Origin of the sequence: Kitasatospora sp. NPDC002227 (assembly GCF_040296285.1) — a bacterium.
Classification (GTDB): Bacteria; Actinomycetota; Actinomycetes; order Streptomycetales; family Streptomycetaceae; genus Kitasatospora.
Genome location: NZ_JBEOWY010000056.1, coordinates 1 through 54,169, shown reverse-complemented (window position 1 = coordinate 54,169; position 54,169 = coordinate 1). Strand labels below are relative to the sequence as shown.

The 54,169-nt window shown below is 69.9% G+C and carries 65 protein-coding genes and 1 pseudogene (1 of these 66 cut by a window edge); 9 read left to right on the top strand and 57 right to left on the bottom strand.

All coding sequences use genetic code 11. The features are described 5' to 3' along the window. Together rplM and ABT095_RS33060 are read right to left on the bottom strand one after the other, a co-directional pair. On the bottom strand, window positions 1-420 hold the 5' portion of the coding sequence (gene rplM, locus ABT095_RS33065; RefSeq protein ID WP_104816556.1) for a 50S ribosomal protein L13. The gene continues 24 nt to the left of window position 1, outside the view; only the first 420 of its 444 coding nucleotides appear in the window; it begins with the start codon at window positions 418-420; its stop codon lies off the left edge, out of view. A gap of 211 nt (window positions 421-631) precedes the next feature. Next, window positions 632-2,296, bottom strand: a complete 1,665-nt coding sequence (locus ABT095_RS33060) for an ABC-F family ATP-binding cassette domain-containing protein (RefSeq protein ID WP_350533246.1) — start codon at window positions 2,294-2,296, stop codon at window positions 632-634. Window positions 2,297-2,401: 105 nt separating this feature from the next. Between ABT095_RS33060 and ABT095_RS33055 the strand changes: the two genes are divergently transcribed. Continuing rightward, on the top strand, window positions 2,402-3,601 hold the full coding sequence (locus ABT095_RS33055) for a hypothetical protein (protein WP_350533245.1): 1,200 nt from the start codon (window positions 2,402-2,404) through the stop codon (window positions 3,599-3,601). Between the two features lie 39 nt (window positions 3,602-3,640). Here ABT095_RS33055 and truA read toward each other — a convergent pair whose 3' ends face one another. From truA to rfbB, 42 genes and pseudogenes are all read right to left on the bottom strand, one after another. Further along, the gene (gene truA, locus ABT095_RS33050) at window positions 3,641-4,564 is read right to left on the bottom strand and encodes a tRNA pseudouridine(38-40) synthase TruA (RefSeq protein WP_350533244.1); all 924 of its coding nucleotides are present in this window, start codon (window positions 4,562-4,564) and stop codon (window positions 3,641-3,643) included. A gap of 71 nt (window positions 4,565-4,635) precedes the next feature. Further along, the gene (gene rplQ, locus ABT095_RS33045) at window positions 4,636-5,115 is read right to left on the bottom strand and encodes a 50S ribosomal protein L17 (RefSeq protein ID WP_350533243.1); all 480 of its coding nucleotides are present in this window, start codon (window positions 5,113-5,115) and stop codon (window positions 4,636-4,638) included. A 127-nt stretch (window positions 5,116-5,242) separates the two neighbouring features. Continuing rightward, window positions 5,243-6,265, bottom strand: a complete 1,023-nt coding sequence (locus ABT095_RS33040; RefSeq protein WP_030055844.1) for a DNA-directed RNA polymerase subunit alpha — start codon at window positions 6,263-6,265, stop codon at window positions 5,243-5,245. Between the two features lie 130 nt (window positions 6,266-6,395). Then, complete coding sequence (gene rpsK / locus ABT095_RS33035; RefSeq protein WP_014136257.1) at window positions 6,396-6,803, bottom strand: 30S ribosomal protein S11; 408 nt, start codon at window positions 6,801-6,803, stop codon at window positions 6,396-6,398. A gap of 72 nt (window positions 6,804-6,875) precedes the next feature. After that, window positions 6,876-7,256 (bottom strand): 30S ribosomal protein S13, encoded by a 381-nt coding sequence (rpsM, locus tag ABT095_RS33030; protein ID WP_350533242.1) that lies wholly within the window; start codon window positions 7,254-7,256, stop codon window positions 6,876-6,878. A gap of 176 nt (window positions 7,257-7,432) precedes the next feature. Further along, entirely contained in the window at window positions 7,433-7,546 is a 114-nt protein-coding gene (gene rpmJ / locus ABT095_RS33025) for a 50S ribosomal protein L36 (RefSeq protein ID WP_003956441.1), read from the bottom strand. Between the two features lie 34 nt (window positions 7,547-7,580). Beyond that, complete coding sequence (gene infA, locus ABT095_RS33020; protein ID WP_003956442.1) at window positions 7,581-7,802, bottom strand: translation initiation factor IF-1; 222 nt, start codon at window positions 7,800-7,802, stop codon at window positions 7,581-7,583. Window positions 7,803-7,929: 127 nt separating this feature from the next. Then, window positions 7,930-8,352 carry a large conductance mechanosensitive channel protein MscL gene (gene mscL / locus ABT095_RS33015; protein ID WP_350533241.1) on the bottom strand — a complete coding sequence of 141 codons (423 nt, stop codon included), beginning with the start codon at window positions 8,350-8,352 and terminating at the stop codon, window positions 7,930-7,932. 57 nt (window positions 8,353-8,409) lie between these two features. After that, entirely contained in the window at window positions 8,410-9,249 is an 840-nt protein-coding gene (gene map / locus ABT095_RS33010) for a type I methionyl aminopeptidase (RefSeq protein WP_350533240.1), read from the bottom strand. A 144-nt stretch (window positions 9,250-9,393) separates the two neighbouring features. Further along, window positions 9,394-10,056, bottom strand: coding sequence for an adenylate kinase (locus tag ABT095_RS33005; protein ID WP_350533239.1), 663 nt, complete (start codon window positions 10,054-10,056; stop codon window positions 9,394-9,396). After that, a complete protein-coding gene (secY, locus tag ABT095_RS33000; RefSeq protein ID WP_350533238.1) occupies window positions 10,056-11,366 on the bottom strand; it encodes a preprotein translocase subunit SecY in 1,311 nt (436 codons plus the stop codon). Before secY ends, ABT095_RS33005 begins: the two co-directional genes overlap by 1 nt. Window positions 11,367-11,682: 316 nt before the next feature. Beyond that, entirely contained in the window at window positions 11,683-12,138 is a 456-nt protein-coding gene (gene rplO, locus ABT095_RS32995) for a 50S ribosomal protein L15 (protein WP_350533237.1), read from the bottom strand. 1 nt (window position 12,139) lies between these two features. Next, window positions 12,140-12,322, bottom strand: coding sequence for a 50S ribosomal protein L30 (gene rpmD, locus ABT095_RS32990; RefSeq protein WP_014136270.1), 183 nt, complete (start codon window positions 12,320-12,322; stop codon window positions 12,140-12,142). Next, a complete protein-coding gene (rpsE, locus tag ABT095_RS32985; RefSeq protein ID WP_350533236.1) occupies window positions 12,322-12,942 on the bottom strand; it encodes a 30S ribosomal protein S5 in 621 nt (206 codons plus the stop codon). Before rpsE ends, rpmD begins: the two co-directional genes overlap by 1 nt. 48 nt (window positions 12,943-12,990) lie before the next feature. Further along, window positions 12,991-13,374 (bottom strand): 50S ribosomal protein L18, encoded by a 384-nt coding sequence (rplR, locus tag ABT095_RS32980; protein ID WP_110670535.1) that lies wholly within the window; start codon window positions 13,372-13,374, stop codon window positions 12,991-12,993. Window positions 13,375-13,377: 3 nt separating this feature from the next. After that, window positions 13,378-13,917 (bottom strand): 50S ribosomal protein L6, encoded by a 540-nt coding sequence (gene rplF, locus ABT095_RS32975; RefSeq protein ID WP_350533235.1) that lies wholly within the window; start codon window positions 13,915-13,917, stop codon window positions 13,378-13,380. Between the two features lie 22 nt (window positions 13,918-13,939). After that, on the bottom strand, window positions 13,940-14,347 hold the full coding sequence (gene rpsH / locus ABT095_RS32970) for a 30S ribosomal protein S8 (RefSeq protein WP_350533234.1): 408 nt from the start codon (window positions 14,345-14,347) through the stop codon (window positions 13,940-13,942). 268 nt (window positions 14,348-14,615) lie between these two features. Further along, on the bottom strand, window positions 14,616-14,801 hold the full coding sequence (locus ABT095_RS32965) for a type Z 30S ribosomal protein S14 (RefSeq protein ID WP_104816571.1): 186 nt from the start codon (window positions 14,799-14,801) through the stop codon (window positions 14,616-14,618). A gap of 3 nt (window positions 14,802-14,804) precedes the next feature. After that, window positions 14,805-15,374 carry a 50S ribosomal protein L5 gene (gene rplE / locus ABT095_RS32960; protein ID WP_266296841.1) on the bottom strand — a complete coding sequence of 190 codons (570 nt, stop codon included), beginning with the start codon at window positions 15,372-15,374 and terminating at the stop codon, window positions 14,805-14,807. After that, window positions 15,374-15,685, bottom strand: coding sequence for a 50S ribosomal protein L24 (gene rplX / locus ABT095_RS32955; RefSeq protein WP_030263484.1), 312 nt, complete (start codon window positions 15,683-15,685; stop codon window positions 15,374-15,376). The genes rplE and rplX overlap by 1 nt, the downstream gene beginning before the upstream one ends. A 15-nt stretch (window positions 15,686-15,700) precedes the next feature. Beyond that, window positions 15,701-16,072, bottom strand: coding sequence for a 50S ribosomal protein L14 (gene rplN, locus ABT095_RS32950; RefSeq protein WP_030393301.1), 372 nt, complete (start codon window positions 16,070-16,072; stop codon window positions 15,701-15,703). A gap of 102 nt (window positions 16,073-16,174) precedes the next feature. Next, a complete protein-coding gene (gene rpsQ, locus ABT095_RS32945) occupies window positions 16,175-16,453 on the bottom strand; it encodes a 30S ribosomal protein S17 (RefSeq protein WP_280717586.1) in 279 nt (92 codons plus the stop codon). Next, entirely contained in the window at window positions 16,453-16,677 is a 225-nt protein-coding gene (gene rpmC / locus ABT095_RS32940; RefSeq protein WP_030055825.1) for a 50S ribosomal protein L29, read from the bottom strand. The genes rpsQ and rpmC overlap by 1 nt, the downstream gene beginning before the upstream one ends. After that, window positions 16,677-17,096, bottom strand: a complete 420-nt coding sequence (gene rplP / locus ABT095_RS32935) for a 50S ribosomal protein L16 (protein ID WP_030300385.1) — start codon at window positions 17,094-17,096, stop codon at window positions 16,677-16,679. The genes rpmC and rplP overlap by 1 nt, the downstream gene beginning before the upstream one ends. Window positions 17,097-17,100: 4 nt before the next feature. Further along, window positions 17,101-17,934 (bottom strand): 30S ribosomal protein S3, encoded by an 834-nt coding sequence (gene rpsC / locus ABT095_RS32930; RefSeq protein ID WP_350533233.1) that lies wholly within the window; start codon window positions 17,932-17,934, stop codon window positions 17,101-17,103. Next, window positions 17,934-18,281, bottom strand: coding sequence for a 50S ribosomal protein L22 (gene rplV / locus ABT095_RS32925; RefSeq protein ID WP_280696289.1), 348 nt, complete (start codon window positions 18,279-18,281; stop codon window positions 17,934-17,936). Before rplV ends, rpsC begins: the two co-directional genes overlap by 1 nt. A gap of 57 nt (window positions 18,282-18,338) precedes the next feature. After that, window positions 18,339-18,620, bottom strand: a complete 282-nt coding sequence (rpsS, locus tag ABT095_RS32920; protein WP_030055821.1) for a 30S ribosomal protein S19 — start codon at window positions 18,618-18,620, stop codon at window positions 18,339-18,341. An 11-nt stretch (window positions 18,621-18,631) separates the two neighbouring features. Next, complete coding sequence (gene rplB, locus ABT095_RS32915) at window positions 18,632-19,468, bottom strand: 50S ribosomal protein L2 (RefSeq protein ID WP_104816575.1); 837 nt, start codon at window positions 19,466-19,468, stop codon at window positions 18,632-18,634. A 46-nt stretch (window positions 19,469-19,514) separates the two neighbouring features. Continuing rightward, window positions 19,515-19,832, bottom strand: coding sequence for a 50S ribosomal protein L23 (gene rplW, locus ABT095_RS32910; protein ID WP_350533232.1), 318 nt, complete (start codon window positions 19,830-19,832; stop codon window positions 19,515-19,517). Continuing rightward, entirely contained in the window at window positions 19,832-20,509 is a 678-nt protein-coding gene (rplD, locus tag ABT095_RS32905) for a 50S ribosomal protein L4 (protein ID WP_350533231.1), read from the bottom strand. The genes rplW and rplD overlap by 1 nt, the downstream gene beginning before the upstream one ends. 4 nt (window positions 20,510-20,513) lie before the next feature. Further along, a complete protein-coding gene (gene rplC / locus ABT095_RS32900) occupies window positions 20,514-21,161 on the bottom strand; it encodes a 50S ribosomal protein L3 (RefSeq protein WP_350533230.1) in 648 nt (215 codons plus the stop codon). A 14-nt stretch (window positions 21,162-21,175) separates the two neighbouring features. Next, on the bottom strand, window positions 21,176-21,484 hold the full coding sequence (gene rpsJ, locus ABT095_RS32895) for a 30S ribosomal protein S10 (RefSeq protein ID WP_012785157.1): 309 nt from the start codon (window positions 21,482-21,484) through the stop codon (window positions 21,176-21,178). A 477-nt stretch (window positions 21,485-21,961) separates the two neighbouring features. Continuing rightward, on the bottom strand, window positions 21,962-22,420 hold the full coding sequence (locus ABT095_RS32890; RefSeq protein ID WP_350533251.1) for a hypothetical protein: 459 nt from the start codon (window positions 22,418-22,420) through the stop codon (window positions 21,962-21,964). After that, window positions 22,417-22,704: a hypothetical protein gene (locus tag ABT095_RS32885; RefSeq protein WP_350533250.1), complete on the bottom strand. Its 288-nt coding sequence runs from the start codon at window positions 22,702-22,704 to the stop codon at window positions 22,417-22,419. Before ABT095_RS32885 ends, ABT095_RS32890 begins: the two co-directional genes overlap by 4 nt. A gap of 62 nt (window positions 22,705-22,766) precedes the next feature. Further along, window positions 22,767-23,144: pseudogene (locus ABT095_RS32880) on the bottom strand (sigma factor); the annotation flags it as partial. 102 nt (window positions 23,145-23,246) lie between these two features. Further along, window positions 23,247-23,885 (bottom strand): methyltransferase, encoded by a 639-nt coding sequence (locus tag ABT095_RS32875; protein ID WP_350533229.1) that lies wholly within the window; start codon window positions 23,883-23,885, stop codon window positions 23,247-23,249. 280 nt (window positions 23,886-24,165) lie between these two features. Then, window positions 24,166-25,479 (bottom strand): lipopolysaccharide biosynthesis protein, encoded by a 1,314-nt coding sequence (locus ABT095_RS32870; protein WP_350533228.1) that lies wholly within the window; start codon window positions 25,477-25,479, stop codon window positions 24,166-24,168. Further along, a complete protein-coding gene (locus tag ABT095_RS32865) occupies window positions 25,479-26,363 on the bottom strand; it encodes a glycosyltransferase family 2 protein (RefSeq protein WP_350533227.1) in 885 nt (294 codons plus the stop codon). The genes ABT095_RS32870 and ABT095_RS32865 overlap by 1 nt, the downstream gene beginning before the upstream one ends. A gap of 2 nt (window positions 26,364-26,365) precedes the next feature. Beyond that, the gene (locus tag ABT095_RS32860; protein ID WP_350533226.1) at window positions 26,366-27,154 is read right to left on the bottom strand and encodes a glycosyltransferase family 2 protein; all 789 of its coding nucleotides are present in this window, start codon (window positions 27,152-27,154) and stop codon (window positions 26,366-26,368) included. Beyond that, complete coding sequence (locus tag ABT095_RS32855) at window positions 27,151-27,546, bottom strand: DUF2304 family protein (protein WP_350533225.1); 396 nt, start codon at window positions 27,544-27,546, stop codon at window positions 27,151-27,153. The genes ABT095_RS32860 and ABT095_RS32855 overlap by 4 nt, the downstream gene beginning before the upstream one ends. Window positions 27,547-27,671: 125 nt before the next feature. After that, a complete protein-coding gene (gene rfbD, locus ABT095_RS32850) occupies window positions 27,672-28,538 on the bottom strand; it encodes a dTDP-4-dehydrorhamnose reductase (protein ID WP_350533224.1) in 867 nt (288 codons plus the stop codon). Next, entirely contained in the window at window positions 28,535-29,509 is a 975-nt protein-coding gene (gene rfbB, locus ABT095_RS32845; protein ID WP_350533223.1) for a dTDP-glucose 4,6-dehydratase, read from the bottom strand. The genes rfbD and rfbB overlap by 4 nt, the downstream gene beginning before the upstream one ends. Before the next feature lie 81 nt (window positions 29,510-29,590). Here rfbB and rfbA point away from each other — a divergent pair, with 81 nt between their 5' ends. Continuing rightward, on the top strand, window positions 29,591-30,481 hold the full coding sequence (gene rfbA, locus ABT095_RS32840) for a glucose-1-phosphate thymidylyltransferase RfbA (protein WP_350533222.1): 891 nt from the start codon (window positions 29,591-29,593) through the stop codon (window positions 30,479-30,481). Then, entirely contained in the window at window positions 30,478-31,068 is a 591-nt protein-coding gene (gene rfbC / locus ABT095_RS32835; protein WP_350533221.1) for a dTDP-4-dehydrorhamnose 3,5-epimerase, read from the top strand. Before rfbA ends, rfbC begins: the two co-directional genes overlap by 4 nt. A gap of 108 nt (window positions 31,069-31,176) precedes the next feature. On the opposite strand, the gene tuf is transcribed toward rfbC, so the two are convergent. The 5 genes from tuf to ABT095_RS32810 all read right to left on the bottom strand — a co-directional run bounded on the left by tuf (window position 31,177) and on the right by ABT095_RS32810 (window position 36,439). Continuing rightward, window positions 31,177-32,370 carry an elongation factor Tu gene (tuf, locus tag ABT095_RS32830; RefSeq protein WP_350533220.1) on the bottom strand — a complete coding sequence of 398 codons (1,194 nt, stop codon included), beginning with the start codon at window positions 32,368-32,370 and terminating at the stop codon, window positions 31,177-31,179. A gap of 196 nt (window positions 32,371-32,566) precedes the next feature. After that, window positions 32,567-34,672, bottom strand: a complete 2,106-nt coding sequence (gene fusA, locus ABT095_RS32825) for an elongation factor G (protein WP_350533219.1) — start codon at window positions 34,670-34,672, stop codon at window positions 32,567-32,569. A 39-nt stretch (window positions 34,673-34,711) separates the two neighbouring features. Further along, a complete protein-coding gene (gene rpsG, locus ABT095_RS32820; protein ID WP_030457432.1) occupies window positions 34,712-35,182 on the bottom strand; it encodes a 30S ribosomal protein S7 in 471 nt (156 codons plus the stop codon). Window positions 35,183-35,184: 2 nt separating this feature from the next. Beyond that, the gene (gene rpsL / locus ABT095_RS32815) at window positions 35,185-35,556 is read right to left on the bottom strand and encodes a 30S ribosomal protein S12 (protein WP_014144289.1); all 372 of its coding nucleotides are present in this window, start codon (window positions 35,554-35,556) and stop codon (window positions 35,185-35,187) included. Between the two features lie 379 nt (window positions 35,557-35,935). Next, entirely contained in the window at window positions 35,936-36,439 is a 504-nt protein-coding gene (locus ABT095_RS32810; protein ID WP_350533218.1) for a DUF1707 and DUF4190 domain-containing protein, read from the bottom strand. Between the two features lie 231 nt (window positions 36,440-36,670). Between ABT095_RS32810 and ABT095_RS32805 the strand changes: the two genes are divergently transcribed. The 5 genes from ABT095_RS32805 to ABT095_RS32785 are packed head-to-tail and all read left to right on the top strand — an operon-like array spanning window position 36,671 to window position 41,883. Further along, window positions 36,671-37,465: an ABC transporter ATP-binding protein gene (locus tag ABT095_RS32805; RefSeq protein ID WP_350533217.1), complete on the top strand. Its 795-nt coding sequence runs from the start codon at window positions 36,671-36,673 to the stop codon at window positions 37,463-37,465. Beyond that, complete coding sequence (locus ABT095_RS32800; RefSeq protein ID WP_350533216.1) at window positions 37,462-39,075, top strand: transporter; 1,614 nt, start codon at window positions 37,462-37,464, stop codon at window positions 39,073-39,075. Before ABT095_RS32805 ends, ABT095_RS32800 begins: the two co-directional genes overlap by 4 nt. Window positions 39,076-39,123: 48 nt before the next feature. Continuing rightward, window positions 39,124-40,329, top strand: a complete 1,206-nt coding sequence (locus tag ABT095_RS32795) for a DUF2786 domain-containing protein (protein ID WP_350533215.1) — start codon at window positions 39,124-39,126, stop codon at window positions 40,327-40,329. Window positions 40,330-40,351: 22 nt separating this feature from the next. Then, window positions 40,352-41,392: an ADP-ribosylglycohydrolase family protein gene (locus tag ABT095_RS32790; protein ID WP_350533214.1), complete on the top strand. Its 1,041-nt coding sequence runs from the start codon at window positions 40,352-40,354 to the stop codon at window positions 41,390-41,392. Window positions 41,393-41,412: 20 nt separating this feature from the next. After that, a complete protein-coding gene (locus ABT095_RS32785; RefSeq protein WP_350533213.1) occupies window positions 41,413-41,883 on the top strand; it encodes a hypothetical protein in 471 nt (156 codons plus the stop codon). Window positions 41,884-41,885: 2 nt separating this feature from the next. Here the strand turns inward: ABT095_RS32785 and ABT095_RS32780 are convergent, their stop codons facing one another. Genes ABT095_RS32780 through ABT095_RS32770 form a run of 3 tightly spaced genes read right to left on the bottom strand, consistent with a single transcriptional unit; the run spans window position 41,886 to window position 44,555 of the window. Further along, complete coding sequence (locus ABT095_RS32780) at window positions 41,886-42,527, bottom strand: hypothetical protein (RefSeq protein WP_350533212.1); 642 nt, start codon at window positions 42,525-42,527, stop codon at window positions 41,886-41,888. Between the two features lie 42 nt (window positions 42,528-42,569). Then, window positions 42,570-43,778, bottom strand: a complete 1,209-nt coding sequence (locus tag ABT095_RS32775) for a cytochrome P450 (RefSeq protein WP_350533211.1) — start codon at window positions 43,776-43,778, stop codon at window positions 42,570-42,572. A gap of 21 nt (window positions 43,779-43,799) precedes the next feature. Beyond that, a complete protein-coding gene (locus tag ABT095_RS32770; protein WP_350533210.1) occupies window positions 43,800-44,555 on the bottom strand; it encodes an SIR2 family NAD-dependent protein deacylase in 756 nt (251 codons plus the stop codon). A 90-nt stretch (window positions 44,556-44,645) separates the two neighbouring features. On the opposite strand from ABT095_RS32770, the gene ABT095_RS32765 reads away from it, so the two are divergent. Beyond that, window positions 44,646-47,000 carry a helicase-associated domain-containing protein gene (locus ABT095_RS32765; RefSeq protein ID WP_350533209.1) on the top strand — a complete coding sequence of 785 codons (2,355 nt, stop codon included), beginning with the start codon at window positions 44,646-44,648 and terminating at the stop codon, window positions 46,998-47,000. Here ABT095_RS32765 and ABT095_RS32760 read toward each other — a convergent pair. The 5 genes from ABT095_RS32760 to ABT095_RS32740 all read right to left on the bottom strand — a co-directional run. Continuing rightward, on the bottom strand, window positions 46,964-47,623 hold the full coding sequence (locus ABT095_RS32760) for a response regulator (protein WP_350533249.1): 660 nt from the start codon (window positions 47,621-47,623) through the stop codon (window positions 46,964-46,966). The two genes, ABT095_RS32765 and ABT095_RS32760, sit on opposite strands and share 37 nt — an antisense overlap. 25 nt (window positions 47,624-47,648) lie before the next feature. Beyond that, window positions 47,649-48,860, bottom strand: coding sequence for a sensor histidine kinase (locus ABT095_RS32755; protein WP_350533208.1), 1,212 nt, complete (start codon window positions 48,858-48,860; stop codon window positions 47,649-47,651). Between the two features lies 1 nt (window position 48,861). Beyond that, window positions 48,862-49,551: a DUF4097 family beta strand repeat-containing protein gene (locus tag ABT095_RS32750; protein WP_350533207.1), complete on the bottom strand. Its 690-nt coding sequence runs from the start codon at window positions 49,549-49,551 to the stop codon at window positions 48,862-48,864. 187 nt (window positions 49,552-49,738) lie between these two features. Continuing rightward, window positions 49,739-53,632 (bottom strand): DNA-directed RNA polymerase subunit beta', encoded by a 3,894-nt coding sequence (locus ABT095_RS32745; RefSeq protein WP_350533206.1) that lies wholly within the window; start codon window positions 53,630-53,632, stop codon window positions 49,739-49,741. A gap of 104 nt (window positions 53,633-53,736) precedes the next feature. Continuing rightward, on the bottom strand, window positions 53,737-54,169 hold a 433-nt coding region (locus ABT095_RS32740; protein ID WP_502885094.1), incomplete at its 5' end, for a DNA-directed RNA polymerase subunit beta.

Here is a 54,169-nt window from a genome sequence, read left to right as displayed (position 1 = left end):
GAACGGCACCGGCTGCTGGGCAGCGTGCGGGTGCACGTCGCCCGAGTAGACCTTGAGCTTCGAGAGCATCTGACGACCCAGGGAGTTCTTGGGAACCATGCCCTTGATGGCCTTCTCGACGGCCTTCTCCGGGTTGTTGGCAAGGAGGTCGTCGTAGCGGACCGAGCGGAGACCGCCCGGGAAGCCGCTGTGGCGGTAGGCCAGCTTCTGGGACTTCTTGTTCCCGGAGAGGTGCACCTTGTCGGCGTTGATGATGATGACGAAGTCACCAGTGTCAACGTGCGGCGCGTAGATCGCCTTGTGCTTGCCCCGGAGGAGGTTGGCGGCCTGGGAGGCCAGGCGGCCGAGCACGACGTCGGTCGCGTCGATGACGTGCCACTGACGCTGGACGTCGCCGGGCTTGGGGCTGTACGTACGCACGGTCGTAGCCTTCGCTTTTCAGTGAGTGTGTCCTGACAGGAGCACCTGGGCGGGAGATCAGCCTGGTCCCACTTGGACGCAATTCAAGGGGGAGCCGCTGGTCGTCGGCCTGGGTGTCTCCGGCGTACCGACCTCTCACGTGAGATGGAGCGAGCCAATACGCACAACAAGCGCCCAGCCTACCGGCCGGACTCGTACGGGTCAAAAACGCTCAGCGATCGCGCCTGACGCGCTGCTCGTCCCAGACCGGCTCGGGCGACTCGTACACGTTCCCATCACTGCCGAAGACCAGGAAGCGGTCGAAGGTCTTGGCGAACCACCGGTCGTGCGTCACACAGAGCACCGTGCCCTCGAAGGCCTCCAGGCCCTCCTGCAGCGCCTCGGCGCTCTCCAGGTCGAGGTTGTCGGTGGGCTCGTCGAGCAGCAGGGCCGTCACACCGTCGAGCTCCAGCTTGAGGATCATCAGGCGGGCCTGCTGGCCGCCGGAGAGCGACTCGAACTTCTGCTCCTCCTGCCGGTCCAGCTCGTACCGGCGCAGCGCGCCCATCGCGGCGCCGCGGCTGAGCGCGTGCTCCTCCTCGATGATCGAGCGCACCGTGCGGCCGAGCAGCTCGGGGTGGGCGTGGGTCTGGCGGAAGTGGCCGGGCACCACGCGGGCGCCCAGGCGGAAGCCGCCGGAGTGCTTGACCGTCTCGTCGCCCGCGAGCAGCCGCAGGAAGTGCGACTTGCCGGAGCCGTTGGAGCCCAGCACGGCGACCCGCTGGCCGTAGAAGACCTCCAGGTCGAAGGGCTTCATCAGACCGGTGAGCTCCAGCTGCTCGATGGTGAGCGCGCGCACGCCGGTGCGGCCGCCCTTGAGCCGCATGGTGATGTTCTGCTCGCGGGGCGGCTCCTCCGGGCGGCCGGCCTCCTCGAACTTCTTGAGCCTGGTCTGCGCGGCCGCGTAGCGGGTGGCGAGCGCGTGGCTGACCGAGGCCGCCTGGCGCAGGTTGACCACCAGCTTCTTCAGCTTGGCGTGTTCTTCGTCCCACCGGCGGCCGAGCTCCTCGAAGCGGGCGAAGCGCTCCTTGCGGGCCTCGTGGAAGGAGTCGAAGCCGCCACCGTGCACCCAGACGCTGCTGCCGCCCCCGCCGAAGCCCGACTCGATGCTGATGATCTTGTCGGCACAGCGGGAGAGCAGCTCGCGGTCGTGCGAGATGAACAGCACGGTCTTGGGGGTGGCCTTGATGGCCTCCTCGAGCCAGCGCTTGCCCGGCACGTCCAGGTAGTTGTCCGGCTCGTCGAGCAGCAGGACCTCCTCCGGCCCGCGCAGCAGCGCCTCCAGGACGAGCCGCTTCTGCTCACCGCCGGAGAGCGTGTTCAGGCCGCGGAACTGGGCCCGGTCGAAGGGGGTGCCGAGGGCCGCCATGGTGCAGACGTCCCAGGTGGTCTCGTACTCGTAGCCGCCTACGTCGGCCCAGTCCGAGAGCGCCTGGGCGTAGGCCATCTGCGTCTTCTCGTCCTCCTGGGCCATCATCGCCAGCTCCGCGGCGTCCACCGCGCGGGCCGCCTTGGCGATCCGCTCCGGTGCGACCGAGACCAGCAGGTCACGGACGGAGGCGTCGGCCGGGAGGGCGCCCGGGGTCTGCTTGGCGTCCTCCCGCCCGGTGGTGCCGACGAACTGGCGCATCACGCCGAGCCCGCCGCTCACCGTGACGGAGCCGCCGTGCGACTGGGTGTCCCCCGCGATCATGCGCAGCAGCGTGGTCTTGCCCGCGCCGTTGGCCCCCACCAGCGCGACGGCCGAACCCTCGCCGACCCGGAAGGACGCGTCGTCGAACAGCACCCGCCCGTCCGGCAGGTAGTACTCAAGGTGCGAAATCTCGACGTGTCCCATAGGTCGGATTTTGCTACGCCGGGGGGCCGGTGCCCAAATGCATTTCGGTACCGATCCGGCACTCGCCCGAGGCAGCGTCGGGCCCATGCCCTAATATTCGCGCTTATGAGCGATGGTTGGGCGGGGACCCCGGAGTCAGGACAGCAGCACGAGCAGCCGGAGCAGGCCGCCCAGCAGCCCGAGCAGGACTACCAGCTGGCGCCGCATCAGCAACAGCAGCCGATGCAGCAGCAGCCGGTGCAGCAGCAGCCGCCGGTCCAGCAGCAGCCGGTCCACCCCGGCCAGCAGCAGCTCGGGGGCTTCCCCCCGCAGGCCGTGCCGCCGCAGCAGCAGGCGTACGGCTTCGGGCAGCCCCAGGACCCGTACAACCAGCAGCCGCCGCAGTCCGGTTACGGCTACCCGCAGCAACAGCACCCCCAGCAGTACCCGCCGCAGCAGAGCGGCGGCTACAGCTACCAGCCGCAGCCGCAGCCCGCCGCCCCCGCCGAGCCCGACTGGCAGTCGATGGCCGAGCAGCAGGAGACGGACGCCCGCAAGCGCAAGCTGCGCCTGGGCCTGGGCATCGGCGTGGTCGTCGCCGCCCTGGTGGCCGGCGGCGTGGTGCTCGCCGTCAACAAGTCCGGGGACGACACCAAGCCGATCGCGAAGCCCACCGTCACCCCCTCGCCGACCCACACCATCGCGGGGCCGAAGTCGGTGCTCGAAGTCCTCAGCGACGAGAAGTACGACGGGTCCGCGACCACCGAGGCCAAGCTGTTCCCGCTGGACCACGTGGTCATCCGGGGTCAGAGCTACGCCCGCACCGCGACCGAGGGCACCAAGACCGGCGGCTGCGCCCAGCCGGTCACCCCCGACCTCGCGGCGGTGCTCACGACCAACAACTGCGTCAAGGTGCACCGGGCGACCTACCTCAACGGCGGCGTCGGCGTGACCCTCGGCATCGCCGAGTTCTCCACCGCCGCGCAGGCCGACACCGTCAAGGCCTCCAAGACCGGCAGCCTGCTCTCCCTCTCGGGCGCGGGCATCACGCCGGCCTTCTGCCGCGGCGTCACCTGCGTGAGCAGCCAGGACTCGCTGGGCCGGTTCGTCTTCTTCACCATCGCGGGCAAGACCGACAACTCCCCCGCCGTGGCCGGCGACACGGCCTCGCTGCAGGCCAGCTCGGACCTCGCGTACTTCGCCCGCCAGTTCCTGACGGAGCGTGGCGAGTCCGAGCTGAAGGAGCTGCAGGCGGCCGGCCAGGCTCCCCCGCCGCCGCCCAGCCCCTCGGCCACCCTCAGCACCTCGCCGAGCCCCAGCCACTGAGCGGCCCGAGCGCCCTTCCGCAGGCCGACTGACCCCTGGTCAGTCGGCCTGCGGCGTCTGCGGCTCCTGGCCCGGCAGGGTGCGCATCCGCCGGGCCGTCCGGTTCCGCTCGGCGAGCTGGTCGTCGGCCGGGTAGCCGACCTCCTCCAGCGTCAGCCCGTACGGACGGATGACGTTGACCGCGGAGTTGCGCACCCCGCCGGCCAGCACCTCGCCCGGGAACTCCACCGGCCGGTGCCCGTCCCCGACCAGCAGCATCGCGCCCACCAGGGCCCGGACCATGTTGTGGCAGAAGGCGTCCGCCCGCACGGTGGCCACCGCGAGCGAACCCTCCTGGGTGCCGTAGCCGTCCACCGGCACGCGGTCCCAGTGCAGCTCCAGCAGGGTGCGGATGGTGGTCGCGCCCTCGCGCTTCTTGCAGTACGCCGCGAAGTCGTGCTCGCCGAGCAGCAGCTTCGCCGCCTGGTTCATCTTCTCGATGTCCAGCGGCCGGTCGTGCCAGAGCACGTGCCCGCGCACCAGCGGATCCACCCCGCCCGGGTGGTCGGCCACCCGGTACGCGTACCGCCGCCAGATCGCCGAGAACCGCGCGTCGAAGCCCGCCGGGGCCTCGGCCACCCGGAAGATCCGCACGTCCGCCGGCAGCCGCCCGGCCAGGCGCCGCCGCAGCTTCTCCCCGTGCTCGGCCCACAGCTCGACCGGCAGGTCCACGTGCGCCACCTGCCCGCGCGCGTGCACCCCGGCGTCGGTGCGCCCGGCCACGGTCAGCGGGTAGAGCTCGGAGCTGCGCGTGACGATCTGCAGCGCGCTCTCGATCTCCTCCTGCACCGTCCGCTGCCCGCCGCGCTGCCGCGCCCAGCCGGAGAACTCCGCCCCGTGGTACGCCAGGTCCAGCCGGATGCGCACGTACCCGTCCGCCGGGCCGTCCTTCACCGGCGGCCGCTCGGCGCAGTCGTTCACCACATCTACTCCCGTACATAGAGAACGGGCCCGCTCCCCGAAGGGGGAACGGGCCCAGCTCACACCTGGCGGTGTCAGGCGGTCTCGACCTCGTCAGCCGGGGTCTCGACGGCGGCGGCAGCGTCCTCGGCGGCAGCCTCCTTCGAGGCACGCTTGGTGGCGGCCTCGGCCTCGCCAACGGCGGTCTGCGCGACGGTGAGCGCCTCGACCAGCTCGATCACGGCCATCGGGGCGTTGTCGCCACGACGGGTGCCGATCTTGGTGATGCGGGTGTAACCACCGGGGCGGTTCTCGTAGCGCGGCGCGATCTCGGTGAAGAGGGTGTGCAGCACAGCCACGTCGGTGATCGTCTTGCGGACGATGCGACGGTTGTGGATGTCGCCCTTCTTGGCCTTGGTGATCAGCTTCTCAGCCAGCGGGCGCATCCGACGGGCCTTGGCCTCGGTCGTGGTGATGCGGCCGTACTGGAAGAGCTCCCGGCAGAGGCCGGCGAGCAGCAGCGGCTCGTGGTGCGGGCCGCCGCCGAGGCGGGCACCCTTCGCGGGACGGGGCATGGTAGCTCCTTAAATCTCCGACTCCGGCCGTATCAGGTACCGGAGCGGGCGCCTGCGCACTGTGCTCAGGCGGCTTGGTCTCACAACATCGAACAGGGGGCGACCCGAGGGCCGCCCCCGTCCAAACTCAGTACTGCTCGGTCTCCGCGTAACCCGCGTCGTCCAGGTCGTCGGCGCCGAAGGCGTCGGCGGCGGCGGTCGGGTCGAACCCGGGCGGGCTGTCCTTGAGCGCCAGGCCCATGCCGGCCAGCTTCGCCTTGACCTCGTCGATCGACTTCGCACCGAAGTTGCGGATGTCGAGCAGGTCGGCCTCGGAGCGGGCGACGAGCTCACCCACGGTGTGGATGCCCTCGCGCTTGAGGCAGTTGTACGACCGAACGGTGAGCTCGAGCTCCTCGATCGGCAGGGCGAGATCAGCGGCCAGGGCGGCGTCCGTCGGGGACGGGCCCATGTCGATGCCCTCGGCGTCGATGTTCAGCTCGCGGGCGAGACCGAACAGCTCGACCAGGGTCTTACCGGCCGAGGCCATGGCGTCACGGGGGCGCATGGCGGGCTTGGTCTCGACGTCGACGATGAGCTTGTCGAAGTCGGTCCGCTGCTCGACACGGGTGGCCTCGACCTTGTAGGTGACCTTCAGCACGGGGCTGTAGATCGAGTCGACCGGGATGCGGCCGATCTCCTGGCCGGAAGCCTTGTTCTGCACGGCGGAGACGTAGCCGCGACCGCGCTCGACGGTCAGCTCCATCTCCAGCTTGCCCTTGCCGTTCAGCGTGGCGAGGACCAGCTCGGGGTTGTGCACCTCGACACCGGCCGGGGGCGCGATGTCGGCGGCGGTGACCACACCCGGGCCCTGCTTGCGCAGGTACATCACGACCGGCTCGTCGTGCTCCGAGGAGACGACCAGCTGCTTGATGTTGAGGATGAGGTCGGTCACGTCCTCCTTGACACCCGGCACGGTGGTGAACTCGTGCAGGACACCGTCGATCCGGATGCTGGTGACAGCGGCGCCGGGGATCGAGGAGAGGAGGGTGCGGCGGAGAGAGTTGCCGAGGGTGTAGCCGAAGCCCGGCTCGAGCGGCTCGATCACGAACCGCGAGCGGAACTCGTCGACGACCTCTTCGGTCAGCGAAGGACGCTGAGCGATCAGCATGTTTTCAGATCCTCACAGGTAGGACTCGGCACCCACTATTTGATGCCGAACAGAACCAGCGTACGGGGTCCGGCTCGAAACCGGACCCCGTACGAGGTTTAAAGCGACCAACCAGCCCGAAGGCGCCGGATCAAACGCGGCGACGCTTCGGCGGACGGCAGCCGTTGTGCGGGGTGGGGGTGACGTCCTGGATCGAGCCGACCTCGAGGCCGGTGGCCTGGAGGGAGCGGATCGCGGTCTCGCGGCCGGAGCCCGGACCCTTGACGAAGACGTCAACCTTGCGCATGCCGTGCTCCTGCGCACGACGCGCGGCGGCCTCGGCGGCCATCTGCGCGGCGAACGGGGTGGACTTGCGCGAGCCCTTGAAGCCGACGTGGCCGGCGGAGGCCCAGGAGATCACGTTGCCCGAGGGGTCGGTGATCGAAACGATGGTGTTGTTGAACGTGCTCTTGATGTGAGCGTGCCCGTGAGCGACGTTCTTCTTTTCCTTGCGGCGGATCTTCTTCGCGCCGGCAGCCTGACGACCCTTGGGGGGCATAAGTCTGTTCTCCTACTGAGGTGGTCGGTCCGCTGACCCGCGGGCCGGAGGGATGTCCGGTTACGGGACGGACTACTTCTTGCCCGGCTTCTTCTTACCGGCGATCGCGCGACGCGGGCCCTTGCGGGTACGCGCGTTGGTGTGGGTGCGCTGGCCGCGGACGGGCAGACCGCGGCGGTGACGCAGACCCTCGTAGCAGCCGATCTCGACCTTGCGGCGGATGTCGGCGGCCACCTCGCGGCGGAGGTCACCCTCGACCGTGAAGTTGGCGTCGATGTACTGCGCGAGCTTGACGAGGTCGTCCTCGGAGATGTCGCGGACGCGGACGTCCGGGTTCACACCGGTCTCGGCCAGCGACTGCTGGGCGCGGGTACGGCCGATGCCGTAGACGTAGGTGAGGGCGATCTCGATCCGCTTCTCACGCGGGAGATCAACGCCGGCGAGGCGTGCCATTCAAGGCTCCTGTGGTTCTTTCAGAGGTCTTACGTGCTACCTACTCGATGTCTCTCGACAAGGAGCCCCGGCCTCTGTACCGGGGGTGGCAGTCCGTCCTCGAGGGACGGATCGGGCAGCCCGCGTATGACGTGGTGCGCGTCGCGCGAAGTACTACGAGAAATGCTGGGGAGCGATCAGCCCTGGCGCTGCTTGTGGCGCAGGTTGTCGCAGATCACCATGACCCGGCCGTGGCGGCGGATCACCTTGCACTTGTCGCAGATCTTCTTGACGCTCGGCTTGACCTTCATGATTCAGGTTCTCCGGGTCTAGATCTGAACGTTCTTACTTGTAGCGGTAGACGATCCGGCCGCGAGTCAGGTCGTAGGGGCTGAGCTCCACGACGACCCGGTCATCCGGGAGGATGCGGATGTAGTGCATACGCATCTTGCCGCTGATGTGCGCGAGGACCTTGTGACCGTTCTGCAGCTCAACCTTGAACATGGCGTTCGGGAGAGACTCGATCACGGTGCCCTCGATCTCAATGGCGCCTTGCTTCTTTGCCATGAACTGCGAGATCCACCTTCCGGGGACGGCTACCGTATGCGGCACGCTCGTGCGAACCTGGGTTCACCCCGACCCCGAAGGGAAGAGGGCGTGCTGAAGCACGCTACGAGTGAGCCGACAGTCCATCTTACATGACGTGGACGCCGACCTTGCCGACGACGGCGGTGCACGCGGAGCACCGGGTGGCCGCCTCGGGGATCTCGGTCAGGCACTCCGGGCAGGGGCGCTTGGGCGTCTTGGGCTTCTTCGGCATGTAGCGCGCGGTCGCCTTGGTGACCGGGAGCACGACGCAGAAGTAGAGCACCGCGGCCGTCATCATGAACGCGATCAGCACGTTCAGGAACTCGCCGTACGGGAACGTGACCCCGACCACGGTGAACTTGTAGGTGCTGAAGTCACCGGTGGCCCCGACCACGACCCCGACCAGCGGGGTGAGGAAGGCCTTGACGAAGCCCGTGACCACGGCGGTGAACGCCGAACCGATCACGATGCCGACGCCCATGTCGACGACGTTGCCGCGCATCAAGAAGTCACGGAAGCCCTTGAGCACTGGGTACCACCCCTATTGTCCGATTTTGCCTGCGGTCAAGCCCCAGACAATACCGGTTCAGCCCAGCGGGTCGGGAGCGGCGGTGACGCCGAGCGCCGCCAGCTGCGCCTTGCCGCCGTCGAAGGCGGTCAGCACCAGCGGGCCCTGCTCGGTGACGGCCACCGAGTGCTCCCAGTGCGAGGCCCAGGTGCCGTCGGTGGTGACGACCGTCCAGTCGTCCTCGAGCACCTCGGTGTGCGGGGTGCCGAGCGAGACCATCGGCTCGATCGCCAGCACGGTGCCGGGGATCAGCTTCGGGCCGCGGCCGCGGCCGCGCTCGACGTAGTTCAGCACGTGCGGCTCCATGTGCATCGCGGTGCCGATGCCGTGGCCGCCGTAGCCCTCGGTGATGCCCCACTTGCCCTTGGGCGGCAGGGGCTGGCGGCGGATGAAGCCCTCGATCGCCTTGGAGACGTCGGAGAGCCGGTTGCCCTTCTTCATCTGGGCGATGCCGGCCCACATCGAGCCCTCGGTGACCCGGCTGAGCATCTCCACCTCGGGGCGGACCTCGCCGACCGCGACGGTGATGGCCGCGTCTCCGTGCCAGCCGTCCACGATGGCGCCGCAGTCGATCGAGATGACGTCGCCCTCCTGGAGCACCCGGGGGCCGGGGATGCCGTGCACGACCTCATTGTTCACCGAGGCGCAGATCACGCCGGGGAACCACAGGCCGCCGTGGTCGGCGCGGAAGTTGGAGGTGGCGCCGTGGTCGGCGATCACCTTCGACGCGATGTCGTCGAGGTCCTGGGTGCTCACCCCGGGGGCCACCGCCTCGCGGCAGGCCTTGAGCGCCTCGGCGACGACCAGCCCGGCCACCCGCATCTTCGCGATCTGCTCGGGGGTCTTGATCTCCACCATCTGGTCACGCCTTCCAAAGTCGTCGCCGCCCGGTCCTTGCCGGACGGCCGTGCACACTCTTACCACCGTACGACGCCGTACGGCCGTGGCGCCCCGAGCGGGGTGCCACGGCCGTACGGCGTAGGAAAAAACTCTTCAGCTGTGTCAGCCGGCCGAGCTGTCGCTCTTCAGCGCCTCGATCGCGCGGTCGGTGACCTCGTTCACCTTGCCGAGCGCGGAGATGGTCGAGACCACACCCTGCGCCTGGTAGTAGGCGATGATCGGCTCGGTCTCCGTGTGGTAGACGTCGAGCCGGTTGCGGACCGTCGACTCGGTGTCGTCGGCGCGCTGGTACAGCTCGCCGCCGCACTCGTCGCAGACACCCTCGACAGCCGGGGCGTTGTAGTCCACGTGGTACACGTGGCTGCCGTCGTTGCGGCACAGCCGGCGACCGGCGATGCGCTTGACGACCTCGTCCTCGGGGACCTCCAGGTCCAGCACCCCGTCGAGCTTGATACCCCACTCGGCGAGGATCCCGTCCAGCGCCTCGGCCTGCGCGAGGTTCCGCGGGAAGCCGTCGAGGAGGAAGCCCTGGGCCGCGTCGGCCTGGGCCATCCGGTCCTTGGCCATCCCGATGGTCACCTCGTCCGGCACCAGCTGGCCGGCGTCCATGTAGGACTTGGCAGCCTTGCCGAGCTCGGTGCCCTGGCCGATGTTGGCCCGGAAGAGGTCGCCGGTGGAGATGTGGGGGATGGACAGGGTCTTGGCGAGCAGGTGCGCCTGAGTACCCTTCCCGGCCCCGGGAGGTCCGACGAGGACGATACGCATCAGCGGAGGAACCCTTCGTAATTACGCTGCTGGAGCTGGCTCTCGATCTGCTTCACAGTTTCGAGTCCGACACCGACGATGATGAGGATGCTGGTACCGCCGAACGGGAAGTTGGTCTGTGCGCCGAAGGCCACCAGGGCGATCAGCGGAACCAGGGCGATCAGCCCCAGGTACAGCGAACCAGGCCACGTGATGCGGGTAAGCACGTAGTTAAGGTACTCGGCAGTCGGGCGGCCGGCCCGGATGCCCGGGATGAAGCCACCATACTTCTTCATATTGTCGGCGACTTCCTCGGGGTTGAACGAGATCGCGACGTAGAAGAAGGCGAAGAAGACGATCAGGACGAAGTAGGTGGCCATGTAGATCGGGTGGTCACCCTTGACGAAGTTCGTCCGCACCCACGTCGCCCAGCCGGCCTGGCTGTTGGTCAGCTGGACCACCAGCGACGGGATGTACAGCAGGGACGAGGCGAAGATGACCGGGATGACACCGGCCTGGTTGACCTTCAGGGGGATGTAGGTCGAGGTGCCGCCGAAGGCCCGGCGGCCGATCATGCGCTTCGCGTACTGCACCGGGATCCGGCGCTGGGCCTGCTCGACGAAGATGACCAGGATCACCACGACGACGCCCACGGCGATGACGCTGAAGAACTCGACCCAGCCGCCACCGATCTTGCCGGACTGCTTGATGCCCCACATCGAGGCGGGGAAGCCGGAGGCGATCGAGGTGAAGATCAGGATGGACATGCCGTTGCCGATGCCGCGGTCGGTGACGAGCTCACCGAGCCACATGATCACCGTGGTGCCGGCGGTCATCGTGATGACCATGGTGGCGATCCGGAACACCGAGGTGTCCGGGACGATCTCGTTCGCCACCGGGCAGCCGGAGAACAGCGCACCGCTGGAGGCCGTCGCCACGATGCCGGTGCCCTGGAGCACGGCGAGGGCGATGGTCAGGTAGCGGGTGTACTGCGTGATCTTCGCGGTGCCGGCCTGGCCCTCCTTCTTCAGGGCCTCGAGCCGCGGGATCACCACGGTGAGGAGCTGGAGGATGATGCTGGCCGTGATGTACGGCATGATGCCGAGCGCGAAGATCGTCAACTGCAGCAGCGCGCCACCGCTGAAGAGGTTGACGAGGCCGAAGAGGCCGCTGCTCTTGGTCGCGCTGATGCACTGGTTGACGGCCTTGAAGTCCACGCCAGGCACGGGAATGTGCGCACCGACCCGGTACAGAGCCACGATGCCCAGCGTGAAGAGCAGCTTCTTGCGCAGGTCGGGCGTCTTGAACGCCCGCGCGAACGCACTGAGCACGGTGCCTCCTGCGCCCCCCGCACGTCGTCGGCGGGAGGGTCGGTCCTGATGAGTGGGGAGCGGGCCCGGTGGGGCCCTGGGCTTGCGGGGTTCCCTCGGGGCCGCCAGGGCAAGCCTGGGCGCAGCCTACAAGGGAACTCCACGGACTCTAACAGTGTGTGGGTACCGGGAAGAAGCGTGTGTGGCCACCACCCCACTGACGGGGTACGGGATGCCCGGATTTGACACACTAAGAGCCCGGCCGCTACAGCCCCCGTGCAGCACGAAGCCCCGTACCTCCCAAGGGAGATACGGGGCTTCGAGTAAGTCAGCTAGCTCAGAGGAGCTCGGTGACCGTACCGCCGGCGGCGGTGATCTTCTCGGCGGCGGAGCCGGAGACGGCGTCAACCGTCACCTGCAGCGCGACGGAGATCTCGCCCTGGCCGAGGACCTTGACGAGCTCGTTCTTCCGAACGGCGCCCTTCGCGATCAGGTCGGCCACGGTGACCTCGCCACCAGCCGGGTAGAGCTCGGCCAGCTTGTCCAGGTTCACGACCTGGAACTGCTTGTGGGCCGGGTTCTTGAAGCCCTTCAGCTTCGGCAGACGCATGTGGAGGGGCATCTGCCCACCCTCGAAGCGCGCCGGAACCTGGTAGCGGGCCTTGGTGCCCTTGGTACCACGACCAGCGGTCTTACCCTTGGACGCCTCACCACGACCGACACGGGTCTTGGCGGTCTTGGCACCCGGGGCGGGACGCAGGTTGTGGAGCTTGAGCGGGTTGGTGTCCGACATTTCAGTCCACCTCCTCAACCGTGACGAGGTGACGAACGGTGTGGACCATGCCGCGGATCTCCGGGCGGTCCTCCTTCACCACGGTGTCGTTCAGCCGCTTCAGCCCCAGCGAACGCAGGGTGTCACGGTGGTTCTGCTTGCTACCGATGTACGACTTGGTCTGGGTGACCTTCAGGCGAGCCATCAGGCGCTCACCCCAGCCGCACGGGCCCGGAGCAGGGCGGCCGGAGCCACGTCCTCCAGGGGCAGGCCACGACGGGCGGCGATCTCCTCGGGGCGCACGAGGCCCTTCAGAGCAGCCACGGTGGCGTGCACGATGTTGATCGCGTTGTCCGAGCCGAGCGACTTCGACAGGATGTCGTGGACGCCGGCGCACTCCAGGACGGCACGCACCGGGCCACCGGCGATAACACCGGTACCGGGGGACGCCGGCTTCAGCAGCACGACGCCGGCGGCCTTCTCACCCTGGATGGGGTGCGGGATGGTGCCCTGGATACGGGGGACCTTGAAGAAGTTCTTCTTGGCCTCCTCAACACCCTTGGCGATGGCGGCCGGAACCTCCTTCGCCTTGCCGTAACCGACACCCACGGTGCCGTCACCGTCGCCCACCACGACCAGCGCGGTGAAGCTGAAGCGGCGACCACCCTTGACAACCTTGGCAACACGGTTGATCGCGACAACGCGCTCGACGTAAGCGGTCTTCTCGACGACCGGGGCGTTGCCCTGACCGTCACGCTTACGGTCGCGCCGCTCGCCACCCGTGCCGCGACCGGCGCCGCCTTCGCGGCGCTGGGGTCCAGCCATTGGAATTACCTCTCTCGTTTACGTCCGTCGACAGAGTCGACGAGCGGCTTAGAAGTCGAGCCCGGCCTCGCGAGCCGCGTCCGCCAGGGCGGCGATGCGGCCGGCGTACCGGTTGCCCGCGCGGTCGAAAACGACCGACTCGATGCCGGCGGCCTTGGCGCGCTCGGCGACCAGGCTCCCGACCTTCTTGGCCAGCTCGGTCTTGTCGCCCTCGGCGCCCTTGATGGACACGTCGAGGGTGGACGCCGACGCCAGGGTGTGACCCTTGGCGTCGTCGATGACCTGGGCGACCATGTGACGGTTCGAGCGGGTCACGACGAGGCGCGGACGCACCTCGGTACCGGTGACGCGCTTGCGAACGCGGATGGCGCGGCGCTTGCGGGCGGCGTTCTTGTAGGCGTTGCCCTTGCCGATCTTGACAGAGACGCTCATCGCTTACTTACCACTCTTTCCGACCTTGCGGCGGATGACCTCGCCCGCGTACTTGACACCCTTGGCCTTGTACGGGTCGGGCTTGCGCAGCTTGCGGATCTTGGCAGCGACCTCGCCGACCTTCTGCTTGTCGATGCCGTCCACGTGGAACTTGGTGGGCGACTCGACGACGAAGGAGATGCCCTCCGGCGCCTCGACCAGGATCGGGTGGCTGTAGCCGAGCTGGAACTCCATGTCGGAGCCCTTCGCCGCGACACGGTAACCAACACCGCTGATCTCCAGCGACTTGCGGTAGCCCGCGGTCACGCCGGTGATCATGTTCGCCACCAGCGTGCGGGTCAGGCCGTGGAGGGCCTTGTTCATCCGCTCGTCGTTCGGGCGGGTGACGGCCAGAACGCCGTCCTCACCCTTGCTGATCTCGATCGGCGCCTTGACCTCGTGGGAGAGGGAACCCTTGGGGCCCTTCACCGCAACAGTCTGGCCATCGATGGTGACGTCCACGCCGGCGGGAACCGAGATGGGCAGCCGTCCAATACGAGACATTGCTGTACCTCCGTTTCCCGAATTACCAGACGTAGGCGAGAACTTCTCCGCCTACGCCCTTCTTGGCAGCCTGCTTGTCCGTGAGGAGACCGGAGGACGTGGAGATGATCGCCACGCCCAGGCCGCCGAGGACCTTCGGCAGGTTGGTGGACTTTGCGTAAACACGCAGACCCGGCTTGCTGATGCGCTTGATGCCGGCGATGGAGCGCTCACGGTTGGGGCCGAACTTGAGGTCGATGGTCAGCTTCTTGCCGACCTCGCCCTCGGCGGGCTCCTCAACCTTCCAGGAGGCGATGTAGCCCTCCTGCTGCAGGATCTGGGCGACGTGCGCCTTGATCTTGCTAGCCGGCATCGCCACGGTGTCGTGGTATGCCGAGTTCGCGTTACGCAGACGAGTGAGCATGTCTGCGATCGGGTCGGTCATGGTCATGGTGGCCTCAGGCCTCTCTCGCCGTGGTTTCTCCGCGCCAGGTCCCCCCGCCGCACTCCGAGGAGTGCGGCAGGGGCACAGACGCAGGGGACCTGCGGCGTTAGTAAGACTAAGTGCGAGCCCTTCCACAGAAGGGCCGCGAGCATCCATGGAGATGCCGCGGCAGGGGGCCCGACCCCACTACCTTACGGGAGACCGTACGGCAGCCCAAATCTGGGCCATGTGGGGTCGGGCACCTAGCGTCGCTATGTGTGGCTAAGAGCCTGGATTACCAGGAGCTCTTGGTCACGCCCGGCAGCTCGCCGCGGTGGGCCATCTCACGGAGGCACACACGGCACAGGCCGAACTTGCGGTACACCGAGTGCGGGCGGCCGCAGCGCTGGCAGCGGGTGTAACCGCGGACAGCGAACTTCGGCTTACGCTCGGACTTCGCGATGAGGGACTTCTTCGCCATTGCCTACGCCTCCTTGAACGGGAAGCCCAGAGCGCGCAGGAGCGCCCGGCCCTCGTCGTCGGTCTGAGCGGTGGTCACGACGGTGATGTCCATACCGCGCTGACGGTCGACCTTGTCCTGGTCGATCTCGTGGAACATAACCTGCTCGGTCAGACCGAAGGTGTAGTTGCCACGGCCGTCGAACTGCTTGGGGGAGAGACCACGGAAGTCGCGGATACGCGGCAGAGCCAGCGACACCAGACGGTCCAGGAACTCCCACATGCGGTCACCACGGAGGGTGACGTGGGTGCCGATCGGCTGCCCCTCGCGCAGCTTGAACTGCGCGATGGACTTGCGGGCCTTGGTCACGGCCGGCTTCTGACCGGTGATCGCGGTCAGGTCCTTGATCGCACCCTCGATCAGCTTGGAGTCGCGGGCGGCCTCGCCCACACCCATGTTGACCACGACCTTGACCAGGCCGGGGATCAGCATGACGTTCTCGTACGAGAACTCCTCCTGCAGCTGGCCCTTGATCTCGGAGTTGTAACGCTCCTTGAGGCGGGGGGCCACCTTCTCAACAGTCGTCTCAGACATCAGATGTCCTCACCGGTCCGCTTGGCAACGCGGATCTTGTTGCCCTGGTCGTCGAAGCGGTAACCGACGCGGGTGACGACCTTCTTGCCGTCCTTCTCCACGACCAGCTGGACGTTGGAGACGTGGACGGGCGCCTCGACGGTGACAATGCCACCCTGGGTGCCCGGACCCGGCTTGGTGTGCTTCTTGACCCGGTTCACACCCTCGACCAGGACCTTGTTCTCAGCCGGCATGGCCTGAATGACCTTGCCCTGCTTGCCCTTGTCCTTGCCGGTGATGACCTGAACCAGGTCACCCTTCTTGATCTTCATGCTGTTCGCCATGAGTTAGAGCACCTCCGGCGCAAGCGAGATGATCTTCATGAACTTCTTGTCGCGCAGCTCGCGGCCCACCGGGCCGAAGATGCGGGTGCCACGGGGGTCACCATCGGTGTTCTTGAGGACGACAGCGGCGTTCTCGTCGAACCGGATGTACGAGCCGTCGGGACGACGACGCGACTTCACGGTGCGGACGACGACGCACTTGACGACGTCACCCTTCTTGACCGAACCACCGGGGATCGCGTCCTTGACGGTCGCGACGATGACGTCCCCGATACCGGCGTAGCGACGACCGGAACCACCGAGAACGCGGATGCAAAGGATTTCCTTCGCGCCCGTGTTGTCGGCGACACGCAGTCGCGACTCCTGCTGGATCACAGCTTTCTCCTGATCGTCAACGAGAGCTGGCGGGCCGGCCGCTGCTCACACCAGCGCCCACGAGGGACCTGGTGCACATACGGCCGTACCCGGACAACTTCGTTACTTGGCCTTCTCGAGGATCTCGACGACGCGCCAGCGCTTCGTCGCGGACAGCGGACGGGTCTCCGCGAGGAGCACCCGGTCACCGATGCCGCAGGCGTTGGTCTCGTCGTGCGCCTTCAGCTTGTTCGTACGGCGGATGACCTTGCCGTAGAGCGCGTGCTTGACGCGGTCCTCGACAGCGACGACGACGGTCTTGTCCATCTTGTCGCTGACGACCAGACCCTCGCGGGTCTTGCGGAAGCCGCGGGCCTCGGTCTCAGTGGTGTTCTCAGTCATCAGGCGTTCTCCACCGTCTCGATGCCCAGCTCGCGCTCGCGCATCAGGGTGTAGATCCGCGCGATGTCCTTACGGACGAGCTTGAGCCGTCCGTGGTTGTCGAGCTGCCCGGTCGCCGCCTGGAAGCGGAGGTTGAACAGCTCCTCCTTGGCCTCACGGAGCTTGGCAACGAGACCCTCGTTGTCGAGCTCACGAAGCTCTGCAGCCTTGGTGCCGGCCGACATCAGCTCTCACCGTCCTCGCGCCGGACAATCCGGCACTTCATCGGCAGCTTGTGCGCGGCGCGGGTGAGCGCCTCACGAGCAACCTTCTCGTTCGGGTACGACAGCTCGAACATGACCCGACCCGGGTGCACGTTCGCGATCCACCACTCCGGCGAACCCTTACCGGAACCCATGCGGGTCTCGGCCGGCTTCTTGGTGAGCGGGCGGTCCGGGTAGATGTTGATCCAGACCTTGCCGCCACGGCGGATGTGACGGGTGATCGCGATACGAGCGGACTCGATCTGACGGTTCGTCACGTAGGCCGGGGTGACGGCCTGGATGCCGAACTGGCCGAACGCCAGCTCGGTGCCACCCTTGGAGGCGCCACGGCGCTTCGGGTGGTGCTGCTTGCGGTGCTTGACCCTACGAGGGATCAGCATGGGGTCAGGCCTCCGTTCCGGTGCTCTCGGCAGCCGGCGTCTCCGTCACCGCGGCCGCGGGGGCCTCGGTGTTCTGGGGACGACGGGCGCCACGGGCGCCGCCACGCTCGCCACCACGGCCACCGCGCTCGCCGCCACGCGCGGGGCGGGCGTCGTTGCGGGCCGGGCGGTTGCCCGAGCGGGCAGCAGCGTTCTCAGCGCGGACCTCGGCGATGTTCTTGACGTCGCCCTTGTAGATCCAGACCTTCACGCCGATGCGGCCGAAGGTCGTCTTGGCCTCGAAGAAGCCGTAGTCGACGTTCGCACGAAGGGTGTGCAGCGGCACGCGACCCTCGCGGTAGAACTCCGAACGGCTCATCTCGGCGCCGCCGAGACGACCGGAGCACTGGACCTTGATGCCCTTGGCGCCCGACTTCATCGTGCCCTGCATGCTCTTACGCATGGCGCGACGGAAGGAGACGCGGGAGGACAGCTGCTCCGCGACGCCCTGAGCCACGAGCTGGGCGTCCAGCTCGGGGTTCTTGACCTCGAGGATGTTCAGCTGGACCTGCTTGCCGGTCAGCTTCTCGAGGTCGCCGCGGATGCGGTCGGCCTCGGTGCCACGGCGACCGATGACGATGCCGGGGCGAGCGGTGTGGATGTCAACGCGGACGCGGTCACGGGTGCGCTCGATCTCAACCTTCGAGATGCCGGCCCGCTCCATGCCCTTCGTCATCATGCGACGAATGGCAACGTCTTCCTTGACGTAGTCCTTGTACAGCTTGTCGGCGTACCAGCGGGACTTGAAGTCCGTGCTGATGCCGAGGCGGAACCCGTGCGGGTTAACCTTCTGGCCCATTACCGGGTCCCTTCCTTGCTGCTGACGACCACGGTGATGTGGCTGGTCCGCTTGCGGATCCGGTAGGCACGGCCCTGGGCGCGCGGACGGAACCGCTTCAGGGTCGGGCCCTCGTCAACGTACGCCTCGCTGATGACGAGGTCGTCCACGTTGGAGTGGTTGTAGTTGTGCGCGGCGTTGGCGATGGCGCTGTCCAGCACCTTGCCGACCGGCACGGTCGCGGCCTGCGGAGCGAAACGCAGGACCGCCTGGGCCTCCGTGGCACTCATGCCACGGATGAGGTCCACCACGCGGCGGGCCTTCATGGGCGTGACGCGGATGTACCGCGCCTGGGCCCTGGCTTCCATGGTTGTCCCCTTAATGGAGTAAGTCATTGAGTCGTTCTGGCGGTGAAGCTCAGGCGACTAGCGACGCTTCGACTTGCGGTCGTCCTTGACGTGACCGCGGAACGTGCGGGTCGGAGCGAACTCGCCCAGCTTGTGGCCGACCATCGACTCGGTGACGAACACCGGGACGTGCTTGCGGCCATCGTGAACCGCGATCGTGTGGCCGAGCATGGCCGGGAAGATCACGGAACGACGGGACCAGGTCTTGATGACGTTCTGGGTACCCGCCTCGTTCTGCGCGTCCACCTTCTTCAGAAGGTGGCCGTCGATGAAGGGGCCCTTCTTGAGACTGCGCGGCATCTGACCTGCTCCTAGCGCTTCTTGTTGGTCTTGCGGCGGCGCACGATGAGAGCGTTCGAAGCCTTCTTCGGGCTACGAGTGCGACCCTCCTTCTGACCCCACGGCGAAACCGGGTGGCGACCACCAGAGGTCTTACCCTCACCACCACCGTGCGGGTGGTCGATCGGGTTCATGGCCACACCACGCACGGTCGGGCGAACGCCCTTCCAGCGCATACGGCCGGCCTTGCCCCAGTTGATGTTCGACTGCTCGGCGTTGCCGACCTCGCCGACGGTCGCGCGGCAGCGCGCGTCCACCAGGCGGATCTCACCGGAGGGCATGCGCAGGTGCGCCATCTTGCCCTCACGAGCCAGCAGCTGGATGCCGGAACCGGCGGAGCGGGCCATCTTGGCACCGCCACCGGGACGCAGCTCCACGGCGTGGATCGTGGTACCGACCGGGATGTTGCGCAGCGGCAGGTTGTTACCGGGCTTGATGTCGGCCGTGGGGCCGTTCTCGATCCGGTCACCCTGAGCGATGCCACGCGGGGCGATGATGTAGCGCTTCTCGCCGTCCGCGTAGTGCAGGAGCGCGATGCGCGCAGTGCGGTTGGGGTCGTACTCGATGTGAGCGACCTTGGCCGGCACGCCGTCCTTGTCGTGACGACGGAAGTCGATCACGCGGTAGGCGCGCTTGTGTCCGCCACCCTGGTGGCGAGCGGTGATACGACCGGCGTTGTTGCGGCCGCCCTTGCTGTGCAGGGGGCGAACCAGCGACTTCTCCGGCGTGGACCGCGTGATCTCTACGAAGTCGGCCACGCTGGAGCCGCGACGGCCCGGCGTAGTCGGCTTGTACTTGCGGATGCCCATTTGGCTCTCTCGTCCTCGTCCTAATCGACGATCACGATCTCCTGATTCAGGAGACCGGACCACCGAAGATGTCGATGCGGTTGCCCTCGGCCAGCGTCACGATGGCGCGCTTGGTGTCCTTGCGCTTGCCAAAGCCCGTCTTGGAGCGCTTGCGCTTGCCCTGACGGTTGAGCGTGTTGACCGACTCCACCTTGACCGAGAAGACCGCCTCGACGGCCTGCTTGATCTGGGTCTTGTTGGCGCCCGGCGACACGACGAACGTGTACTTGTTCTCGTCGAGGAGCGAGTAGCTCTTCTCGGAGATGACCGGCTTCACCAGCACGTCACGGGGGTCCGTGAACGTCTTGCTCGTAACGTTGCTCATCAGGCAGCGCTCCCTTCGAGCTCGCCCTCAGCGGCAACGGCCTTGGCGGACGCGGCCGGACCGGCCACGAAACGCTCGAAGGCGGCCTGGGTGAAGACCACATCGTCGGAGACGAGCACGTCGTAGGTGTTCAGCTGACCGGCGTCCAGGATGTGGACGTTCGGCAGGTTGCGAGCGGACTTGAGGCCCAGCTCGTCCGAGCGCTCGACGACCAGGAGGACGTTCTTGCGGTCGGTGATCTTGCCGAACAGACCCTTGGCGGCCTTGGTCGACGGCGCCTCGGCCGCAACGACGTCGGTGATGACGTGGATGCGGTTGTGGCGGGCCCGGTCGGTGAGCGCGCCACGCAGAGCGGCGGCGATCATCTTCTTGGGCGTCCGCTGCGAGTAGTCACGCGGCACGGGACCGTGCACGACGCCACCACCGACGAACTGCGGCGCACGGGTCGAGCCCTGACGGGCGCGGCCGGTGCCCTTCTGGCGGTACGGCTTCTTGCCACCACCACGGACCTCGCCACGCGACTTCACCTTGTGCGTGCCCTGGCGGGCAGCGGCGAGCTGCGCGACGACGACCTGGTGCATCAGCGGAACGCTGACCTTGGCGTCGAAGATCTCGGCGGGCAGCTCGAGGCTGCCGGCCTTGTCGCCCGAGGGCGACAGGATGTCAATCGTGCTCATATCCTCACAGCCCCTTCGCCGCGGTGCGGACGAGGACGAGGCCGCCGTTCGGGCCCGGGATTGCGCCCTTGATGAGCAGCAGGCCCTTCTCCGCGTCAACGGCGTGGATGGTCAGGTTCTGGGTGGTCACGCGCTCGTGGCCCATCCGGCCGGCCATCTTCATGCCCTTGAACACGCGGCCCGGGGTGGCGCAGCCACCGATGGAACCGGGCGAGCGGTGCTTGCGCTGCACACCGTGACCGGCGCCGAGGCCCCGGAAGTTGTGGCGCTTCATGACACCGGCGAAGCCCTTGCCCTTGGAGGTGCCGGTCACGTCGACCTTGACACCCGCCTCGAACAGCTCAGCGGTGATCTCCTGGCCGAGGGTGTACTCGGACGCGTCCGAGGTACGGAGCTCGACCAGGTGGCGGCGCGGGGTGACACCGGCCTTGGCGAAGTGACCCGCGAGGGGCTTGTTCACCTTGCGGGGGTCGATCTCGCCGAAGCCGATCTGCACGGCGTCGTAGCCGGCGTCACTGTCAGCGGTGTGGACCTGGGTCACGACATTCGGCCCGGCCTTGACGACGGTCACCGGAACGATCCGGTTGTTCTCGTCCCAGACCTGGGTCATGCCGAGCTTCTCGCCCAGGATGCCCTTAATCTGCTTTGCCATCTTCGTCGCGCCTCTCAGAGCTTGATCTCGATGTCGACGCCGGCCGGAAGGTCGAGGCGCATCAGCGAGTCAACGGTCTTCGGGGTCGGGTCGAGGATGTCGATCAGACGCTTGTGGGTGCGCATCTCGAAGTGCTCGCGCGAGTCCTTGTACTTGTGCGGCGAGCGGATGACGCAGTAGACGTTCTTCTCAGTGGGCAGCGGCACCGGGCCCGCGACCTGCGCACCAGTACGAATCACCGTCTCGACGATCTTCTTCGCCGAGGAGTCGATGACCTCGTGGTCGTAGGCCTTGAGCCGGATGCGGATCTTCTGTCCCGCCATGGCTACTAGTAGTCCTTTTTGTCTCTGCTGCTTCTACTGCCAGCCCCCTCCATCTCGAAGGGTTCCGGTGGCGTCCCCGGGTGATACCTTCCGACCCCCGCGCTCGGGCGTGTCGCGCTCGCGCTTGCAAAAAATCCGAGAGAGCCTTACTCTCCGCGGATTTCCGTCAGGGTCGGCGGGCATTGCACCCACCGGGCGCCGGATCGAGGCCCCGCCCACGCTTCCCGGAAGATTCCCGTACGTCCGCCCCGCAGCTGCCGCGGTGTCGCTTACACACCACTACCTCCACACACAGTCCGTGGAGATATGAACGGCCATCACGGGAACGACGAGTACATGGGACTCGCTTCCGGTCCTCCCGGCGGGAGGCGCGCAGCATCGGCACTCAACCGAGCAACTTGAACATCCTGCCACAGCCGGGGCGCCCGACGCCAATCGGTCACCCCGGCTGTGGTACAGGACACTACGGCGCTGCGGTCAGCCGGTCGGAGTGCCCCACGGCTTGAGGCCGGCCGGCATCTCCGGGCGCAGCACGAAGGTGCGGAGCTGCTCCTTCGTCAACGGCGGCGCCGCCATCCCGGGGCCCACTTCACCCTCCCCGGTGAATCCCGAGATGTCGGCTACCAACACGGCCCGGCCGTCGCCCAGCGCCAGGATCGCCTCGTAGTACCGGCCCCAGCGGCGGCCGTCGATCCGGTCCTGGCCGTCCGGACCGAACTCCTCGATCCGCAGGCTGTGGCCGCCGCCGAGCTCCTCGTACCTGCAGTCGAGGGCGTCGGTGTCACGATCGCCCTGGCCGCAGGCGGGGTTGGGGCGGAGCGGGGCGGTGAGCCAGATGTCGAGCGGCCCGATACCACCGCCCTTCCGCACCAGGTACGCGCCCTCGTACGGGGCCCGGTAGGGATCCTGGAGGTGCTGGTTGTCCAGCACGTTCACCCCGCCCACCCCTGGCGGCAGCAGCTCCTGCAGGGTGGGCTCGGGCTCGGGCTCGGGCTCGGGCTCGGGCTCGGGCGGGCAGGATCCCGGTCGGCACCCCCGACCGAGGGGACGACCAGGACCACCGCCGACACCAGCGCCGCTGCCACCAGCCCCACCGCCGCGCGGCGCCGCCGCCGTACCTTCGCCGCCCGGGCGAAGGCCGCGCCGATGTCCCGCTGCGGGGTGCCCGCGTCGGCCGCGGCCCGGCCCAGCAGGCGGTGCAGCTCGGCGGCCTCCGCCATGTTCTCGGCCTCGCTCGTTCCCGTCCCCCCTGCAGGTCGTTGACGTCCCTGGGCAGTACCTTGCGCAGCGCCGCGATCCCGCGCGCCGCGTGGCTGCGCACCGTGCTCGCCGGCAGCCCGGCCAGGGCCGCCCGCACCGCGAATCCGGTGTCCGCGTCCGCCGTCTCCTGCGGCAGCTCCGGCACCTCCCCGAACGCCTGCTCCCGGCGCCAGAACCGGCGCCGCGACGGGATGAACGTGTTCACGAGCGTCCGCCGCGCGTACGCGTCGACGTTCTCCAGCCCCTTCAGCCGCCGCCAGCCCAGGATCACCTTGACCAACGTCGCCTGCACGAGGTCATCCGCCTCGTACCGGTCCCCGCACAGCAGATACGCGCTCCGGTACAGCGCCTGCCGCCGCGCCGCCACGAACGCACGGATCTCCTCCTCGCCCCGCTCCATCCCCTCCCCCACTCCGCCCCCCGTCCGGGGTTGGCCTCACCCTCTCCAGCGCGCCGGCACCAGGAAAGCGTTGCACCCGGTCAGAAGGCGGGCCTTCCGGGTTCAGTCCTCCGGGCGGCGGAGGGCGAAGAGGATGTTGTTGCGCTTCGGGGGCACCCTGGTCTCGCAGATCACGGAGAGCCCCGGGAGGGCCCGGGAGATGATGGCGAGCAGCTGGTCGCGGTCGCCGAAGACGACGCCCTTGTCGCCGGAGACGTACTTGTCGGCGGTGTAGGCCATCAGGTGCGCGAGGTCGGAGCGGCGCTCCCACTCCTTGACGATCAGCGTGCCGCCCGGGGCGAGCAGGGCCTCGGCGTCGTGCAGCAGCGCGTCGCGTCGGGCGGGCGGTACGTGGTGCAGCACGTCCACGACCAGGACGAGGTCGAAGAGCGCGGGCCCCTCGGCCCGCAGGTCGTGGGAGTACACGGAGCGGAACTCGGCCCGGGAGCGGTCACCACGGAAGAGCCGCCCGGGGTGGTCCATCACGTCGATGCCGACGTACTCGGCGTCGGGCAGGGCGCTCACCAACCGCTCGGCCACCGCGCCGTCACCGGCGCCGATCTCCAGGATGCGCTTCGGCCGGCTCAGGCTGAGCAGCGTGGTGGCGAGACTGTCGAGGTCGATGAAGACCGACCGGTAGAGCTCGGCGGCCGGTATCTCGTACTTTCCGAGGCGGCGACGGACGGCGGTGGTGATTCCCATGCGATCTCCCCGAGACCTACGACGACAGCGGTCGCACGGGAGTCTGGCAGCCGGTCCGGCCTCGAAATATTGGGATGAAACGCGCGCAGCCGGCCATCGCGGCCGGTCAATTACTCGGCAGGAAAAGCGAGTTGCGGAAACGGGGCGCTGCGCGACCTGCCCTCTTCGACCCCTCGCGCCACTGCCGGTCGTCCGTGAAGGGCAGCCACTCCGGCCTCTCCGGGCCGGACCTCTCGGCCTGCCAGGGTCCTCCTGGTGGGTCGCGAAGCTCTGCCGGCGTTCAGGAGCGGCTGAGGGTCTTCGGCTCCGCGGTGTCGGGGGCGGTCGCGGCGGCCGAGCGCCGGAGGGCGAGGAGCATGACGGCTGCCGTGGCGGCCGGGCCGGCGGCGAAGGCGAGGCAGACGCGGGTGGCAATGGGGCCCGGGGCGAGGGTGACGGCGAGCAGGACGGCGGTGCCCAGGAGCCAGCTGAGGAGCTGGGCGCGGTGGCGGTGCAGGACGATGAGGGCCTGGCCGAGGACCATGCCGAGCAGGTAGCCGAAGGTGCCGAGGACGAGCCAGAGGAAGTCGGTGCGGGTCAGCACCCGGGGCGCCGCGAAGAGCAGGTGGATCAGCCAGGGGCCGAGCACCACCGCGGGCAGCCCGATCGCCGCCGAGAGCGCCGCCACGGCCAGGCAGGCCTTCCGCAGCATCCGCCGGAAGGCGGTGTGCTCACCGGCCGCCGCCGCACCAGCCAGGCCGGAGAGCAGCGAGGCCTGCAGCGCACCGAAGACGAAGATCGGCACCCGGGCCAGCACCAGCGCGCTGAGCAGCGCCGCGACCAGGTCCACCTGGCGCGGCTCCAGCAGCTGGATCGAGAGCACGGCGGCGCTGACCATCCACTGGGCCAGCAGGGTGGAGCAGATCAGCAGCCCCAGCCCGCCGACCAGCTCGGGCCAGCCGATCGCCGGGCCCGGCCGGGCGGCGCCGCGCAGCGCGGCCGGCAGGGTGGCCGCCAGCGAGACCAGCGGTGCGAGCGTCAGGATCAGACTGAAGGCCAGCGCGGAGTGCAGCCCGGCCAGCGAGCAGCCGAAGGCCAGCACGATCCGCAGCGCGCCGTCCACGGCCAGCTGGGTGCCGTACGCGGTGAACAGCCCGAGCCCGGCCAGCAGGCCCCGGCTCAGGTAGCAGAAGGCCATCGTCACGAAGGCCCCGCCGAGGGCCGCGACCAGTTGCAGATCACCGTGGAAGAGCAGATCGGCCAGCTGGCGGGCCAGCACGGCGAGCAGCCCCACCACCACGGCCAGGATCCCGGTGGTGAGCAGCAGCGCGCGCCGGAGCACGGGCGCCGCCCCCTCGCCCCGGACGGTGCGGGCGGCGACGATCCGGGTCAGCTCCTGCTCGATCGGGAAGAACAGGCCGATGCCGACCGACATCACGATGGTCCAGAGCACCGACACCCCGGCCATCGCCTGGGTGGTCAGGCTGTGCCCGGCGACCGCCAGGTGCAGGTAGGAGGCCGCCCCGAGCACCACAGTGCCACCGGCGACCATCTGGGTGCCGGGGGGCAGCGCGGCGCCCAGCCTGGCTATCGGCTTCATCTCGCGGGTGCTCATCAGCGGGCCGCGTGGCGGAGCATCGCGGAGACGCCCGGGCGGCCCGCGTGGCGGGCGGCTCCGGGGAGGAGGGTGAGGGCGTGCAGGCGGGAGGAGAGGTGGAGCCGGGCGACCCGGGCGGCGGCGGGCCAGCCGAAGGCCTCGAGGCGGTCGGCGCTCTCGCGGAAGAAGCGCTTGGCCTCCTCGAAGCGGTGCCCGGTGTACGCCGTGGCGGAGGACTCGCTCCCGTCGTGCCGCCGGTAGCTGAAGCAGACCTCGGGGGTGGTCGCCAGCGTCTGGCCCGCGACCAGCAGGTCGATCACCAGGGCGAGGTCCTGGATGACGCCGAGGTCGGCGCGGAAGCCGAAGGGGCGGACGGCGTCCAGCCGCCAGCAGATCGAGGGGAAGTACAGCCAGTTGCCGCGCAGCAGGCTCACCGCCAGGTCCTCCCCGCCGAGCAGTGCCCGGCCGGGCCCCTTGGGGGCGTAGATCCGCCGCTTGGTGCGGTCGGCGAGGGTGTCGTACGGGAGGCCGTCGCCGCCGATCACCTCCACGCCGGGCTGGATCATCGCGGCCTTCGGCTCGCGCTCGGCGGTGGCGCGGACCACGTCGAGGTACGAGGGGTGCATCAGGTCGTCGCAGCCCATCAGCACCACGTACTCGGATTCGGCGAGCTCCAGGCAGCGGTTGAAGTTCCCGGTGACCCCGAGGTTGACGGGATTGCGGAAGTACCGCACCCGCTCGTCCCCCAGCGAGGCGAACCACTCGGGCACGCCCGGCTCGCGGCCGTCGTCCACCACGGTGAGCCGCCAGTCCTCGCCGCGCTGGGCGAGGACGCTGCGCACGGCGGACTGCATCTGGGCGACGTCGCCGTAGTACGGCATGGTGATCTCGAAGCGGGGCATGCTCAGACCTCGGCCTCGGCGGCCCGGACGACCGGGCGGGCCTCGAAGGCGGTGTAGTACGTGGAGCCGGGGGCCAGCTCGCGCAGCTCGCGCGGGATGCGGCGGATCATCGCGAGCAGCAGCACCAGGCCGGCCCGGACCAGGTAGATGGTGGCCTTGACCGGCGAGGCGCTCGGACGGCCGGTGGTGCGCGCCCGCATCGCGACCGGCACCTGGCGCACGGTGAAGCCGCAGCGGGCCGCGCCCACCAGGCTCTCCACGGTGTCACCGAGGTACTCGACCGGGTACCAGCGGGCGAAGAACTCGATCAGCGGCCGGTTGCAGGCGCGGAAGCCGGAGGTGGTGTCGGTCAACCGCGCACCGGTGATCCGGGAGAGCACGACGGAGAGCAGCCGCATCGCCCACCGGCGCGGCCCGCGCGCCGCGTACTCGCCCTCGCCCGCGAACCGGGCGCCGATCACCAGATCGGCCTCGCCCAGCTTGGCCAGCAGCTCGGGCACGTAGGAAGGGTCGTGCTGCCCGTCGGCGTCCACCTGGATCGCCACGTCGTAGCCGTGCAGCTGGGCGTAGCGGTAGCCGAGTCGCATCGCGCCGCCGACGCCGAGGTTGTACGGCAGCCGGGCCACCGCCGAGCCGGCCGCGGCGGCCACCTCGGCCGTCCGGTCGGTGGAGCCGTCGTCGACCACCAGGGTGTCGACGTACGGGAGCTGGCGCTTGATCTCGCCCAGGACGCCGGGCAGGCCGTCGGCCTCGTTCCAGGCCGGGAGGATGATCAGGATGCGGCCGGTCATGACAGGGGCTCCCGAGCGGCGGAGTCGAGCGGCTGTCGAGGGCTCTCCAGCGGGATGCCCTGCTCGGCGAGGTGGGCCCGGATCAGGGCGACGTCCTCGGCCAGCGTCCTGGTCTCGGCCTCCAGCCGGCTGGACTCCCAGCTGAGGTGGAGGCTGACCAGCAGCACCAGGACGAACCCGGCGAAAAGCACCAGGGAGACGCCCGAGGCGACCCCGAGCCGCCGCGCGGTGGAGTCCAGCACATGCGGGACGAAGCCGAGCGGGGCGATCACCAGCCCTATGCTCAGCCAGATCGCCGCGTACTTCTCCCGCAGTTGCTGCCTGCGCAGCAGCTCCAGGATGTAGGCGAGCACCACGATTCCGGTGATCGAGGTCAGAAAGGAGAGTTGCACAGCCGGTGGGGCCTTCCGTGCGCGGGCGGTTCTCGTGGTGCCAGGCCCCGGGGGTGCCTGTGGTGTCAACAGAGTAGAGCAGCCGGGGGTGACGCCACGGACGGGTGACGCCACCCCGACACACGTCAGCTCTGGAGCAGCCCCGTGAAGGCCGGCCGCTCGAGCGCCTGGGCGAGCGAGGCCCGCCAGTCGGCCAGCGGGGTGAGGCCGGCGGCCCGCCAGCGGTCGTGGCCGAGCACGCTGTACCCGGGCCGGACGGCCGGGCGGGGGAAGGCGGCGGAGCTGGTCGGCCGGATGCGCTCCGGGTCGAGCCCGCTCAACTCGTAGGCAGCGCGCGCGAGTTCGTACCAGGTGGCACTGCCGGCGGCGGTGCCGTGGTAGACCCCGGGCGGCGCGTCGACGGCCCGGCCGAGCGCGGCCAGCTGCTCGGCGAGGGCCAGCGACCAGGTGGGCTGGCCCTGCTGGTCGTCCACCACGTCGAGGCTGGGCCGCTGGGCGGCGAGCTTCAGCATGGTGGCGACGAAGTTGCCGCCGTGCTCGCCGTAGAGCCAGGCCGTCCGCACGATGTAGCCACGCGAAGGCAGCAGCTCGAGCACCGCCCGCTCCCCCACCAGCTTGCTGCGGCCGTAGGCGTTGAGCGGCCCGGTGGCGGCGTCCTCGGGGTACGGCGCGGAGCCGTCGCCGGGCAGCACGTAGTCGGTGGAGACCTGGACCAGCCGGGCGCCGGTCTCGGCGCAGGCCCGGGCGAGGTGCTCAACCCCCGTGCCGTTGACGGCGGTTGCGGCCTCCTCGGCCGCCTCCGCGCCGTCCACGTCCGTCCAGGCCGCGCAGTTGACCACCACGTCGTGCCCGGCCACGGCGGCCCGCACGGCCGCCGGGTCGGTGATGTCCAGGGCTGCGCGGTCGTAAGCGGTGACCTCGTCCGAAGACAGCACCGACACCACGTCCCGGCCGAGCATCCCGCCCGCGCCGGTCACCAGCCAGGAGGTCACTTCAGGCCCGCCTTGGCCTTGAGCGGCTCCCACCAGGCCCGGTTCTCGCGGTACCAGGCGACGGTGGCGGCCAGGCCGTCCGCGAAGGAGACCTGCGGCTCGTAGCCCAGCTCGGTGCGGATCTTGGTGATGTCCAGCGAGTAGCGCAGGTCGTGGCCCTTGCGGTCGGTGACGTGCTCGACCCGCTCCCAGCCGGTGCCGGTGGCCTCGAGCAGCAGGCCGGTCAGCTCCTTGTTGGTGACCTCGGTGCCGCCGCCGATGTTGTAGACCTCGCCGGCCCGGCCGCCGCGCATCACCAGCTCGATGCCCCGGCAGTGGTCGGAGACGTGCAGCCAGTCCCGGATGTTGCCGCCGTCGCCGTACAGCGGCACCGAGCGGCCGTCGATCAGGTTGGTGGTGAAGAGCGGGATGACCTTCTCGGGGAACTGGTAGTACCCGTAGTTGTTGGAGCACCGGGTCACCACCACGTCCATGCCGTGGGTGCGGTGGTAGGCCAGCGCCAGCAGGTCCGAGGAGGCCTTCGAGGCGGAGTACGGGGAGTTGGGCGCCAGCGGCCACTCCTCCGTCCAGGAGCCTTCGGTGATGGAACCGTAGACCTCGTCGGTGGAGACATGGACGAAACGCTGCACACCATGGCGGAGCGCGGCATCCAGCAGCACCTGGGTGCCGACCACGTTGGTCATGACGAAGGGCCCGGCGCCCTCGATCGAGCGGTCCACGTGCGACTCGGCGGCGAAGTGCACCACCACGTCGTGGCCGGGCATGACGGCCTCGACCACGGCGGCGTCGCAGATGTCGCCGCGGACGAAGGAGTACCCGGGGTGGTCGGCGACCGGCGCGAGGTTGACCTCGACCCCCGAATAGGTGAGTTTGTCCAGCACGGTGATGCGAGCGGAGGCGTCCGCGCCGAGCAGCGAACGGACGAACTCCGAACCGATGAACCCGGCTCCGCCGGTCACAAGGATGCGCATAATCCGGGCAGTGTACCCGCGGACGGCCAATTTCCGGGTTCGGCCGACTACCGGCCGTCATCACCCGGATAGGCTGCCGCCATGCGAGGAATTCTGCTGGCCGGTGGGACCGGCTCGCGGCTCTGGCCGCTGACCCGCGCGGTGTCGAAGCAACTGCTTCCGGTCTTCGACAAGCCGATGATCTACTACCCGCTCTCCACCCTGGTCATGGCCGGGATCAGCGAGATCCTGATCATCACCACCCCGGAGGACCAGGCCCAGTTCCACCGACTCCTCGGCGACGGCTCGCAGTTGGGCCTTCGGCTGGAGTACGCGGTGCAGGAGCGGCCCGAGGGCATCGCCCAGGCGTTCGTGCTGGGCGCCGACTTCATCGGGGCCGAGGGCGTCGCGCTGATCCTCGGCGACAACATCTTCCACGGCAGCGGCCTCGGCACCCGGCTCGCCCGGCACACCGACGAGAAGGGGGGCAGGGTCTTCGCCTACCCGGTGGCCGACCCGCGCGCCTACGGCGTGGTCGAGTTCGACGCCGAGGGCCAGGTGCTCTCGATCGAGGAGAAGCCGGCCCAGCCCAAGTCGCGCTACGCCGTGCCCGGGCTGTACTTCTACGACAACCGCGTGGTCGAGATCGCCCGGGGCCTGCAGCCCAGCGCCCGGGGCGAGTTGGAGATCACCGCGGTCAACGACGCCTACCTGCGCGAGGGCGAGCTGCACGTCACCAGGCTCGACCGGGGCACCGCCTGGCTGGACACCGGCACCTTCGTCTCGATGGTGCAGGCCTCGGAGTTCGTCCGGGTGATCGAGGAGCGCCAGGGCTTCAAGATCGGCTGCCTGGAGGAGGCGGTCTGGCGGGCCGGCCTGATCGACGACGCCCGGCTGCGCGAGCTGGCCGAGCCCCTGCTCAAGAGCGGCTACGGCCGCTACCTGCTGGACCTGCTGGACGAGAAGGCCATGGCCGAGGAGAACGACCGGTGAAGTTCCGCGAGTTGAGCATTCCGGGGGCCTTCGAGATCACCCCGCAGCAGCACGGCGACCCGCGCGGCCTGTTCATGGAGTGGTACCGGCACGACCGCCTGGCCGAGGTGGTCGGCCACCCGCTGCGCCTGGCCCAGGGCAACCTCTCGGTCTCCGCCAAGGACGTGGTCCGCGGCATCCACTTCGCCGACGTGCCGCCCAGCCAGGCCAAGTACGTCTCCTGTGTGCGCGGCGCGGTGCTCGACGTGGTGGTGGACATCCGGGTCGGCTCGCCGACCTTCGGCCGCTGGGAGTTCGTCCGCCTGGACGACGTGGACCGCCGCTCGGTGTACGTGCCCGAGGGCTTCGGCCACGGCTTCTGCGCGCTCACCGACGACGCGACCCTGCACTACGTCTGCTCCGAGACGTACAACCCCACCGGCGAGCACGCGGTGCACCCGCTCGACCCGGACCTGGCCATCGCCTGGCCCACCGACGCGCCCCAGCTCTCGGCCCGCGACGACGCCGCGCCCACCCTGGCCGAGGCGCTCGCCGCCGGCCTGCTGCCCTCCTACGAGGAGTGCATGAAGTACACCGCGTCGCTCTAGCGGCAAAGCCAGAGGGCCCGCCCCCTCCACCGTCCTGACGGACGGGGAAGGAGCGGGCCCTCTGTTGGTCAAGATCGAGCCGGAGCCCGGTCTAGAACCTCAAGGAAATTACTTGAGGATCTTGGTGACCTGGCCGGCGCCCACGGTACGACCACCCTCACGGATGGCGAACTTGAGGCCCTCCTCCATGGCGATCGGCTGGATCAGCACGACGTTCATGCCGGTGTTGTCGCCCGGCATGACCATCTCGGTGCCCTCGGGGAGGGTCACGACGCCGGTCACGTCCGTGGTACGGAAGTAGAACTGCGGGCGGTAGTTGTTGAAGAACGGGGTGTGACGGCCACCCTCGTCCTTCGACAGGATGTAGGCCTGGGCCTCGAACTCGGTGTGCGGGGTGACCGAACCCGGCTTGATGATGACCTGGCCGCGCTCGACGTCCTCGCGCTTGATGCCACGGAGGAGCAGACCGACGTTCTCACCGGCCTGGCCCTCGTCGAGCAGCTTGCGGAACATCTCGATACCGGTGACCGTGGTGGTGGTCTTGGTGTCCTTGATGCCGATGATGTCGACGGTCTCGTTGACCTTGAGGACACCACGCTCGATGCGGCCGGTGACGACGGTGCCACGACCGGTGATCGTGAAGACGTCCTCGATCGGCATCAGGAACGGCTGGTCCACGGCACGGGCCGGGGTCGGGATGGCCTCGTCGACCGCGTGCATCAGGCCGAGGAGCTTCTGGCCCCACTCGGCGTCGCCCTCGAGGGCCTTCAGCGCGGAGACGCGGACGACCGGCAGGTCGTCGCCCGGGAACTCGTACTCGGAGAGGAGCTCACGGACCTCGAGCTCGACGAGCTCCAGGATCTCCTCGTCGTCCACCATGTCGGCCTTGTTCAGGGCGACGACGATGTAGGGGACGCCGACCTGGCGGGCCAGGAGGACGTGCTCCTTGGTCTGCGGCATCGGGCCGTCGGTGGCGGCGACGACGAGGATCGCACCGTCCATCTGGGCCGCACCGGTGATCATGTTCTTGATGTAGTCCGCGTGACCCGGGCAGTCGACGTGGGCGTAGTGACGCGCCTCGGTCTGGTACTCGACGTGCGCGATGGAGATGGTGATACCGCGCTGACGCTCCTCCGGCGCCTTGTCGATCTGGTCGAACGGCGTGAAGGGGTTGATGTCCGGGTACGCGTCGTGCAGCACCTTGGTGATGGCCGCGGTAAGGGTCGTCTTACCGTGGTCGATGTGACCGATGGTGCCGATGTTGACGTGCGGCTTCGTCCGCTCGAACTTCGCCTTCGCCACTGCAGTCCTCCTGAGGACAGTTCTGTACGCCGTGCTGACGTCAGTTGGTCTTTGATCGGGTTGGGAACGGGGTGCCCCGGTGGGGCAACCCATGCCGTCCCGCGGTTTGGGCGGAGGAGACCCGGGGGAATCGCGTGGATTCCCCCGGTTCGCCTCCTAATAGCCTAAGGGTTGTGAAACGTCCCGATTACGGGAGTCATTCGCCCTTGGACTTGGCGATGATGTCGTCCGCCACGTTCCGCGGAACCTCGGCGTACGAGTCGAACTGCATCGAGTAGCTTGCGCGACCAGAGGTCTTGCTGCGCAGGTCACCGACGTAGCCGAACATCTCGGAGAGCGGCACCAGCGCCTTGACGACGCGGGCACCGTGACGCTCCTCCATGGCCTGGATCTGGCCACGGCGGGAGTTGATGTCGCCGATCACGTCGCCCATGTAGTCCTCGGGGGTGGTGACCTCGACGGCCATCATCGGCTCGAGAAGAACCGGCGACGCCTTCTTGGCACCTTCCTTGAACGCCATGGAACCGGCGATCTTGAACGCGAGCTCGGAGGAGTCGACGTCGTGCGAGGCACCGTCGAGCAGGCTCACGCGGACACCCTGGAGCGGGTAGCCGGCGAGGACACCGAACTCCATGGCCTCCTGGCAACCGGCGTCGACCGAAGGGATGTACTCCTTCGGCACGCGGCCACCGGTGACCTTGTTCACGAACTCGTAGCCGTCCGTGGTCTCGAGCGGCTCGATCGCGATCTGGATCTTCGCGAACTGGCCGGAACCACCGGTCTGCTTCTTGTGCGTGTAGTCGATGCGCTCGACGGCCTTGCGGATCGTCTCGCGGTAGGCGACCTGCGGCTTGCCGACGTTGGCCTCGACCTTGAACTCACGGCGCATACGGTCGACGAGCACCTCGAGGTGCAGCTCGCCCATACCCGCGATGATGGTCTGGCCGGTCTCCTCGTCCGTGTTGACCTGGAAGGAGGGGTCCTCCTCCGCGAGACGCTGGATGGCGACACCCAGCTTCTCCTGGTCGCCCTTGGACTTGGGCTCGATCGCGACGCGGATGACCGGGGCCGGGAAGTCCATGGACTCCAGGATCACCTGGTTCTTGTCGTCGCTCAGGGTCTCACCGGTGGTGGTCTGCTTGAGACCCATGACGGCGACGATGTCGCCGGCGCCCACCGAGTCGATCTCCTCACGCTTGTTCGCGTGCATGCGGTAGATCTTGCCGATGCGCTCCTTCTTGCCCTTCACCGAGTTGAGGACGGCGGTGCCGGCCTCGAGACGCCCGGAGTAGACGCGAACGAAGGTGAGCTTGCCCAGGTGCGGGTCGGACATGATCTTGAACGCAAGCGCGGCCAGCGGCTCGTCGTCCGAGGCCTTGCGGTGGATCTTCGTCTCCTCGTCGCCGGGCTTGTGGCCCTCGATGGACTCGATGTCCAGCGGCGACGGGAGGTAGTTGACGACCGCGTCGAGCAGGGGCTGAACGCCCTTGTTCTTGAACGCGGTGCCACAGAAGATCGGCGTGAAGGCGGAGGCCAGCGTGCCGCGGCGGATACCGGCGATGAGCTGCTCCTCGGTGGGCTCGACGCCCTCGAGGAAGAGCTCCATCAGCTGGTCGTCGCCCTCGGCGGCCGTCTCGAGCAGCTTCTCGCGGTACTCGTCCGCCTGGTCCTGGAGGTCGGCCGGGATGTCGACGACGTCGTACATCTCGCCCTTGGTGGCCTCGGCGGACCAGACCAGCGCCTTCATGCGGACCAGGTCGATGACGCCGGCGAAGTCGCCCTCGGCACCGATCGGGAGCTGCATCACCAGCGGGGTGGCGCCGAGGCGGTCCACGATGGTGTCGACGCAGAAGAAGAAGTTCGCGCCCGTGCGGTCCAGCTTGTTGATGAAGCAGATGCGCGGGACGCCGTAACGGTCAGCCTGCCGCCACACGGTCTCGGACTGGGGCTCGACACCGGCAACACCGTCGAACACCGTGACAGCACCGTCGAGCACGCGGAGCGAGCGCTCCACCTCGACGGTGAAGTCGACGTGGCCCGGGGTGTCGATGATGTTGATGGTGTGGTCGACGTTGTCGAGCGTCCAGTGGCAGGTCGTCGCGGCCGACGTGATCGTGATGCCGCGCTCCTGCTCCTGCTCCATCCAGTCCATGGTGGCAGCGCCATCGTGGACCTCACCGATCTTGTACGAGACACCGGTGTAGAACAGGATCCGCTCGGTGGTGGTGGTCTTGCCCGCGTCGATGTGCGCCATGATCCCGATGTTGCGGACCTTGGCGAGGTCAAGGGAGGTTGCAGCCATGGTGGCTCGTTCTCTCTCTGTCTAGTGACGGGGTTCGGACTACCAGCGGTAGTGCGCGAAGGCCTTGTTGGACTCGGCCATCTTGTGGGTGTCCTCGCGACGCTTCACGGAAGCGCCCAGGCCGTTGCTGGCGTCGAGGATCTCGTTGAGCAGACGCTCGGTCATGGTCTTCTCGCGACGGGCGCGGGAGTACCCGACCAGCCAGCGCAGCGCCAGGGTGTTGGCGCGGCCCGGACGGACCTCGACCGGCACCTGGTAGGTGGCGCCACCGACGCGGCGGGACTTGACCTCGAGGGTCGGCTTGACGTTCTCGAGCGCGCGCTTGAGAGCGACCACGGGGTCGGCACCGGTCTTCTCACGGACACCCTCGAGGGCGCCGTACACGATCCGCTCGGCGGTGGAGCGCTTGCCGTGCAGCAGGATCTTGTTGACCAGCGAGGTCACGAGCGGCGAGCCGTAGACCGGGTCGATGATGACCGGGCGCTTCGGGGCGGGACCCTTACGAGGCATTCTTACTTCTCCTTCTTGGCGCCGTAGCGGCTACGAGCCTGCTTGCGGTTCTTGACACCCTGGGTGTCGAGCGAGCCGCGGATGATCTTGTAGCGGACACCAGGAAGGTCCTTCACACGGCCACCGCGAACCAGCACGATGGAGTGCTCCTGCAGGTTGTGGCCCTCGCCCGGAATGTAGGCGGTGACCTCGATCCCGCTGGTGAGGCGCACACGGGCCACCTTACGAAGCGCGGAGTTCGGCTTCTTCGGGGTGGTGGTGTACACACGCGTGCAGACACCACGGCGCTGCGGGGAACCCTTCAGCGCGGGCGTCTTGTTCTTCTCGACCTTGTCCTGCCGGCCCTTTCGGACCAGCTGCTGGATCGTAGGCACCGTTTCTCCGTTTTCTGTGTGCCAAGGCTGCGTAAAACTAACCTGCGGTGACCTCAACTCTCCGACCCACGCGGTCGGGCGTGTTGAGCCTCTTGGAAGAGGTATCGCGGAATCCCATGAGCTGATCTGCAGCGGCGGCGCTCACGACAACGGAGTACTCGTACTCCGGCGACAGCGGCCGGTTTGCATGCACGCACAAGGACCCGGGGACACCCCAGGCACAAGGTCAGAGCGTACCTAGCGCATCGGCGCCGGTCAAAACAAATGCAACGCCGCAGCTCGGCGCGGACGGGGGCGGTACACCCGACCGGCGCAACGGGGCCCTGCCGTCATACCACAGACGGCCCCGACGGGCGAGCCGGGACCACCTGGCGAGCCGCTAGTGACCGCCCGCGAGGATCGCGAGCAGGGCCAGCAGCACCCAGCCTCCGACCGAGATCCAGCCGAGCACCAGGGCCGCGATGACCAGGCCCTCACCCTGCTGACGGCGCTGCTTGAGCTGGTGCGAGGCGATGTGGCCGGTGATCACCGCAGGCAGCCCGAGGGCGCCCATGGTGGGCAGGCAGAGCACGCCGAGCACCAGCGAGGCCACCGCCATCGGATTGGTCGGCGGCTTGGGCGGGGCGAGCGGGAAGAAGGTCTGCGGCACGCCGGGGGCGGGCTGGCCCAGCGGCCCGGCCGGCAGGTCGGCGGTCAGCTGGGCCAACTCGCCGTACGTCCTGGCGGCGCTGGCCAGGTCGAAGCGCTGCGAGTACTCCTCGGCGCTCAGCCGGCCCTCCGCGTACGCGGCCTTGAGCACGTCCACCGCGCGGTCACGGTCGGTCTGCGCGGCGCGCATCCCGGGGTGGGGTTGCTGGGGCTGCCCCCACGGCTGCACGTCCACCCGGTACCTCCAGCACCCGCGGAGCACGCCGACCGCGCCCCTCCCGTCATGGTGCAGGACGAACGGAGCCCGGCGGTAGTTTCAGACCGGCCGGACCGATCGGGCCCGAATTCACCCGTACGGCCCAGCGACCCCTGCCGACCGGCGGATTCCGGCAGCCCGTGCCCGGTGAGAGGCTGTCAGCAGATCCGGACACCCGTCCGAACCAGCACCAACGGGGGGACCAGCACCATGCAGCCGACCACACCACCGACCGCCGCCGTGAGCATCCACAACCTGTGGAAGCGCTTCGGCGAGCAGACCGCCGTGGCGGGGCTGACCCTCGACCTCCCGGCGGGCTCCTTCATCGGCCTGGTCGGCCCGAACGGCGCCGGCAAGACCACCACCCTGTCGATGGTCACCGGGCTGCTCCGCCCCGACCACGGCACCGTGCTGATCCACGGCCACGACGTCTGGGGCGACCCGACCGCCGTCAAGGCCCGGATCGGCATCCTGCCCGAGGGCCTGCGGATGTTCGAGCGCCTGAGCGGGCGCGAGCTCCTGCAGTACAACGGCCGCCTGCGCGGCCTGCCGGGCGCCGAGGTGGACCGCCGGGCCGAGGAGCTGCTCACCGTCCTCGACCTGCAGGGCGCCGCCGACAAGCTGGTCGCCGACTACTCCACCGGCATGCGCAAGAAGATCGGCCTGGCCGCCGCGCTGCTGCACAACCCCGACGTGCTCTTCCTGGACGAGCCCTTCGAGGGCGTCGACCCCGTCTCCGCCCAGACCATCCGCGGCGTGCTCAAGCGGTACGCCGCCGCGGGCTCCACCGTGGTCTTCTCCAGCCACGTGATGGAGCTGGTCGAGCAGCTCTGCGACTGGGTCGCCGTGGTCAACGCCGGGCAGATCATCGCCCAGGGCCCGCTCGACTCCGTGCGCGGCGACCGCTCGCTGCACAGCGTCTTCCTGGAGCTGATCGGCGTCCGCGAGGACGACGGCGAGGCGCTCGGCTGGCTCGGCGCACGCAGCTCGGAGGCCGGCCGATGAGTGTCGGAGTGCTCCCCGACGACCGGGACGTCGTCCGCACCCTGGTGCGGCTCAAGCTCCGGCTGCTCGCCAACGGCCTGCGGCGCAGCCCGCAGCGCCGGGCCGTCTACCTGACGGGCACGGGCGTCGGCCTGCTCTTCGTCGCCCTGATGGCCACCGCCTTCGCCTTCCTGCACGGCCACCCCGGCGCCGCCGACGCGGCCGCCATGCTGGTCACCGCCATGACCCTGACCTGGGCCGCGCTGCCGCTCTTCTTCTTCAACAGCGACGAGGCCGCCGACCCGACCCGCCTCACCATGCTGCCGCTGCGCCCCCGCGCGATCCTGCGCGGCACCCTGCTCGGCGCGCTGATCGGCCCCGGGCCGGTGCTCACCGCGCTGCTGCTGACCGGCGCCGCGATCGCCGCCTCGACCGGTGCGGCCGCGATCCCGGCCGCGCTGCTCGGCGTACCGCTGGCCCTGCTCACCCTGGTCACGCTCTCCCGCGCCGTCGCGGCCGGCAACGCCCGGCTGCTCTCCTCCCGGCGCGGCAAGGACTTCGCCATCTTCGGCGGACTGCTCTTCGCCCTGCTGATCCAGGCCGGCAACCTCGTCTCGCAGAGCATCTTCGGCCACGGCAAGCACTCGCTCGACCTCACCCCCCTGAAGCCCTTCGCCGCCGTACTGCGCTGGATCCCGCCGGTCAGCGCCGTGGACGCCGCGCGCAGCGCGGGCGACGGCGCCTACCTGACGGCGGTGGCGCAGCTCGCGCTGACCGCCGCGCTGCTGGTGCTGCTGCTGCGCTGGTGGGGCGCGACCCTGCAGCAGCTGATGGTCACCGCCGACGCCTCCACCCAGATCGACACCACCTCGGTCGGCCGCTCGCGCGGCTTCCGGTACCTGCCGCCCGGGCGGGCCGGCGCCGCCATGCAGCGGCACCTGCGGTACGCCTGGCGGGAGCCGCGGGCCAAGGCGGCGGTCTTCACCAGCATCGGCATGACGCTGGTCTTCTGCGTGCTCTCGGTGATCCAGGGCTGGGCCACGGTGTACGTGGTGGCGCTGGCCGGGATGATGCTCGGCCTCCAGATGGTCAACCTCTTCGGCATGGACGGCTCGGCCTTCTGGATGGTCGCCGCCACCATCGCGACCCTCCGCGACGCCCGCGACGAGCTCCGGGGCCGGGCGCTGGCCGTGGTCTCCTACGCCCTGCCGAGCATCCTGCTGCTCGCGCTGGTCCTCGCCACCGCCAGCGGCAAGTGGGCCGAGCTCGCGCCCGCCCTCGGCATCACCCTGGCCGGCCTCGGCTCGGGGGTGGGGCTGGGCGCCATGCTGAGCGTGCTGGCGCCGTACACCATGCCTGCGGACGGCAACCCGATGCAGAACGCCGCGCCGGGCCAGAGCGGTCTGGTCATGCTCAACGCCTTCGGCTCGATGTTCGGCGTAGCGGTGCTCAGCGCCCCGGTGGGAATCCTGCTCGGCGTCCTCCTCGCCACCGACACCCCGGCCTGGCCGGTCCTCCTGGTCGGCCCGGTGTACGGCGCCGCCCTCGCCGTGGCGGGCGTCCGCATGGCGGCGGGTCGGATGATCGACCGCCTCCCGGAGCTCCTGGCAGTGGCGGTGGAGCGCAGCTGACCCGGCATGATTGAGTGACGGGTCCGGCGCCGGCGGAGGAGTGACGTGATGGACGAGCTGGTGGCGCGAGCCGTCCAGGATGCGGTGGCTGCTCCGCCGAAGCGGTTGGACCTGGTGCTGGACAGCGGCGCTTCGCTGCTGGCTGCCTCGGCCGAGAGCTGGCCGGCCGTGAGCCGGGCGCTGCTCGGGTACGCCGAGCGGGCGGTGGGCCGGGCCTGGACGGGCGGCTGGCGGCCGGCGGATCTGGTGCGGGTGGTGCGGCGCGAGCTCGGTGCCGTACACCTCGCGCTGGCGGTCGACCTGATCGCCGCCGAGGGCCGCCGCCACCCCGCCGCCACGCTGGACCGCCGGTGGCAGGAGCAGCTGCGCGAGCTCGCGGTGGAGGTCTGGTGGCCCGCCGACGAGGCGTACCTCACCGAGTTCGCCGCCCGGCACCGGCTGGACCGCTTCGCGCTGGCCACCGCCGCCCTCGAACTGCTGCGCGCCTGGGGTCTGCTGCCGCCGGTCACCCCGGTCGGCCCGGCCCCGGGCGCGGCGCCCGCACGGCCGGCGGGCCCGGTGGCCGGGGAGCCCCGGATGCTCTCCCGGATCCGCGCGCTGCTGGCCAAGGCCGAGTCCACCGAGTACCCGGAGGAGGCCGAGGCCCTCTCCGCCAAGGCCCAGCAGCTGATGGCCCAGCACAGCATCGACGAAGCCCTGCTGGCCGTCGGGAAGCCCTCCGCCGACACCCCGGCCGCGCTCCGGATCGGGGTCGACAACCCGTACGAGAGCCCCAAGGCGATGCTGCTCGACGCCGTCGCGGGGGCCAACCGGTGCCAGGTGGTGTGGGCCAAGGAGTTCGGCTTCTGCACCATCGTCGGCTTCGACGGCGACCTGGACGGGGTCGAACTGCTCTACACCTCGCTCCTGGTGCAGGCCACCGCCGCGATGAACCGGGCCGGCAGCCGCCAGCACCTGGACGGCGCCTCCCGTACCAAGGCCTTCCGCCAGTCCTTCCTGATCGCGTACGCGGCCCGCATCCGCGAACGGCTCGCCGCCGCGACCGAGGAGGCCACCCGCGCCACCGACGACGACCGCCTCCTCCCCGCCCTCGCGGCCCGCGACGCCGCCGTCCGGCAGACCATCGGCCGGATGTTCCCCAAGGTCACCTCGCAGCGCGTCCGGATCAGCGACGGTGAAGGCTGGCACGCCGGCCGCGCCGCCGCCGACCGTGCCGACCTGCACGGCCGCAAGGGCGCCCTGAAGCGGGGTTGACCTTCCCGGTAGCGTGACCGGCATGACGGGGTATCTGGAGCGGGTTCGGGGATCGTTGTTGGGCGGGGCCGTCGGGGACGCGCTCGGGTGGCACGTGGAGTTCAAGCAGCTCGACGCGATCCGGCACGAGTACGGCGGCAGCGGCATCACCGAGCTGCCGAAGCGCGGTGAGGTCACCGACGACACCCAGATGACCCTCTTCACCGCCGAGGGCCTGATCCGATCCCGCCTGCACGACGCCGAGGCCCCGCCGGCCCTGCACGCCGCCTACCGGCGCTGGCTCCGCACCCAGTACTACGAGATGCCCGCCGCCCCGGACGGCTGGCTGGCCGGGCAGCAGTTCCTCTACGCCAGGCGCGCCCCCGGCAACGCCTGCCTGAGCGGCCTGGAGAGCAACCGCCGCTTCGTGCCCCCGGCGCCCCTCGGCGACCTCGGGCCGGTCAACTCGCACTCCAAGGGCTGCGGCACCGTCATGCGCTCGGCGCCCTTCGGCCTGGCCCGCCTCGGCTCCCGCCGTGCCTTCGAACTCGCCGCCCGCTGCGCCCAGCTGACCCACGGCCACCGCACCGGCTACCTCGCGGCCGGTGCGTTCGCCGCCCTGGTCGAGCGTGTGGTCGAGGGCGTCCCGCTCCTCCAGGCGGTCGAGGAGACCATGCTGCAGACGAGTGCGTACACGGGCGGGGAGGAGACGATCGCCGCCCTCGAGCGCGCGGTCCGGATCGCCGCCGAAGGCGACCCGAGCGCGGAGAAGGTCGAGCGGGTCGGCCTCGGCTGGATCGCCGAGGAGTGCCTGGCCATCGCGGTGTACGCGGCGCTGGCCGGGGCCGACGCGCGCGAGGCCGTCGTGCTCGCGGTGAACCACTCGGGGGACAGCGACTCCACCGGCGCGGTCTGCGGCAACCTGGTCGGCGCGCTGTACGGCGAGGCGGCGCTGCCCGCCTCCTGGACGGCCACGGTCGAGGGCCGCGAGGTGATCCTCCAGGTCGCCGAGGACTTGGCGGCCGCCTTCACCGGCGACCCCACCGGTCTCGCCGCCCGCTACCCCGCCCAGGCGCGGCCGTAAGGACGCTCATACTGATGGTCATGGAAGCTGCGCGACGTACCACCACCCTCCTGCTGGCGGCCGCCGCACTGGCCCTGCTGACCACCGGCTGCTCCTCCGACGCGGCCGCGCCCGCCGCTGCCGCCGGAGGGTCGAGCACCCCGGGCGCGCTCTCGGTGCAGGGCCCGCGCTCGCACCTGGAGCTCAGCGGCGCGCGGCTGGCGGGCGGCGAGCTCAAGCTGACGGTCCGCAACGAGGGCAAGGTGCCCGAGCACCTGTCGGTGGTGAGCACCGAACAGGACGGCCGGGCCACCCTGACCGGCAGCCAGGGCCCGGACAACGCGCTCACCTCCGCCGGCGTCCTGATCAAGCCGGGCGAGTCCGCCGTGTTCGGCGGCCAGGGCCCGACCATCAAGTTCCCCAAGCCGGGCGCCGCCCACCCGACGGACGTCGACACCATCCTGATCTTCAGCGTCTCCGGCCTGGTCCACCTGACCACGCCGACCGGCTGAGACTAAGAACCCGGCTTCTCCGCAGCGGTACGGAAGCCGACGGTCAGCGCCACCGCCTTGGCGAAGTCGGCCGCTCCTGGCGCGGCCGGTGCCGAGTAGTCGAGCACCACGCCGACGGACCGCTCGTCCGCCCAGGCACACACGGGCATGTCCCAAGTCCGGTCCGTCCCGTGCTGGGTCAGTGCGGCGCACCGCAGGACGGCCGACGCCGCACCTGACCCGTAGCTCCGGGCCGGGGTCTCGGTGAGCGGGGCGTCGTTGGCGTTCCTGGCTTTCAGCACGGACAGCAGCACCTGGTCGGCCTGCCCGGCGAGATCCGCCGAATGGAACCGGGGCCGGCTGACTCCGGCGAAGTAGACCGGCCGGTTGATGTCGTACGTGCCGGAGGCGGGGGCACCGGTGTGCTCCGGGAAGAGCACTGCGAGCTGCTCGCCCATCCGCTCGGACAGGCCACCTGTCCTGGGCGACTTCTTCGCCTCGCCGACACTCGGCGGCGCGACCAGGGCGTCGACCCGTGCCGGCGGCGCGGCAGCTGCCCCGGTGCTCGTTCCCGCCACCGGCCCGGGCACGGATCCCGCCGCCGAACAGCCCGTCACGCTCGCGGCCAGCAGGCAGGCCGCTGCCGCCCCCCGAAGTCTCATCATCCCCCGTACCTTCCGGACGGCCGGCTCAGCGCGCGGCCGCCCTCACAGTTCCACCACCAGCTCGGTGAGCCCCCGGATCACGTACCCCGGCTGCCAGGACGGCTCCCGGACCAGTCGCAGGCCCGGGGCCCGGCGCAGCAGGGCGCCGAAGGACTCGGTGAGCTCCATTCTGGCCAGCGGGGCGCCGAGGCAGAAGTGAATTCCGGCGCCGAAGGAGATGTGCGGGTTGTCGGTGCGGCCCAGGTCCAGGGTGTCCGGGTCGGTGAAGCGGGCCGGGTCGCGGTTGGCGGAGCCGAAGAGCAGCGCCAGCTCGGCGCCCCGGGGGACGGTCACCCCGCCGATCTCGATGTCGTCGAGGACCCATCGTTCGAAGAGCTGCAGCGGGGTGTCGTAGCGCATCAGCTCCTCGACGGCGGTGGGCAGCAGCTCGTCCACCGCGCCCCGCAGCCGGGCGAGTTCGCCGGGGTTGCGCAGCAGCGCCCACCAGCCGTTGCCGGTGGTGTTGACGGTCGCCTCGTGGCCGGCGTTGAGCAGCAGGACGCAGGTGGAGACCAGCTCCTGCTCGCTGAGCGCCTCGCCTTCGTCGTGGGCCTGCACCAGCTCGCTCAGCAGGTCCGGGCCCGGTGCCGACCGCCGGCGGGCGATCAGTTCGCGCAGGTAGTCGGAGAACTCGACGCTGGCCGCCACCGCCAGGCGGGCGGTCTCCGGCGAGGGGTTCAGCTCGAACATGCCGGTGATCGCGGCGGACCACGGGCGCAGCAGGCCCCGGTCGGTCTCGGGCACGCCGAGCAGTTCGGCGATCACGGCCACCGGCAGCGGTTCGGCGACCTCGGCGATCAGGTCACCGCCGCCCGCCGCGAGCAGGCGGTCGACCAGCTCACCGGCCGATCCGGCCACGGTCGGGCGCAGCGCCTCGACCGTGCGCGGGGTGAAGACCTTGGAGACCAGCCGCCGGATCCGGGTGTGGTCGGGGCCCTCCAGGTCGAGCAGACCGTTGCCGTTGAGGGTGTGGAAGGGCTCGTGCGCCGGGTCGGGCTCGGGGCGGCCGAACTCGGCGTGGCTGAACCGGTGGGTGTAGACCCGGCCGAGCCGCCGGTCCCGCAGCAGCGCGCTGACGTCGGCGTAGCGGGAGACCAGCCACTGCCCGGTCGGCTCGTACCGCACCACGGGCGCCTGCTCCCGCAGCGCCGCGTACGCCTGGTACGGCTCGGCCACGAAGGCCGCTGACTGCGGATCGAACTCCGGCATCATCCGGTCATCGTACGCACCGGATCACCCGAACTCCCCCGCCAGGATGCGCCGCACCAGCCCGGGCAGCGAGGCGGAGATCGGCTCCCGGATCACCTCCTCGGCGACGTGGTCGTACGGGGTCTCGGTGGCGTTGACCACGATCAGCCGGGCGCCCGCGGCGACGGCGATGTCGACCAGACCGGCGGCGGGGTGCACCTGGAGGGTGGAGCCGATGGCGAGGAAGACCTGGCAGGCGGCGGCCACGGCCTGGGCCTTGTCGAGCACGACCGGGTCGAGCAGCTCGCCGAACATCACGGTGGCCGGCTTGAGCACCGCGCCGCACTCGCGGCAGGGCGGGTCGCCCTCCCCGGCGGCGACGCGCTCGAGCACCGCCGCCATCGTGCCGCGCTCCCCGCAACCCAGGCACACCACCTGCTGGGCGGTGCCGTGCAGTTCGAAGACCTTGCGGTCGGGCAGCCCGGCCTTCTGGTGCAGGCCGTCCACGTTCTGGGTGAGCACCCGCAGCGGCACCCCGGCGCGCTCCAGCTCGACCAGCGCGCGGTGGCCCGGGTTCGGCTCGGCGAAGGCCGCGCCCACGTCGCGCCGCATCACCCAGGCGCGGCGCCGGATCTCCTCGTCCGCGACGTAGTACCGGTAGGTGACCAGCTTCTCGGCGTCCGGCTCCCGGCGCCAGAGCCCGTTCGGGCCCCGGTAGTCGGGAATCCCGGAGTCGGTGGAGATCCCGGCCCCGGTGAGGGCGGCGATCAGCGGACGGCGGGCGGCAGGAGTGGCGCTCATACCCCGGGACGGTACGGGGTCGTCCCGAGGGGCACGAGCAGGTTTTCCGTGCGCCCCGGCCGGGCGCGGCGGCGGGATACCGTGTGGGCCGTGAGCGGTGTGGCGGAGATGACGGTGTGGCTGCGGAGCCGGACGGCCGGGCAGTTGGCGGAGCTGCTGGCGCAGCGGGGGCTGGCCCCCGGCCTGGCGGCCGTCCCCCGGGAGCGGCTGGCCGGGCAGCTGCTCAGCGCCAACTCGGTACTGAACGGCATGAGTTCACTGAACCTGGCGCAGCTGCAGGTGCTCACCGCGGTCGCCGCGCTCGCCGACCGGCTGCACGGGCCGGTGACGGCGGCGTCCGCCCGCTCAGGGCCGGCCGGCTTCGCCGGGCGGCGTCTCCCGGGCCGGGCGCCGGCTCCGGCCGCGCCGGATCCCGCCGAGCGGCCGGTGCCCCACGAGCTGCTGCTCGACGAGCTGGGCGAGGCCGCCGGGCCGGTGCTGGTGCAGCTGGCCGACCGCGCCCTGCTGCTGCCCTCGCCCGCCGAGCAGTTGGTCCTGCCCGCCGTGCTGCACCAGCGGGCCGCCGAGCTGCAGGGCCTCGGCCACCCGGTGGCGGGGCTGCTCGACGACGTGTACCGGACGGCCGAGCTGCGGCTGATCGCCCACACCCTGGGCCTGCCCGAAAGGCCCACCCGCGCCGAGCAGCTGCGAGGCGTCGTCACGCTGCTCACCGACGCCGAGCGCGTCCGGCAGCTGGCCGCGCAGGCCCCGCCGGAGGCGCTGGAGCTGCTGGCCGAGCTGGTGCCGGGCCCGCCGCTGCTGCGGACGCACTGCTTCGTGCCGGGCAACGGCGCGAGCTACGTCGGCGCGCACGGCTCCTTCGCCTTCCGCCCGGGCGGCTCGGGCGATCCGGGCACGGACTGGCTGGCGGCCCGGGGCCTGCTGGTGCCGGTCGGCACGGACCTCGTGGAGCTCCCGTACGAGATCGGCCTGGCCCTGCGCGGGCCGGCGGCCGCACTCCCGTTCGCCCCCATGCCGGACGCGCTCCCGATGCGTGCGCTGAGCAGCCGTCAGGCGGGCCAGGCGCAGGCCGCGGCCATGGCGGCGGCCTCCCGGGTGGAGCTGCTGCTGCGCGCGGTCGAGGCCACGCCGCCCGGGGTCCGAAAGTCCGGCGGGCTGGCGGTGCGGGACACCAAGGCGCTGGCCAAGGCGGCCGGGGCGGGCGAGGAGCAGACCAGGCTCTGGCTGGATCTCGCAGCCAACGCCGGGCTGCTGGCCCCGCACCGGCCCGGGGCCGACGGCGGCGCGGCCAAGGCCAAGGCCAACGACGTGCCGGTCCGGCTGCTGCCCACCACCGGCTACGACGCCTGGCTGGCCGCGGCGCCCGCCGACCGGCTGCTGCCCCTGGTGGCGGCCTGGGCCGTCACCCCCGAGGTCTTCAGCCACTGGCCCGCCGAGGCGGGCCCGCCGGTCGCCCTGGTCACCCCGCAGGACGAGCTGGCCGTACCGCTGCGGCACGCGCTCCTGGAGGTGCTGGCCCGCCTCCCCGACGGCCAGGGTCTCGGCCCCGTCGCCGCTCTGCCGGGGCCCGCCCTCGGTGCGCTGATGCGGGCGGTCGGCTGGCACCGGCCCCTGCTCGACCTGGTCGACGAGGACCTGGACGCGGTGACGGCCACGCTCGCGGAGGCGGAGCTGCTCGGCGTGGTCGCGGAGGGCGCCCTGACCGAGGTCGGCCTGGCCGTGCTCGGCCTGCTGCGGTCGGGCGCGGCCGAGTACTTCCCCGCCGTCCCCGGCGCCGGTCCTGAGCTCGACGGTCTCCCCCGGCTCGCCGCCGCCGTCGCCGGGCTGCGGGCCGCGCTCGCCGCGTCGCTGCCCGCCCCGCTGCACACCGCCCGCTTCCAGGCCGACCTGACGGTGGTCGTGCCCGGCACACCCGGCCCCGAGCTGGCCGAGCTGATCGGCTCCTGCGCCGACCGGGAGTCCGACGGCCACGCCGTGGTCTGGCGGGTCGGCCCCGGCTCGGTGCGGCGGGCCCTGGACGGCGGAGCCGAGGCGGCCGGGCTGCTGGCGCGGCTGGCCGAGGTCTCCGAGGGCGGGGCTCCGCTGCCGCAGACCCTGGCGTACCTGGTCACGGACACCGCCCGGACGTACGGGCGGATCCGGGTGCTGCAGCCCGGCTGCTGCCTGCGTTCGGAGGACCCGGCCCTGCTGGTCGAGGTCTCCCGGGAGCGCGGCCTGGCCCGCCTGGGCCTGCGGCTGATCGCCCCCACCGTCCTGATCTCCGCCACCGGGCCGGCCGAGACCCTGGCCGCCCTGCGCGGCGCGGGCTACGCCCCCGTCCTCGAAGCCGGGACGGGCGACGCCCTGCTCGAGCGCACCCCGCCGCTGCGGGCGCCGAACCCGATGCCGCCGCTGCTGCGCCGAGGCCCTCAGCTCTCGCCCGCGACCACCGCGCCCGCCTCGTAGGCGAAGACCACCGCGTGCACCCTGTCCCGCAGGTGGAGCTTGGCGAGCACGTTGCTCACGTGCGTCTTCACGGTGTGCTCACTGACCGTCAGCTCGGCCGCGATCTCGGCGTTGGACAGGCCCCGGGCGAGCAGCCGCAGGGTCTCCTGCTCACGGGCCGTCAGCTGGTCGAGCAGCCGCGAGCGCGGCACGGCGGCCGGGCCGGCCGGGCGGCGCGCGGCGAACTCGCTGATCAGGCGTCTGGTCACCGAGGGGGCCAGCAACGCCTCGCCGGAGGCGACCATCCGGACCCCGTGCACCAGGTCGTCCCGGCGGACGTCCTTGAGCAGGAAGCCGCTGGCCCCCGCGTACAGCGCGTCGTAGACGTAGTCGTCGATGTCGAAGGTGGTCAGCATGATCACCTTCGTCCCCGGGTGGCCCGCGCAGACCTGCCGGGCCGCCTCCAGGCCGTCCATCACCGGCATCCGCACGTCGAGCAGCAGCACGTCCGGCCGGTGCTCGGCCACCGCGGCCACCGCCTGCGCGCCGTCCGCCGCCTCGGCGACCACCTCGATGTCCGGCTGGGCGTCCAGGATCATCCCGAACCCCGCCCGCACCAGCTCCTGGTCGTCCGCGACCACCACCCTGATCACGCCAGAACCTCCCCCGTCAGCCCAGTGGCAGCTTCGCGCTCACCAGGAACCCAGCTCCGTCCTCCCGCGGCCCGGCCCAGGCCTGGCCGCCGCAGGCGGCCGCCCGCTCGCGGATGCCGACCAGCCCGCGGCCGCCGGACCACCCGGCACCCCGGTCCGCTCCGCCGCCCCGGCCGTCGTCCGCCACCGCGACCTCCAGCATCTCCCCCGCGAGGGTGAGCCGGACGCTCACCCGGCCGGCGCCGGAGTGCTTGACCGTGTTGGTCAGCGCCTCCTGGACGATCCGGTACGCCGCGGTCTCCACGTCCGGTGGCATCGTACGCTGCTGCTCCACCGGAAGATCGAGATCGACCTCGATCCCCGCCCCGCGCACCCGCTCGGCCACCACCGCCAGCTCTGCGAGCTTGGGCTGCGGCGCCAGCTGCGGGCCGGCGTCCTCCGTCTTCAGCACCCCGAGCACCCGGCGCAGCTGCACCATGGCGTCCCGCCCGGAGTCCGCGATGGTGTCGAAGGCGCGGATCGCCCGGTCCGGGTCGCTGCGCACCACCACCGGCCCGGCCTCGGCCTGGATCACCATCAGCGAGACGGCGTGCGCCAGGATGTCGTGCATCTCCCTGGCGATCCGCCCGCGCTCCTCGGCCACCGCCCGGGCCGCGTCGCTGGCCGCGCGCAGCCCCAGCTCGTGCGCCCGCTCCCGCTCCAGCGCGGCCAGCCGGCGGTTCTGCCGCACCAGCGTGCCGAAGACGAAGCTGCCCACCGACATCATCAGGCTGAACAGCATCCCGTTGATCGAGTACGTGCCGAGCACGTTCGCCACGGTCAGCACGCCGAGGGTGGTCCAGCGCTGCCAGTCCTTGCCCCGGTCGGCCACGGTGTAGATGCTGATCACCATGTAGAGCTCGACCTGCGGCTGCGCCGAGTGCGCGAGGACCGAGAGCGCGATGGCCGGGACGCCGCAGAGCTGGATCACCGCCCACGGGGCCCGCCGCCGCCAGGGCAGCGGCAGGGCGGTGCTCACCGCCAGCGCGTACGTCCACCAGGGCCAGCCGCCGCCGTCGTGGAAGACCGCCCAGGCCGAGACCACGGCCGACAGCAGCGCGAGCAGACTGTCCGCCAGGTACGGGCTGACGCTCCTGCGCCGCCACCGATCCATCTCGGCCCCCTCCGGTCGGGGCGGCAGGCCCGCCCCCGGCAGCAGATCCTGCCGTACCCGCAGGTCGGCGGGCACCTCAGGCCCCGCTGACGGTGACGTCACCCGTCTCGGTGGTCGCGGTGACCGTCCGGGTGGCGGCCGGGTCCTGCTTCACGCCGACGTTCACGTTGCCGGTCTGGGCCTTGGCGTTCACCAGGTAGGCGGCCTCCTTCGGGAGGGTGAGCCGGACGCTGCCGGTCTGGCTGCTGCTGTGCACCTCGGTCACGTCACCCGTGAAGCGCGCCCGGACACTGCCGGTCTGGGTGGAGAGCGAGGCCCTCGCCCCGGCCAGGTCCTCGGCCTCGACGTCGCCGGTCTCCGTCTTCGCGTCCACCTCGGCCTTCAGCCCGGTCAGCTCCACCGACCCGGTGTCGGTGACCACCTTGACCACCGTGCCGGCCGGCACCTTCACCTCGTACCCGACCGCGCAGTTGTGGTCCGGGCAGCGGTAGCCGAGGGTCAGCGTCCCGTCGGCGGCGGTCACGTGCGTGGCGTCGGGCTGCTGGTCCTGGTAGCTGCGGTGCTCGGTGACCTGCACCCCGCTGCCACCGCCGGTGACCTTCACGTCCCCGGTGTCCGCGTGCACCACCAACGCCTTGACCTGGTCCGCCACCCCGTAGCTGACATCCTCGTGCTGCCGGTCGTCCCCCAGGAAGCACCCCGACATCCCGAACAGCACCGCCCCCGTGATCGCCGTCGCCCCGACCACGCGCTTGAACCCACCCATGTCGTCCCCCGCTCGGTTCCACCGCCCGGCCTCCCCGGACACTGAGAATCCTGCCCGCCACCCCCCTCACCCCGACTCCCCCGCCCGGGCGGTTTACTCCCCTCCCCCGCAGGAGGGAGACGGCTGCGGGAACGCCGCAGGGCGGCCACCCCGAGTGGGGTGACCGCCCTGCGGTTCAAGCGGGGACTCAGCCGGTGTACGGGCCGTAGTCGTAGTCGTCCAGCGGGACGGCCTGGCCGGAGCCGGTGCCGAAGGGCGACAGGTCGTAGTCGTCGTAGCCGACGGCCGAGTACATCGCGGCCTTGGCCTCCTCGGTCGGCTCGACCCGGATGTTGCGGTAGCGGGGCAGACCCGTACCGGCCGGGATGAGCTTACCGAGGATGACGTTCTCCTTGAGGCCGAGCAGCGGGTCCGACTTGGCGTGGATCGCCGCATCGGTGAGGACCCGGGTCGTCTCCTGGAAGGAGGCGGCCGACAGCCAGGACTCGGTGGCCAGCGAGGCCTTGGTGATACCCATCAGCTGCGGACGGCCGGAGGCGGGGTGACCGCCCTCGGAGACCACACGACGGTTCTCGGTCTCGAAGCGACCACGCTCGACCAGCTCGCCGGGCAGCAGCTCGGCGTCGCCGGACTCGATGATCGTCACGCGGCGGAGCATCTGCCGGATGATGATCTCGATGTGCTTGTCGTGGATCGACACACCCTGCGAGTTGTAGACCTTCTGGACCTCGGCCACCAGGTGGATCTGGACGGCACGCTGGCCCATGATGCGCAGGACGTCGTGCGGGTTGGTCGCACCCATGGTCAGCTTCTGGCCGACCGCGACCGCCTCGCCCTCGGAGACCAGCAGCTTGACACGCTTGGAGACCGGGTAGGCGATCTCGTCGGTGCCGTCGTCCGGCGTGATGACGATCTTGCGGGTCTTCTCGGTGTCCTCGATCCGCACGCGGCCGTCGGCCTCGGAGATCGGGGCCACACCCTTGGGGGTACGGGCCTCGAAGAGCTCGACGACACGGGGCAGACCCTGCGTGATGTCGTCACCGGCCACACCACCGGTGTGGAAGGTGCGCATGGTCAGCTGGGTACCGGGCTCACCGATGGACTGGGCGGCGATGATGCCGACCGCCTCACCGATGTCGACCAGCTTGCCGGTGGCCAGCGAGCGGCCGTAGCACATGGCGCAGGTGCCGACCGCCGACTCACAGGTGAGGATCGAGCGGGTCTTGACCTCGCCGATGCCGTGGCGGATCAGCTCGTCGATCAGCACGTCACCGAGGTCGGTGTTGGCGGTGGCAAGGAGCTTGCCGTCCACCGTGATGTCCTCGGCGAGCATGCGGGCGTAGACGCTGGTCTCGACGTCGTCCGTCTTGCGCAGCACGCCGTCGGCGCCCACGGTGCCGATCGCCAGCTTCAGGCCGCGCTCGGTGCCGCAGTCCTCCTCGCGAATGATGACGTCCTGGGAGACGTCGACCAGACGACGGGTGAGGTAGCCGGAGTCGGCGGTACGGAGGGCGGTGTCCGCGAGACCCTTACGGGCACCGTGGGTGGAGATGAAGTACTCCAGCACGGAGAGACCCTCACGGAACGAGGCCTTGATGGGCCGCGCGATGGTCTCGTTCTTCGCGTTCGACACCAGACCACGCATACCGGCGATCTGACGCATCTGCATCATGTTTCCACGAGCACCCGAGTCGACCATCATGAAGATGGGGTTCGTCTTCGGGAAGTTCGCGTTCATGGCCTCGGCAACCTCGTTGGTCGCCTGGGTCCAGATGCCGATGAGCTCCTGCTTGCGCTCGTTGTCGGTGATCAGGCCGCGCTCGTACTGGCGCTGCACCTTCTCGGCCTTCGCCTCGTAGCCCTCGAGGATCTGGGGCTTGGTCGGCGGGACGACGACGTCCGAGATGGAGACGGTGACGCCCGAGCGGGTGGCCCAGTGGAAACCGGCCGCCTTCAGGTTGTCCAGGGTCGCCGCGACGGTGACCTTGGGGTAGCGCTCGGCCAGGTCGTTGACGATCGCGGAGAGCTGCTTCTTGCCCACCTCGTAGTCGACGAACGGGTAGTCCTCGGGCAGCAGCTCGTTGAAGAGCGCGCGGCCCAGGGTGGTCTTCAGGCGGAAGGACTCGCCCTCGAACCAGGTGGTCTGGCCGTCCTCGTCCAGCGGCGGGGTCCAGCCGCGCGGCGGCACGGTGCCGATCGGCAGACGCAGCTCGATCGGGGCCTGGACGTCCAGCTCGCGGGCGTCGAAGGACATGATCGCCTCGGCGGTCGAGGAGAAGGAGCGGCCGGCGCCCTTCACCTCCGCACGGTCCGAGGTGAGGAAGAACAGACCGAGCACCATGTCCTGGGTCGGCATGGTGACGGGGCGACCGTCGGCCGGCTTCAGGATGTTGTTCGAGGACAGCATCAGGATGCGGGCCTCGGCCTGCGCCTCCGCGGAGAGCGGCAGGTGGACGGCCATCTGGTCACCGTCGAAGTCCGCGTTGAACGCGGTGCAGACGAGCGGGTGGATCTGGATGGCCTTGCCCTCGACCAGCTGCGGCTCGAAGGCCTGGATGCCGAGGCGGTGCAGGGTGGGCGCACGGTTCAGCAGAACCGGGTGCTCGGCGATGACCTCTTCGAGGACGTCCCACACGACCGGGCGGGCGCGCTCGACCATGCGCTTGGCCGACTTGATGTTCTGCGCGTGGTTCAGGTCGACCAGGCGCTTCATCACGAACGGCTTGAAGAGCTCGAGCGCCATGGCCTTCGGCAGACCGCACTGGTGCAGCTTGAGCTGCGGGCCGACGACGATGACCGAACGGGCCGAGTAGTCGACTCGCTTGCCGAGCAGGTTCTGGCGGAAACGACCCTGCTTACCCTTCAGCATGTCGCTGAGGGACTTCAGCGGACGGTTGCCGGGGCCCGTGACCGGGCGGCCACGACGGCCGTTGTCGAAGAGGGCGTCGACCGCCTCCTGGAGCATGCGCTTCTCGTTGTTGACGATGATCTCGGGCGCGCCGAGGTCGAGAAGCCGCTTCAGGCGGTTGTTGCGGTTGATCACACGGCGGTACAGGTCGTTGAGGTCGGAGGTCGCGAAGCGGCCACCGTCCAGCTGCACCATCGGGCGGAGGTCCGGCGGGATGACCGGGACGCAGTCCAGCACCATGCCGTTGGGCTTGTTGGTGGTCTGCAGGAACGCCGAGACGACCTTGAGGCGCTTGAGCGCACGGGTCTTCTTCTGGCCCTTGCCGCTGCGGATGATCTCGCGCAGGCGCTCGGACTCCTCGGCCAGGTCGAAGGTCTCCAGGCGGTCCTTGAGGGCCGCGGCACCCATCGAGCCGGAGAAGTACGTGCCGAAGCGGTCGCGCAGCTCGCGGTAGAGCAGCTCGTCGCCCTCGAGGTCCTGGACCTTGAGGTTCTTGAAGCGGGCCCACACCTCGTCGAGGCGGTCGATCTCGCGCTGCGCGCGGTCGCGCAGCTGCTTCATCTCACGCTCGGCACCCTCGCGCACCTTGCGGCGCACGTCGGCCTTGGCGCCCTCGGCCTCCAGCTCGGCGAGGTCGGTCTCGGCCTTCTTGGCGCGGTTCTCCAGGTCGGAGTCGCGACGGTTCTCGATCTGCTGGCGCTCGACCGAGACGTGCGCCTCCAGGGACGGGAGGTCGCGCTGGCGACGCTCGTCGTCCACCCAGGTGATCATGTAGGCGGCGAAGTAGATGACCTTCTCGAGGTCCTTGGGAGCAAGGTCGAGGAGGTAACCCAGACGCGACGGGACACCCTTGAAGTACCAGATGTGGGTGACCGGGGCGGCCAGCTCGATGTGGCCCATCCGCTCGCGGCGGACCTTGGCGCGAGTGACCTCGACGCCGCAGCGCTCGCAGATGATGCCCTTGAAGCGGACGCGCTTGTACTTACCGCAGTAGCACTCCCAGTCCCGGGTGGGGCCGAAGATCTTCTCGCAGAAGAGCCCGTCCTTTTCCGGCTTCAGGGTGCGGTAGTTGATGGTCTCCGGCTTCTTGACCTCGCCGTGGGACCACTGGCGGATGTCGTCGGCGGTGGCCAGGCCGATGCGGAGCTCGTCGAAGAAGTTGACGTCAAGCACTGGTCGTCAAGCCCTCTTTCGTGAATCGAGAGTCTGTCTGTTGGTCTGAGGGGGGCCTGGGGGCTGGGCCGGCTCTCTACTTGCGAGAGCCGGCCCGGCCTCCGTCAGACCTCTTCGACGCTGCTCGGCTCGCGCCGGGACAGGTCAATGCCGAGCTCCTCGGCCGCGCGGAACACGTCCTCGTCGGAGTCCCGCATCTCGATGGACGAGCCGTCCGAGGACAGCACCTCCACGTTGAGGCAGAGCGACTGCATTTCCTTGATGAGCACCTTGAAGGACTCGGGAATGCCGGGCTCGGGGATGTTCTCGCCCTTGACGATCGCCTCGTAGACCTTCACGCGGCCCAGGACGTCGTCGGACTTGATGGTGAGCAGCTCCTGCAGGGCGTAGGCGGCGCCGTACGCCTCAAGGGCCCACACCTCCATCTCACCGAATCGCTGACCACCGAACTGCGCCTTACCACCGAGCGGCTGCTGGGTGATCATCGAGTACGGACCGGTCGAACGGGCGTGCAGCTTGTCGTCGACCAGGTGGTGC

Bases quoted from the DNA above. Each gene is read 5' to 3' on its own strand.
- rpsK (WP_014136257.1), bottom strand. From the start codon at position 6,803: ATGCCCCCCAAGGGTCGTCAGGCTGCCGGCGCGAAGAAGATCCGCCGC.
- ABT095_RS33040 (WP_030055844.1), bottom strand. From the start codon at position 6,265: ATGCTGATCGCTCAGCGTCCTTCGCTGACCGAAGAGGTCGTCGACGAG.
- rfbA (WP_350533222.1), top strand. From the start codon at position 29,591: ATGCGAGGAATTCTGCTGGCCGGTGGGACCGGCTCGCGGCTCTGGCCG.
- ABT095_RS32795 (WP_350533215.1), top strand. From the start codon at position 39,124: ATGGACGAGCTGGTGGCGCGAGCCGTCCAGGATGCGGTGGCTGCTCCG.
- rplX (WP_030263484.1), bottom strand. From the start codon at position 15,685: ATGAAGATCAAGAAGGGTGACCTGGTTCAGGTCATCACCGGCAAGGAC.
- ABT095_RS33055 (WP_350533245.1), top strand. From the start codon at position 2,402: ATGAGCGATGGTTGGGCGGGGACCCCGGAGTCAGGACAGCAGCACGAG.
- ABT095_RS32770 (WP_350533210.1), bottom strand. From the start codon at position 44,555: ATGAGCGCCACTCCTGCCGCCCGCCGTCCGCTGATCGCCGCCCTCACC.
- rpsJ (WP_012785157.1), bottom strand. From the start codon at position 21,484: ATGGCGGGACAGAAGATCCGCATCCGGCTCAAGGCCTACGACCACGAG.
- rpsQ (WP_280717586.1), bottom strand. From the start codon at position 16,453: ATGACTGAGAACACCACTGAGACCGAGGCCCGCGGCTTCCGCAAGACC.
- rpsS (WP_030055821.1), bottom strand. From the start codon at position 18,620: ATGCCGCGCAGTCTCAAGAAGGGCCCCTTCATCGACGGCCACCTTCTG.
- ABT095_RS32875 (WP_350533229.1), bottom strand. From the start codon at position 23,885: ATGGGAATCACCACCGCCGTCCGTCGCCGCCTCGGAAAGTACGAGATA.
- ABT095_RS32805 (WP_350533217.1), top strand. From the start codon at position 36,671: ATGCAGCCGACCACACCACCGACCGCCGCCGTGAGCATCCACAACCTG.
- rplD (WP_350533231.1), bottom strand. From the start codon at position 20,509: ATGAGCACGATTGACATCCTGTCGCCCTCGGGCGACAAGGCCGGCAGC.
- rplP (WP_030300385.1), bottom strand. From the start codon at position 17,096: ATGCTGATCCCTCGTAGGGTCAAGCACCGCAAGCAGCACCACCCGAAG.
- rplR (WP_110670535.1), bottom strand. From the start codon at position 13,374: ATGAGCGTCTCTGTCAAGATCGGCAAGGGCAACGCCTACAAGAACGCC.
- ABT095_RS32800 (WP_350533216.1), top strand. From the start codon at position 37,462: ATGAGTGTCGGAGTGCTCCCCGACGACCGGGACGTCGTCCGCACCCTG.
- ABT095_RS32870 (WP_350533228.1), bottom strand. From the start codon at position 25,479: ATGAGCACCCGCGAGATGAAGCCGATAGCCAGGCTGGGCGCCGCGCTG.
- ABT095_RS32885 (WP_350533250.1), bottom strand. From the start codon at position 22,704: ATGGCGGAGGCCGCCGAGCTGCACCGCCTGCTGGGCCGGGCCGCGGCC.
- ABT095_RS33060 (WP_350533246.1), bottom strand. From the start codon at position 2,296: ATGGGACACGTCGAGATTTCGCACCTTGAGTACTACCTGCCGGACGGG.
- rplO (WP_350533237.1), bottom strand. From the start codon at position 12,138: ATGTCGGACACCAACCCGCTCAAGCTCCACAACCTGCGTCCCGCCCCG.
- fusA (WP_350533219.1), bottom strand. From the start codon at position 34,672: ATGGCTGCAACCTCCCTTGACCTCGCCAAGGTCCGCAACATCGGGATC.
- ABT095_RS32780 (WP_350533212.1), bottom strand. From the start codon at position 42,527: ATGATGAGACTTCGGGGGGCGGCAGCGGCCTGCCTGCTGGCCGCGAGC.
- map (WP_350533240.1), bottom strand. From the start codon at position 9,249: ATGGTGGAGATCAAGACCCCCGAGCAGATCGCGAAGATGCGGGTGGCC.
- rpmJ (WP_003956441.1), bottom strand. From the start codon at position 7,546: ATGAAGGTCAAGCCGAGCGTCAAGAAGATCTGCGACAAGTGCAAGGTG.
- ABT095_RS32860 (WP_350533226.1), bottom strand. From the start codon at position 27,154: ATGACCGGCCGCATCCTGATCATCCTCCCGGCCTGGAACGAGGCCGAC.
- rplC (WP_350533230.1), bottom strand. From the start codon at position 21,161: ATGGCAAAGCAGATTAAGGGCATCCTGGGCGAGAAGCTCGGCATGACC.
- rpsC (WP_350533233.1), bottom strand. From the start codon at position 17,934: ATGGGCCAGAAGGTTAACCCGCACGGGTTCCGCCTCGGCATCAGCACG.
- ABT095_RS32785 (WP_350533213.1), top strand. From the start codon at position 41,413: ATGGAAGCTGCGCGACGTACCACCACCCTCCTGCTGGCGGCCGCCGCA.
- ABT095_RS32775 (WP_350533211.1), bottom strand. From the start codon at position 43,778: ATGATGCCGGAGTTCGATCCGCAGTCAGCGGCCTTCGTGGCCGAGCCG.
- rpsM (WP_350533242.1), bottom strand. From the start codon at position 7,256: ATGGCACGCCTCGCCGGCGTTGATCTCCCGCGTGAGAAGCGGATCGAG.
- rplV (WP_280696289.1), bottom strand. From the start codon at position 18,281: ATGGAAGCCAGGGCCCAGGCGCGGTACATCCGCGTCACGCCCATGAAG.
- rpmC (WP_030055825.1), bottom strand. From the start codon at position 16,677: ATGTCGGCCGGCACCAAGGCTGCAGAGCTTCGTGAGCTCGACAACGAG.
- ABT095_RS32750 (WP_350533207.1), bottom strand. From the start codon at position 49,551: ATGGGTGGGTTCAAGCGCGTGGTCGGGGCGACGGCGATCACGGGGGCG.
- rpsE (WP_350533236.1), bottom strand. From the start codon at position 12,942: ATGGCTGGACCCCAGCGCCGCGAAGGCGGCGCCGGTCGCGGCACGGGT.
- infA (WP_003956442.1), bottom strand. From the start codon at position 7,802: ATGGCAAAGAAGCAAGGCGCCATTGAGATCGAGGGCACCGTGATCGAG.
- rpmD (WP_014136270.1), bottom strand. From the start codon at position 12,322: ATGGCTCGCCTGAAGGTCACCCAGACCAAGTCGTACATCGGTAGCAAG.
- ABT095_RS33005 (WP_350533239.1), bottom strand. From the start codon at position 10,056: ATGCGTATCGTCCTCGTCGGACCTCCCGGGGCCGGGAAGGGTACTCAG.
- ABT095_RS32790 (WP_350533214.1), top strand. From the start codon at position 40,352: ATGACGGGGTATCTGGAGCGGGTTCGGGGATCGTTGTTGGGCGGGGCC.
- rplQ (WP_350533243.1), bottom strand. From the start codon at position 5,115: ATGCCCCGTCCCGCGAAGGGTGCCCGCCTCGGCGGCGGCCCGCACCAC.
- rplB (WP_104816575.1), bottom strand. From the start codon at position 19,468: ATGGGCATCCGCAAGTACAAGCCGACTACGCCGGGCCGTCGCGGCTCC.
- rpsG (WP_030457432.1), bottom strand. From the start codon at position 35,182: ATGCCTCGTAAGGGTCCCGCCCCGAAGCGCCCGGTCATCATCGACCCG.
- ABT095_RS32865 (WP_350533227.1), bottom strand. From the start codon at position 26,363: ATGCCCCGCTTCGAGATCACCATGCCGTACTACGGCGACGTCGCCCAG.
- ABT095_RS32965 (WP_104816571.1), bottom strand. From the start codon at position 14,801: ATGGCGAAGAAGTCCCTCATCGCGAAGTCCGAGCGTAAGCCGAAGTTC.
- rplF (WP_350533235.1), bottom strand. From the start codon at position 13,917: ATGTCTCGTATTGGACGGCTGCCCATCTCGGTTCCCGCCGGCGTGGAC.
- rfbB (WP_350533223.1), bottom strand. From the start codon at position 29,509: ATGCGCATCCTTGTGACCGGCGGAGCCGGGTTCATCGGTTCGGAGTTC.
- rpsH (WP_350533234.1), bottom strand. From the start codon at position 14,347: ATGACCATGACCGACCCGATCGCAGACATGCTCACTCGTCTGCGTAAC.
- rplE (WP_266296841.1), bottom strand. From the start codon at position 15,374: ATGTCTGAGACGACTGTTGAGAAGGTGGCCCCCCGCCTCAAGGAGCGT.
- rplW (WP_350533232.1), bottom strand. From the start codon at position 19,832: ATGAGCAACGTTACGAGCAAGACGTTCACGGACCCCCGTGACGTGCTG.